General features: G+C 71.8%; 54 protein-coding genes (2 of these 54 running past the window's edge). 17 read left to right on the forward strand and 37 right to left on the reverse strand.

Annotated elements, in window-relative coordinates:
* Positions 1-504, forward strand: the 3' portion of a protein-coding gene (locus V2J85_RS02985; RefSeq protein ID WP_330820535.1) for a hypothetical protein. It extends 1,044 nt beyond the left edge of the window; the window shows 504 of its 1,548 coding nt (coding positions 1,045-1,548); its start codon lies off the left edge, out of view; the stop codon is at positions 502-504.
* A 97-nt stretch (positions 505-601) separates the two neighbouring features.
* Here the strand turns inward: V2J85_RS02985 and V2J85_RS02990 are convergent, their stop codons facing one another.
* The 3 genes from V2J85_RS02990 to V2J85_RS03000 all read right to left on the reverse strand — a co-directional run bounded on the left by V2J85_RS02990 (position 602) and on the right by V2J85_RS03000 (position 2,276).
* The gene (locus V2J85_RS02990; protein WP_330820536.1) at positions 602-907 is read right to left on the reverse strand and encodes a hypothetical protein; all 306 of its coding nucleotides are present in this window, start codon (positions 905-907) and stop codon (positions 602-604) included.
* Between the two features lie 58 nt (positions 908-965).
* Complete coding sequence (locus tag V2J85_RS02995; RefSeq protein WP_330820537.1) at positions 966-1,298, reverse strand: hypothetical protein; 333 nt, start codon at positions 1,296-1,298, stop codon at positions 966-968.
* A 282-nt stretch (positions 1,299-1,580) separates the two neighbouring features.
* Positions 1,581-2,276, reverse strand: coding sequence for a TetR/AcrR family transcriptional regulator (locus V2J85_RS03000; RefSeq protein ID WP_261953248.1), 696 nt, complete (start codon positions 2,274-2,276; stop codon positions 1,581-1,583).
* 104 nt (positions 2,277-2,380) lie between these two features.
* On the opposite strand from V2J85_RS03000, the gene V2J85_RS03005 reads away from it, so the two are divergent.
* Positions 2,381-3,793, forward strand: coding sequence for a serine hydrolase domain-containing protein (locus V2J85_RS03005; RefSeq protein WP_330820538.1), 1,413 nt, complete (start codon positions 2,381-2,383; stop codon positions 3,791-3,793).
* A 112-nt stretch (positions 3,794-3,905) separates the two neighbouring features.
* Here the strand turns inward: V2J85_RS03005 and V2J85_RS03010 are convergent, their stop codons facing one another.
* On the reverse strand, positions 3,906-4,673 hold the full coding sequence (locus V2J85_RS03010; protein ID WP_330820539.1) for a DUF3761 domain-containing protein: 768 nt from the start codon (positions 4,671-4,673) through the stop codon (positions 3,906-3,908).
* 238 nt (positions 4,674-4,911) lie between these two features.
* Here V2J85_RS03010 and V2J85_RS03015 point away from each other — a divergent pair, with 238 nt between their 5' ends.
* Positions 4,912-5,625, forward strand: a complete 714-nt coding sequence (locus V2J85_RS03015) for a DUF6333 family protein (RefSeq protein WP_330820540.1) — start codon at positions 4,912-4,914, stop codon at positions 5,623-5,625.
* A 65-nt stretch (positions 5,626-5,690) separates the two neighbouring features.
* Here the strand turns inward: V2J85_RS03015 and V2J85_RS03020 are convergent, their stop codons facing one another.
* From V2J85_RS03020 to V2J85_RS03060, 9 genes are all read right to left on the reverse strand, one after another.
* On the reverse strand, positions 5,691-6,956 hold the full coding sequence (locus V2J85_RS03020) for an alpha/beta hydrolase (RefSeq protein WP_261953244.1): 1,266 nt from the start codon (positions 6,954-6,956) through the stop codon (positions 5,691-5,693).
* Between the two features lie 155 nt (positions 6,957-7,111).
* Positions 7,112-7,828 (reverse strand): GntR family transcriptional regulator, encoded by a 717-nt coding sequence (locus tag V2J85_RS03025; protein ID WP_330820541.1) that lies wholly within the window; start codon positions 7,826-7,828, stop codon positions 7,112-7,114.
* A gap of 83 nt (positions 7,829-7,911) precedes the next feature.
* A complete protein-coding gene (locus V2J85_RS03030) occupies positions 7,912-9,294 on the reverse strand; it encodes an aldehyde dehydrogenase family protein (protein ID WP_330820542.1) in 1,383 nt (460 codons plus the stop codon).
* Positions 9,291-10,295: a proline racemase family protein gene (locus tag V2J85_RS03035; protein ID WP_261953241.1), complete on the reverse strand. Its 1,005-nt coding sequence runs from the start codon at positions 10,293-10,295 to the stop codon at positions 9,291-9,293. Before V2J85_RS03035 ends, V2J85_RS03030 begins: the two co-directional genes overlap by 4 nt.
* 13 nt (positions 10,296-10,308) lie before the next feature.
* Positions 10,309-11,229 carry a dihydrodipicolinate synthase family protein gene (locus V2J85_RS03040; RefSeq protein ID WP_261953240.1) on the reverse strand — a complete coding sequence of 307 codons (921 nt, stop codon included), beginning with the start codon at positions 11,227-11,229 and terminating at the stop codon, positions 10,309-10,311.
* A 166-nt stretch (positions 11,230-11,395) separates the two neighbouring features.
* A complete protein-coding gene (locus V2J85_RS03045) occupies positions 11,396-12,940 on the reverse strand; it encodes an FAD/NAD(P)-dependent oxidoreductase (RefSeq protein ID WP_330820543.1) in 1,545 nt (514 codons plus the stop codon).
* Positions 12,918-13,241, reverse strand: coding sequence for a (2Fe-2S)-binding protein (locus tag V2J85_RS03050; protein ID WP_261953238.1), 324 nt, complete (start codon positions 13,239-13,241; stop codon positions 12,918-12,920). Before V2J85_RS03050 ends, V2J85_RS03045 begins: the two co-directional genes overlap by 23 nt.
* 60 nt (positions 13,242-13,301) lie before the next feature.
* Positions 13,302-14,459, reverse strand: a complete 1,158-nt coding sequence (locus V2J85_RS03055) for an NAD(P)/FAD-dependent oxidoreductase (protein WP_330820544.1) — start codon at positions 14,457-14,459, stop codon at positions 13,302-13,304.
* Between the two features lie 102 nt (positions 14,460-14,561).
* Positions 14,562-15,932: an aminopeptidase P family protein gene (locus tag V2J85_RS03060; RefSeq protein ID WP_261953236.1), complete on the reverse strand. Its 1,371-nt coding sequence runs from the start codon at positions 15,930-15,932 to the stop codon at positions 14,562-14,564.
* A 217-nt stretch (positions 15,933-16,149) separates the two neighbouring features.
* On the opposite strand from V2J85_RS03060, the gene V2J85_RS03065 reads away from it, so the two are divergent.
* From V2J85_RS03065 to V2J85_RS03085, 5 genes are read left to right on the forward strand one after another with little or no spacing between them, the layout of a single operon-like run.
* Complete coding sequence (locus tag V2J85_RS03065; RefSeq protein WP_261953235.1) at positions 16,150-17,895, forward strand: ABC transporter substrate-binding protein; 1,746 nt, start codon at positions 16,150-16,152, stop codon at positions 17,893-17,895.
* 17 nt (positions 17,896-17,912) lie between these two features.
* Positions 17,913-18,866 (forward strand): ABC transporter permease, encoded by a 954-nt coding sequence (locus tag V2J85_RS03070; RefSeq protein WP_261953234.1) that lies wholly within the window; start codon positions 17,913-17,915, stop codon positions 18,864-18,866.
* On the forward strand, positions 18,863-19,849 hold the full coding sequence (locus V2J85_RS03075) for an ABC transporter permease (RefSeq protein ID WP_261953233.1): 987 nt from the start codon (positions 18,863-18,865) through the stop codon (positions 19,847-19,849). Before V2J85_RS03070 ends, V2J85_RS03075 begins: the two co-directional genes overlap by 4 nt.
* Positions 19,849-20,913, forward strand: coding sequence for an ABC transporter ATP-binding protein (locus V2J85_RS03080; protein ID WP_261953232.1), 1,065 nt, complete (start codon positions 19,849-19,851; stop codon positions 20,911-20,913). Before V2J85_RS03075 ends, V2J85_RS03080 begins: the two co-directional genes overlap by 1 nt.
* A complete protein-coding gene (locus V2J85_RS03085; RefSeq protein ID WP_330820545.1) occupies positions 20,910-21,938 on the forward strand; it encodes an ABC transporter ATP-binding protein in 1,029 nt (342 codons plus the stop codon). Before V2J85_RS03080 ends, V2J85_RS03085 begins: the two co-directional genes overlap by 4 nt.
* Positions 21,939-22,015: 77 nt before the next feature.
* On the opposite strand, the gene V2J85_RS03090 is transcribed toward V2J85_RS03085, so the two are convergent.
* Complete coding sequence (locus tag V2J85_RS03090) at positions 22,016-23,224, reverse strand: M6 family metalloprotease domain-containing protein (protein ID WP_330820546.1); 1,209 nt, start codon at positions 23,222-23,224, stop codon at positions 22,016-22,018.
* A gap of 104 nt (positions 23,225-23,328) precedes the next feature.
* Between V2J85_RS03090 and V2J85_RS03095 the strand changes: the two genes are divergently transcribed.
* The 3 genes from V2J85_RS03095 (at position 23,329) to V2J85_RS03105 (ending at position 27,694) form a co-directional block, all read left to right on the forward strand.
* Positions 23,329-24,294, forward strand: a complete 966-nt coding sequence (locus V2J85_RS03095) for a LysR family transcriptional regulator (RefSeq protein ID WP_330820547.1) — start codon at positions 23,329-23,331, stop codon at positions 24,292-24,294.
* Between the two features lie 192 nt (positions 24,295-24,486).
* On the forward strand, positions 24,487-26,862 hold the full coding sequence (locus V2J85_RS03100; protein WP_330820548.1) for a collagenase: 2,376 nt from the start codon (positions 24,487-24,489) through the stop codon (positions 26,860-26,862).
* 337 nt (positions 26,863-27,199) lie between these two features.
* Positions 27,200-27,694, forward strand: a complete 495-nt coding sequence (locus V2J85_RS03105; RefSeq protein WP_261953227.1) for an NUDIX domain-containing protein — start codon at positions 27,200-27,202, stop codon at positions 27,692-27,694.
* Between the two features lie 70 nt (positions 27,695-27,764).
* Here the strand turns inward: V2J85_RS03105 and V2J85_RS03110 are convergent, their stop codons facing one another.
* Entirely contained in the window at positions 27,765-28,157 is a 393-nt protein-coding gene (locus V2J85_RS03110) for a RidA family protein (protein WP_261953226.1), read from the reverse strand.
* Positions 28,158-28,281: 124 nt separating this feature from the next.
* Positions 28,282-29,190, reverse strand: a complete 909-nt coding sequence (locus tag V2J85_RS03115; RefSeq protein WP_261953225.1) for a DUF748 domain-containing protein — start codon at positions 29,188-29,190, stop codon at positions 28,282-28,284.
* A 280-nt stretch (positions 29,191-29,470) separates the two neighbouring features.
* On the opposite strand from V2J85_RS03115, the gene V2J85_RS03120 reads away from it, so the two are divergent.
* Positions 29,471-31,720, forward strand: a complete 2,250-nt coding sequence (locus V2J85_RS03120) for a heavy metal translocating P-type ATPase (protein WP_330820549.1) — start codon at positions 29,471-29,473, stop codon at positions 31,718-31,720.
* Positions 31,721-31,968: 248 nt separating this feature from the next.
* On the opposite strand, the gene V2J85_RS03125 is transcribed toward V2J85_RS03120, so the two are convergent.
* Both V2J85_RS03125 and V2J85_RS03130 read right to left on the reverse strand, forming a co-directional pair.
* Positions 31,969-32,796 carry a maleylpyruvate isomerase family mycothiol-dependent enzyme gene (locus V2J85_RS03125; protein WP_330820550.1) on the reverse strand — a complete coding sequence of 276 codons (828 nt, stop codon included), beginning with the start codon at positions 32,794-32,796 and terminating at the stop codon, positions 31,969-31,971.
* 169 nt (positions 32,797-32,965) lie between these two features.
* Entirely contained in the window at positions 32,966-33,622 is a 657-nt protein-coding gene (locus tag V2J85_RS03130; RefSeq protein ID WP_330820551.1) for a TetR/AcrR family transcriptional regulator, read from the reverse strand.
* Between the two features lie 64 nt (positions 33,623-33,686).
* Between V2J85_RS03130 and V2J85_RS03135 the strand changes: the two genes are divergently transcribed.
* Positions 33,687-35,030 carry an aldehyde dehydrogenase family protein gene (locus V2J85_RS03135; protein ID WP_330820552.1) on the forward strand — a complete coding sequence of 448 codons (1,344 nt, stop codon included), beginning with the start codon at positions 33,687-33,689 and terminating at the stop codon, positions 35,028-35,030.
* Between the two features lie 94 nt (positions 35,031-35,124).
* On the opposite strand, the gene V2J85_RS03140 is transcribed toward V2J85_RS03135, so the two are convergent.
* From V2J85_RS03140 to V2J85_RS03180, 9 genes are all read right to left on the reverse strand, one after another.
* On the reverse strand, positions 35,125-36,339 hold the full coding sequence (locus V2J85_RS03140) for an acyltransferase family protein (protein ID WP_330820553.1): 1,215 nt from the start codon (positions 36,337-36,339) through the stop codon (positions 35,125-35,127).
* Between the two features lie 27 nt (positions 36,340-36,366).
* Entirely contained in the window at positions 36,367-37,086 is a 720-nt protein-coding gene (locus tag V2J85_RS03145; RefSeq protein ID WP_261953219.1) for a TetR/AcrR family transcriptional regulator, read from the reverse strand.
* Positions 37,087-37,197: 111 nt separating this feature from the next.
* Positions 37,198-38,229, reverse strand: a complete 1,032-nt coding sequence (locus V2J85_RS03150) for a TolB-like translocation protein (protein WP_261953218.1) — start codon at positions 38,227-38,229, stop codon at positions 37,198-37,200.
* Positions 38,226-39,677, reverse strand: a complete 1,452-nt coding sequence (locus tag V2J85_RS03155; RefSeq protein WP_330820554.1) for an MFS transporter — start codon at positions 39,675-39,677, stop codon at positions 38,226-38,228. The genes V2J85_RS03150 and V2J85_RS03155 overlap by 4 nt, the downstream gene beginning before the upstream one ends.
* A 5-nt stretch (positions 39,678-39,682) precedes the next feature.
* On the reverse strand, positions 39,683-40,570 hold the full coding sequence (locus V2J85_RS03160) for an alkaline phosphatase family protein (protein ID WP_261953216.1): 888 nt from the start codon (positions 40,568-40,570) through the stop codon (positions 39,683-39,685).
* Positions 40,571-40,807: 237 nt separating this feature from the next.
* Positions 40,808-41,200, reverse strand: coding sequence for an SDR family oxidoreductase (locus V2J85_RS03165; protein WP_419836741.1), 393 nt, complete (start codon positions 41,198-41,200; stop codon positions 40,808-40,810).
* 105 nt (positions 41,201-41,305) lie between these two features.
* Positions 41,306-42,427, reverse strand: coding sequence for an MFS transporter (locus V2J85_RS03170; RefSeq protein ID WP_330820555.1), 1,122 nt, complete (start codon positions 42,425-42,427; stop codon positions 41,306-41,308).
* 176 nt (positions 42,428-42,603) lie between these two features.
* On the reverse strand, positions 42,604-43,503 hold the full coding sequence (locus tag V2J85_RS03175) for an aldo/keto reductase (protein ID WP_330820752.1): 900 nt from the start codon (positions 43,501-43,503) through the stop codon (positions 42,604-42,606).
* Positions 43,504-43,719: 216 nt separating this feature from the next.
* Entirely contained in the window at positions 43,720-43,869 is a 150-nt protein-coding gene (locus V2J85_RS03180) for a hypothetical protein (RefSeq protein ID WP_330820556.1), read from the reverse strand.
* On the opposite strand from V2J85_RS03180, the gene V2J85_RS03185 reads away from it, so the two are divergent.
* On the forward strand, positions 43,859-44,503 hold the full coding sequence (locus tag V2J85_RS03185; RefSeq protein ID WP_419836730.1) for an aldehyde dehydrogenase family protein: 645 nt from the start codon (positions 43,859-43,861) through the stop codon (positions 44,501-44,503). The genes V2J85_RS03180 and V2J85_RS03185 overlap by 11 nt on opposite strands.
* On the opposite strand, the gene V2J85_RS03190 is transcribed toward V2J85_RS03185, so the two are convergent.
* Entirely contained in the window at positions 44,490-44,762 is a 273-nt protein-coding gene (locus tag V2J85_RS03190; RefSeq protein WP_330820557.1) for a putative antibiotic biosynthesis monooxygenase, read from the reverse strand. The genes V2J85_RS03185 and V2J85_RS03190 overlap by 14 nt on opposite strands.
* 115 nt (positions 44,763-44,877) lie before the next feature.
* Here V2J85_RS03190 and V2J85_RS03195 point away from each other — a divergent pair, with 115 nt between their 5' ends.
* Entirely contained in the window at positions 44,878-45,459 is a 582-nt protein-coding gene (locus tag V2J85_RS03195) for a TetR family transcriptional regulator (RefSeq protein ID WP_261953211.1), read from the forward strand.
* A 112-nt stretch (positions 45,460-45,571) separates the two neighbouring features.
* Here the strand turns inward: V2J85_RS03195 and V2J85_RS03200 are convergent, their stop codons facing one another.
* The 5 genes from V2J85_RS03200 to V2J85_RS03220 all read right to left on the reverse strand — a co-directional run bounded on the left by V2J85_RS03200 (position 45,572) and on the right by V2J85_RS03220 (position 49,321).
* Positions 45,572-46,585, reverse strand: a complete 1,014-nt coding sequence (locus V2J85_RS03200; RefSeq protein ID WP_261953210.1) for a TetR/AcrR family transcriptional regulator C-terminal domain-containing protein — start codon at positions 46,583-46,585, stop codon at positions 45,572-45,574.
* 155 nt (positions 46,586-46,740) lie between these two features.
* Positions 46,741-47,478: a nucleotidyltransferase domain-containing protein gene (locus V2J85_RS03205; protein WP_330820558.1), complete on the reverse strand. Its 738-nt coding sequence runs from the start codon at positions 47,476-47,478 to the stop codon at positions 46,741-46,743.
* Positions 47,479-47,551: 73 nt separating this feature from the next.
* The gene (locus V2J85_RS03210; protein ID WP_261953208.1) at positions 47,552-47,908 is read right to left on the reverse strand and encodes an ArsC/Spx/MgsR family protein; all 357 of its coding nucleotides are present in this window, start codon (positions 47,906-47,908) and stop codon (positions 47,552-47,554) included.
* A gap of 83 nt (positions 47,909-47,991) precedes the next feature.
* Entirely contained in the window at positions 47,992-48,690 is a 699-nt protein-coding gene (gene folE / locus V2J85_RS03215) for a GTP cyclohydrolase I FolE (RefSeq protein WP_330820559.1), read from the reverse strand.
* Between the two features lie 85 nt (positions 48,691-48,775).
* Complete coding sequence (locus V2J85_RS03220) at positions 48,776-49,321, reverse strand: DUF2231 domain-containing protein (RefSeq protein WP_330820560.1); 546 nt, start codon at positions 49,319-49,321, stop codon at positions 48,776-48,778.
* 130 nt (positions 49,322-49,451) lie between these two features.
* Here V2J85_RS03220 and V2J85_RS03225 point away from each other — a divergent pair, with 130 nt between their 5' ends.
* On the forward strand, positions 49,452-50,174 hold the full coding sequence (locus tag V2J85_RS03225) for a helix-turn-helix transcriptional regulator (protein WP_410011187.1): 723 nt from the start codon (positions 49,452-49,454) through the stop codon (positions 50,172-50,174).
* Positions 50,175-50,291: 117 nt separating this feature from the next.
* Here V2J85_RS03225 and V2J85_RS03230 read toward each other — a convergent pair whose 3' ends face one another.
* From V2J85_RS03230 to V2J85_RS03245, 4 genes are all read right to left on the reverse strand, one after another.
* On the reverse strand, positions 50,292-51,122 hold the full coding sequence (locus V2J85_RS03230) for a M55 family metallopeptidase (protein WP_330820561.1): 831 nt from the start codon (positions 51,120-51,122) through the stop codon (positions 50,292-50,294).
* A gap of 81 nt (positions 51,123-51,203) precedes the next feature.
* Positions 51,204-53,525 carry an ABC transporter permease gene (locus V2J85_RS03235; protein ID WP_330820562.1) on the reverse strand — a complete coding sequence of 774 codons (2,322 nt, stop codon included), beginning with the start codon at positions 53,523-53,525 and terminating at the stop codon, positions 51,204-51,206.
* Between the two features lie 3 nt (positions 53,526-53,528).
* Positions 53,529-54,290 carry an ABC transporter ATP-binding protein gene (locus V2J85_RS03240; RefSeq protein ID WP_261953202.1) on the reverse strand — a complete coding sequence of 254 codons (762 nt, stop codon included), beginning with the start codon at positions 54,288-54,290 and terminating at the stop codon, positions 53,529-53,531.
* Positions 54,287-54,793, reverse strand: a complete 507-nt coding sequence (locus tag V2J85_RS03245; RefSeq protein WP_261953201.1) for a PadR family transcriptional regulator — start codon at positions 54,791-54,793, stop codon at positions 54,287-54,289. The genes V2J85_RS03240 and V2J85_RS03245 overlap by 4 nt, the downstream gene beginning before the upstream one ends.
* Positions 54,794-54,965: 172 nt before the next feature.
* On the opposite strand from V2J85_RS03245, the gene V2J85_RS03250 reads away from it, so the two are divergent.
* Positions 54,966-55,792 carry the 5' portion of an ABC transporter substrate-binding protein gene (locus tag V2J85_RS03250; protein ID WP_261957243.1) on the forward strand. The gene runs 445 nt beyond the window's last position, so only the first 827 of its 1,272 coding nucleotides appear in the window; the start codon lies at positions 54,966-54,968; its stop codon lies off the right edge, out of view.

Here is a 55,792-nt window from a genome sequence, read left to right on the forward strand (position 1 = left end):
CTCTTCGGGCCGCGCGACGTCTCGCACGTGGACGCGGAATACCTGGACGCGGGCGGCAGGCTGCAGATCGAGAAGATCGCGCAGCGGGTCGAGTTCACCTCCCGGAACGAGCAGTACGCCGAGGATCTGGGCCTATGGGCGGCGCGGCGCTTCGAGCACGCCGACAGCGCGCGCGAGCGTGCCGTGCTGCTGCTCGCGGCGTACCAGACGATGCAGATCGCCTATCCGGCGCCGGCGCGATCCGTGGCCGAGGACGTGCTGCGGGTGCTGCGTACCGTCGCCGCCGCGCCGCGCCCGGCGGAGTGTGCCCACGACGACGCCCACCCGCAGCTGCGATACGCCGGCTTCCGGCACGCCATGGCGCACTTCTACGCCCCTGAGGACTTCCCCACGCCCGAGAAACCGGACCAGGCGCGCGGCGAGGCGGCATGGATCTGCCCGCGGTTCTTCGGTGAGGTCGCCGAGGAGGGGGTGCGGAATCTGGAAGTCCTGGTCACGGACTGAGTCGTTCGGCTGGACTCTCGTGCGGAGTGTGGCCAGGGCGATGATGGTGGCGGCCTGGTTTACCTCATTGTGCCGGCCTGGCGGCTCTTGGACGTGGTCAGTCGCCGTCTGGATAGTGCCAGTTGATGGCGGCTGTGGCAGCGGGGGCGAGTGCGTGGACCCGTTCACGGAAGGCGGCTTCGAAGTGCGGACGCCAGGCATAGAAGCGACTGATGCCGATCGGGTGGTCGGTCTCGCCGGAGATCCAGTGGCGTCCGTCCTCCACGCTCCACCCGAGGCCGACCTCGTGCTCCTGCAGGCCTTCCGCACGGATCAGTTCGGCGAGTGCGCTCACGACGGACTTGGTCTGCGCCTCGTCGGCCAGTCCGTGCACCTCGAAGTCGAGCATGATGTTGACACCCATGGGCCAATGCTACGCAGCCAAGTTCACGCGGAATCAGGTCCCCAGCCGGCGGGATCCCTCAGATCACCGGTTCGTCCCCGCTCGGGCCAGTCAAGTGCCTCGTCCACCCCGCGTACGGGTTCTCCTGTCCGGTGCCTGGTTCTTTGTCTTCTGCCAAGGCGGCCAAGGCGACTATGCGGGCCTTGTATTCGGCCTGTGGGATCTGCCCGAGGGCCGCGAGGCGTTCAAGTTCAACGGCTTGGACTTCATGGGCGATCTTGCGGCTCTGTTCCACTTGTTCTCGGCTGTACTTGACAGCCTTGGCGCGCTCTCTGGAGCGTGTACGGTGCAAGCCCTCGGGGATCATCCGTGCGGTCTGTTCCCAGTAATCGTCGTGCGTGCCCGACCACATGTCGCCACCTCGTTCTTGAGTGATAGCACGGAATGTCCGCTTGAGGACATCCTGGAGCCGACATCCAGTCTGACGCCATACGTGGGAGCGTGAACGCCTGGTACCGCAAGCTCCAGTCCAGGGCCCGACGGCGACCCCTTGCGCAACTTCCGTAAATGGCAAGTACGTTGGCGGCCGCGACCAGCAGAGGCGCTCCGGGCCTGGGCGGGGTCCCCGCCACCGTAAAGCCCCGGTCGGGAGGGAACCGGGACCTGGTCGGGTGGCTGTGGTCCGGGCACCGGGTTACGTGTGCCGACTGGTGCCGGCGGCCGTGAGGCGGGCCTCGAAGCCGTCGAGGAGGGACTGGAGGCCGAACGCGAAGGTGTCGTCGGGTGCTGCGGCGTACTCCGTGGCGGCCGTGGTGTTGAGGCGTTCGCGCAGGCGTGGGAATTGCCTGGCGGTCTCGGTGGCGCGGGTCATGGCGTCGGCCATCCGTTGCTCCGGGTCCGCGCCGCTCTTGCTCAGCCGGCGGTTGAGCGAGACCTGTGCGGCAGGGCCCAGCGTGCTGCCGAGCACGAAGGTGAAGACGGTGGCGGCCGCCCGGTCCGCGTCGGCGGCGGCGAAGCCCGCCTTCTCGTAGATGCCCAGGCTGAGGTCGTTGTGCCGGGCCTGGCCGGGCCCGTGCAGGAGGTGGCTGCCGAATGCCTGGCCGAGCCAGGGGTGCCGGGTGAGCATCGCGTGCATGCCGGTGGCGTGGGCGGTGGCGGCCGTGCGCCAGTCGGTGGCGTCGAGATCGGGCAGCTCGACCTCGTGCCAGATCGCGTCGCTGGCGAGTCGGACCAGCTCGTCCTTGGTCTTGATGTGCCAGTAGACGGCGGTGGCGGCCGAGCCGAGCCGTTTCGCCAGGCTCCGCATGTTGAGACCGTCCAGCCCCTCGTCGTCGAGCAGCTCGATGGCCTCACGGACGATCCGGTCTGCGGTCAGGGTGTCTCGCGGCATGTCCATCACCCTACTTGAACTTAGTTCACGCACCGCCTTGCACTTTGTTCAAGTGAGACCTACGCTCCTTCTCGTACTTAGTTCAAGTGCCCGGAGGGGGAGCCATGTTGCAGGACAAGCTGTCGGAGTTCGTCAAGACGCAGGCCACGGAGCTCGGCGTTCCCGGTGTCGCCGTCGGGGTGCTCCTGGACGGACAGGAGATCTACGCCTCGCACGGCGTCACGAGCCTCGCCAACCCGGTCCCGGTCGACGAGAAGACGCTGTTCCACCTGGCGTCGGTGTCCAAGACCTTCACGGCGACCGCGCTGATGCGCCTGGTCGCCGAGGGGAAGGTGGACCTGGACGCGCCGGTGCGGCGCTACGTGCCCGAGCTGAAGCTGGCCGACGAGCAGGCCGCCGCACAGATCACCGTCCTGAACCTGCTCAACCACACCGCGGGCCTGGACTGGAACCTGATCGACGACGGCGAGGGCGACCGCTCCCTGACCGGGCTCGTGGCGAAGCTGCCCGGACTGCCGCTGATCGCACCGCCCGGCGCCCGCGCCTCGTACAGCCAGGCCGGATACAACCTGGCCGGGCGGATCGTGGAGAAGGTCACCGGCCTGCCCTTCGAGCAGGCCATGGCCTCACTCGTCCTGGAGCCGGTGGGTCTTTCGGACACCGTGTACGGACTGGCGGAGGTGATGGTCCGCAAGTTCGCCGTGGGCTACAACCGGGACGACGACGGCGAACTGCGTGCCGCCCGGCCCTGGGGAGCGTTCAACGAGGGCGCGCGCCGGGACAACCCCGGCGGCGGCCTCGCCTCCTCGGTGAGCGATCTGCTGCGCTGGGCACGGTTCCAACTCGGCGACGGAGAAGGCGTGTTGCCTGCCGTGGAGCTGCAGCGGATGCGGGAGCAGACGGTCGCGCTGCGCAGCAGTACGCTCGGCGACGGCTTCGGAATCTGCTGGTTCCTGCACGACTGGGACGGTCTCCACGGCATCGGACACGGCGGCTCGGGCAACGGCCAGTTCGCCGAGCTGCTCATCGTCCCCGAGCGGAACTTCGCGGTGGTCTCGCTGGCCAACGTCGGACCGGACGGCTACCCGTTCAACCAGTCCGTCGTGCGGTGGGCGCTGGAGCACTGCCTGGGCGTCGTCGAGAAGACGGTGGAGCCGCTCCCGTACGACGAAGGAAAGGCCCAACAGGTCGTCGGTCGCTACGAGATCGACGCCATGAACCTCGACATCGCCACCGACGGCACCCGCCTCACCCTGGCGGTCGGGATCAAGCCGGAGATCCGCGCGGCATCGGACGAGGAGATGCCCCCGGACTACCCGGCCGCGGCCATCGGCTTCCTTCCCGGCGACAACGGCGAAAACGACGACAGCGATGGCGACGGCGACGGCGACGAGTACATCGTCACCGAAGGCGGTCTCGAGGGGCAGCGCGGCTACTTCTCCCGCGACGCCAACGGCGCCATCACAGGGATCGACCTCGCCGGCCGCCTCTTCAACCGGGTCACGGAAGCATCCTGATCCCACGCCGAGGGGGGCGGACCCGAGCGGTTCGCCCCCATCGGCCACTGGCTGGTGTGCCTCTGAGCTGCTGCGATGGTCCGTAACCAGGCCGATCTTGTCGACGCCCCCGCTACGAAGGCACGCTGGCCAGCCAGACGGCCACGCCACGGTGATGCGAGCAGGTACCCCGACGATGGGCGGAATAGCTGTAGGAACCGTCGTTGCACTGGGCCGTGGCACCGGCCGGCGCCTGTGGCGAGCCGGCCGAGGACGCAGAGGAACTGGATTCGTCGCCCGACGAGTCGGAACCACCTGTCAGTGAGCTGGAGCCGCTGTCGGAGGAGCCATCGGTCTGGTCGTCCCCCGTGCCGGCGACCGTGGAGGAATCGCCCGTGCCGGAAGTGGAGGAGTCTTCGCTGCCGGCAGACCCCGTCGGGTCGTCGCAGGTCTCGCCCTCGCTGGACTTGACGGTGTCGAACGTGAGCGTGTCATCGGCGCTCATCGTTTCGCCGGCCGCGGGTGTCTGAGCACAGACCGTCCAGTTGCGGTCCCAGACCTGCTGACGGCCCTGGCCCGTGGCATCGGTGGAGTCGAGGCGGTAGAGGCCGTCGTCCTGCGCTGCGTCCTGGGCTGCCTGGAGCCCCATGCCGACGAAGTCATCGACGGTGACGGTGTTCGGCTTGTCGTCGAAGGTGGACAGCGACGAGGAGGCGCTGGACGACGAGGTGTCGGGCGACGCAGCCGTGGGCGACGAAACCTTGGACGACGAGGCGTTGTCGTCGTTGATCAAGGCGCCACAGCCGCCGACCGCGAGCAGCGCAGCCAGCATGATGCCGCAGCCCACACGCACGTTCTTCTTGTCCTCCGCCGTCGGCTGAGGCCTCTGATTCCGGGCCATGTACAGGTCCCCCCTGTTCCTATGTGCTGCGCGCTCCCCTGCGCGCATGGCCCTGCCCTCGGTCGTGAACCGGTGCCCGCTTGCGGCGGGGAGCAGGTGCCATCGGAGCGATGACTTTAGCCTTGCGCGGCCGCGTAGGTGAGCGTTCAACGAAAATGAAGGCGCGGCGTGACCCGCCATGAGAAGACCGCCACCCACTCTCACTTACAGGCGTTGGCCCGCGGCTACGCTCGGCGCCATGAATCCCGTATCACCCGGTACGCAGGTGGACCTCCGCCACCACGGCCATGCGCATCTGGTCATCGTCCATCCCCCCTTCACCGCCCCGCTCCCACCCACAGTGCGGCCGGCCACGGTTGCCCACGATCCAGCGGCGGCCAAAGCCGCGGTGCTGTCCCTGTCCACCGTGTCAGCGATCCGCCGCCAGGACGCCCCGTCTCGGCTGGAGCACCCGGGGCATCCGGCCAGCCGGGAAGAACTGGACGAGGTACGCGCGGCCGTGTGGGGCTCCACGGTGAAGATCACCGATCCGGCCCTGGTCGAAGACGGGATCATGGCCAGTGCGCTGGAGGACGAGTTCCAGGCACAGAAGCAGAAGCATCCGCACTCCCGGATCATCGCGGTCTGTGAACGCGACTTCGGCGCCTCCTACAGCAAGATCCTCGTCGCTGTGCCCGGCGCTCCGGACCTGACCGTGGAGGGCTTCGAGGAGCTGGAGGTCACCGGCGACCCGCGCACCACCCTGACCACGGCAGGGATCGACCCCGGCCAACTGAGCGACGAATACGGAGACGGCGAGGAGGAGTTCTCCTTCCACAACGGGGACCTCCTCCACATGCTCACCGGTGGCGCACTGTCCGTCTATGTGAATGAAGAGCGCCGCGAGTCGGCGTTCGTGGTCGACCGGAGCGAGGAGGGCGAGGACAGCATCTGCGAGGTCTGGTTTCCCTAGGCGGCTCCCCCGGTGCTACGGGTAGCGGGGCCTTCCCGGCTGGTACGCCCCCGGCCCCGCTTCCGTCAGCCGCGGCCGGCGGCCAGGTCCATCAGGCGGGCGAGGACCCGGTCGCCGGAGGCGGCAAGGCCGTCGTGTTCCCATTCGTTGGTGACCCAGGCACGTGCGGCGCCGATCTTGCGGGCGGTGTCCAGGGACAGACCCGCGTCCACGTACATGTCGTCGTGGTAGACGACCGCGGCGAGCGGGACGCGGTTGGCGGCGAGGCGGTCCGGGTCGTACAGGGGCGGCCAGTCGGTGCGCCCGGCGAGCAGGTCGGCGGCCTGTGCGAAGGGGCGCAGACCGCGGATGTCCTCGAACATCCAGCGGTAGATCATCTCGCCGGTGAGCAGCAGGGGGTCCGCGGCCTCGGTGAATTCGGGGAAGGCGGCGAGGGCACGGGAGGCCGCCCAGCCGGTGGGGCCGGCGCCCTGGCCGTACAGGGTTTCCTGGAGGACGGCGAAGAGCGGGTTGTCGGTGAAGCCGGTCAGGCCCATCACCTGGTACAGGAAGGTGTCGGTCGGTCCGCCGTCCTCGTCCAGCGCTTCGTCGAGCAGCCAGTGCAGGCGCTCGAACCCGTCGCCCATGCCGAGCAGCAGGCCGAGGGTGCGCAGCCGGCGGACGGTGAGCCGGTCCCCGTCGGGCAGGCGTACGTCCTGCGCGGTGAGCAGATCGGCCAGCCGGCGCAGACATCGGGCGTCGTCCGGATAGCGGGCGTAGAACTCGTGGACCCGGTCGCGCACGCGTGGATAGGTGCGGGCGTAGACGTCGTCGGCGGTGGCCGTGAGGCCCGGGAGGCCGCCGGCGACGTAGCAGGCCCGGAGTCCTTCCGGGGCCTGGGAGAGGTAGGTGAGGGTGAGGAAGCCGCCGTAGCTCTGGCCGAGCGTCTCCCAGCGCTCCCCACCGCACAGCGTGTGGCGGATCAGCTCGGCATCGGCGACGATCGAGTCGGCCCTGAAGTGGCCCAGATATGCGGCGAGTTGGGCCGGGTCCTCACAACGCGCGGCGGACCGGGCGGTGACCGGGGTGGAGCGGCCGGTGCCCCTCTGGTCGAGGAGGAGGACGCGGTGCGTGGTCAGTGCGTGGGCCAGCCAGCCGGGCGAGGTGCCCGACGGGCGGGGGGACTTGCCGCCCGGGCCGCCCTGCAGATAGAGCAGCCAGGGCAGTTCCTCGCCGGCGCGGGAGCGGTCGGTGATCTCGCGGGCGAAGATGCGTATCGTCTCGCCGCCGGGGGCGGCGTGGTCCAAGGGGACCGTGAAGGTGTGGTCGACGGTGGTGTGTGCGGGGTTCATGGTCCCTTCCCGGGCGCGTGGGTGAGGTGTGGTCGGACCGGCCTGGGACAGACAGTCTGTGGTCACCGCACGTCCGGGGGAACTCCCGCTCGGCCATCACGCCGTGTTGTGCACGGCCCGGCACCGGCCGGTCCGCCCCGGGCGGGGTCCGGTCGTCAGCGGGAACTCAGGCGGACATTGCGGCCGTGCCGGGCGGGGGTGCGTTCCTGCGCGCTCTCCGCCCACAGGGAGCGGACGTGGCTCAGGTGGCGGGCCATGCACTTCTCGGCGGCCTTGGCGTTGCCGGCCACCATCAGGTCGAGGAGTTCGATGTGCTCCTCGGCCGAGGGGAGCAGCTGGTCGCGTTCGTCCAGGGCGGTCAGGCCGTACAGGCGGGAGCGCTTGCGCAGGTCACCGACCGTCTCCACGAGCCGGTCGTTCCCGGCGAGCGCGAGGAGGGAGAGGTGGAACTGGCGGTCGGCGTCGAGGTAGCCGATGAGGTCGTGGTCGCGGGCGGCGCGCACGATCTCCTCGGCGACCGGGCGCAGCGCCTCCAGCTCCTCGCGGGACGCGCTGCGCGTGATGCGGCCGATCATGGGGACCTCGATGAGGGTGCGGATCTCGGTGTACTGGTCGAGGTCGCGCTCGTTGACCTCGGTGACCCGGAAGCCCTTGTTGCGGACGGGTTCGACCAGGCCTTCGCGGGCCAGGTCGAGCATCGCCTCGCGCACCGGCGTCGCGGAGATGCCGAAGTCCTCCGCGAGGCCGGGTGCCGAGTAGACCTCGCCGGGGCGGAGTTCGCCCGAGATCAGGGCCGCCCGCAGGTGGTGGGCGACCTGGTCGCGCAGGCGCTCCCTGGTGGTGTTGAGATTGCGCTGCGTGAGGTGGCCCATGTCGTGGTGTTTCCCTTCGTGCCCTTGTCCCTCGTGGCCGAGCGGATCACCAGCGTACAATGTCACGTTGTTTTCGCAGGTGGCTACGGGTGTGCGGGGGCGAGGGTGTAGGTGCGGGTCGAGGTGTAGAAGTCCAGGGCGGCGCGGCCCTGTTCGCGCGGTCCGTGGCTGGATGCCTTGGTGCCCCCGAACGGCAGGTGGAAGTCGACACCGGTGGAAGGGGCGTTGACCCGGATCATGCCGGTGTCGAGCCGGTCGAGTCCGTGCAGGGCGGTGTCGAGGGATGCCGTGTGTACCGAGGTGACCAGGCCGTACGGAACGGAGTTGGTCATCCGCACCGCCCGGTCCAGGTCGTCGGCGGGGAGCAGTACGGCGATCGGGCCGAAGGTCTCCTCCCGCAGGAGCGGGTGGTCGGCGGGGACGTGCTCCAACAGGGCCGGCGCCGCGTACCAGCCGTCGCTCGGGACGGGCGCGGGGGTGCCCACGAGTGCGGGCAGTCCCCGGCGGGCCTCGACCACCCGGTTGCGGGCCCGTTCGTTGATGAGGGGGCCGCAGACGGTGGCGGGGTCGGTGGGGGCGCCCACCGGCAGGGCCCGCAGGTGTGCGGCCAGTGCCTCGCGCAGCGGCGCGAGGGCCGCGCCCACGGCGATCACGCGGCTGGTGGCGGTGCACTTCTGGCCGGCGTATCCGGCGACGGCGGCGGCGATGTGTGCGGCCGCGGTGTCCATGTCGGCGTCCGGCAGGACGATCGCCGCGTTCAGCCCGCCCATCTCGGCCTGTACGGGGACACCTCGGTCGGTGGCGGTCCGCGTGACGGCCCGGCCGACCGCGGTGGAGCCGGTGAAGGAGATGACGTCGGCGGACGAGACGACGGCGTCACCCTCGGTGGCACCGCCGGGCAGCACCGTGAACACCCCGGCGGGCAGCGCCTGTTGCACGATCTCGGCCAGGCGCAGCGCGCAGCCGGTGGCTTCGGGTGCGGGTTTCAGTACGACCGCGTTGCCGGCGGCGAGCGCGGGGGCCGCCTTCCAGGTGGGGATGGCGAACGGGAAGTTCCAGGGGGTGATCAGGCCGGCGACGCCGTGCGGCCGGCGGCGGCTGAGCAGCAGTCCGGGGCCGGCGGCCGGCTCGTGGACCGCGCCGGTGGGGTCGTGCGGGGTCTGGGCGTAGTAGCGCCAGATCGCGGCGGTGCGGGCCACCTCGGCGCGGGCTTCGGTGACCGGTTTGCCCACCTCGCGTACGGCGAGCGCGGCCAGTTCGTCCGCGGCCGCCTCGACGGCGTCGGCGATCGCGCCGAGGGCGGCCGAGCGGGCGGCCGCGCCGCCGAGCAGCCAGCCGGGCTGTGCGGTGCGGGCGCGTTCGACGGCGTCGGCGGCGGCGAACGCGCCGGGTGCGGCGGTCTCCACGACCACGTCGGAGGGGTCGGCCGGGTTGCGGGAGACAACCGGGGCCAGGGCGGTGCTCACAGGAGGAAACCTCCGGGGAAGGGGTCGTCGGGGTCCAGGAAGTACTGGGCGGTGCCGGTGATCCAGGCCCGCCCGGTGATGCGGGGCACGACGGCGGGCAGGTGCCCGATCTCGGTCTCTTCGACGAGCCGCCCGGTGAACCGGGTGCCGATGAAGGACTCGTTGACGAAGTCGCGGTGCAGGGGCAGGGCGCCGCGGGCGTGCAACTGGGCCATCCGCGCACTGGTGCCGGTGCCGCACGGCGAGCGGTCGAACCAGCCCGGGTGGATGGCCATGGCGTGCCGGGAGTGGTGGGCGTCCGCGCCCGGGGCGGCGAGGTAGACGTGTTTGACGCCCGCGATCTCCGGCCGGGTCGGGTGGACGGGCCGGTCGGGCGAGGCGTTGATCGCGTCCATGAGGGCGAGCCCCGCGGCGAGCAGATCGTCCTTGCGGGCCCGGTCGAACGGCAGCCCCAGGGCGTCGAGATCGACGAAGGCGTAGAAGTTGCCGCCGAAGGCGAGGTCGTACGTCACCGCGCCGTAGCCCGGTACGTCCGCCGTGAGGTCGAGGCCGACGCAGAAGGCGGGCACGTTGGTGAGCGTGACGGACTCGGCCCGTCCGTCCTCGACCTGGACGTCGACGCTGATCAGGCCGGCGGGGGTGTCGAGGCGGACGGTGGTCACGGGCTCGGTGACCTCGACCATGCCGGTCTCGACGAGGACGGTGGCCACCCCGATGGTGCCGTGTCCGCACATCGGCAGGAGGCCGGAGACCTCGATGAACAGCACGCCGTAGTCGGCGTCGGGCCGGGTCGGGGGCTGGAGGATGGCGCCGCTCATGGAGGCGTGGCCCCGCGGCTCGTACATGAGCAGGGTGCGCAGGTGGTCCAGGTGCTCGATGAAGTGCAGCCGGCGCTCGGCCATGGTGGTGCCGGGGATCACCCCGACGCCGCCGGTGATCACGCGGGTGGGCATGCCTTCGGTGTGTGAGTCGACGGCGTGGAAGACGTGGCGGGTGCGCATGGTCTCCTCCCGGTCAGCGGTGGCCGGCGGCGACGGTCTTCTCGGTGGCTGCCCGCACCTCGGCCTCGACAGTGCCGGACAGTGGCAGACGGGGCGGCCGGGTCGGGCCGCCGTGGCGGCCGACGATGTCCATGGAGAGCTTGATGGCCTGCACGAACTCGGTCTTGGAGTCCCAGCGCAGCAGGGCGTGCAGGGACCGGTACAGCGGCAGGGCGGTGTCCAGGTCCTGGGCCACGGCGGCACGGTAGAGCTCGGCGCAGGCGGCGGGGAAGGCGTTGGGGTATCCGGCGATCCAGCCCACGGCCCCGGCCAGCGCGAGCTCCAGGAGCACGTCGTCGGCGCCGATCAACAGGTCCAGTCCGGGGGCGAGTTCGGCCAGTTCGTACGCCCGGCGCACATCGCCGGTGAACTCCTTGACCGCGACGATGCTGCCCTCGCCGTGGAGGCGGGCGAGCAGCGCGGGGGTCAGGTCGACCTTGGTGTCGATGGGGTTGTTGTAGCCCACGATCGGCACGCCGGCCCGGGCGACCTCGGCGTAGTGGGCCCGTACGGCCGACTCGTCGGCGCGGTAGGCGTTGGGCGGCAGCAGCAGGACGCTGCCGCAGCCCTCTTCGGCGGCCTGCTCGGCCCAGCGGCGGGCCTCGGCGCTGCCGTACGCGGACACGCCGGGCATCACGCGCGCACCGTCGCCGGCGGCCGCGACGGCGGTGCGCACCACGCGGGCGCGTTCCTCGTCGGTCAGGGTCTGGTACTCGCCCAGCGAGCCGTTCGGCACCACGCCGTCGCAGCCGTTGTCGAGGAGCCAGCGGACGTGTGCGGCGTAGGCGTCGTGGTCGACGGACCGGTCCGCACGCAGGGGCAGGGCGGTGGCGACCATGATGCCGCGCCAGGGGCGTTCGGCGCTCCAGGTCGTGGCGGTGGAGGCGGTGGTCATGAGGGAGCCCTTCTGTGGATGGGTGTCTCTGGATGGGTGTCTCTGGATGGGTGTCTGTGGACGGGTGACTGTGGACGGGTGTCTGTGACGGGTTCTGCGGGGTGTGGCATGGCGTGTGGTGGTGCGTGGTGCCCGTGGGCGCGGGCGGTGGGCGCGGCGCGTCCGGTCAGCGGCCGGCGCCCTTCTCCGGATCGGCGCTTTCCTCCAGACCGCCGCCTTCGGATGCGGTCACCTCCGCGAGGGCACCGAGCACCTCCAGCCGGACGGGCACGGCCAGCGGGCGGCGCTCCGGAGACGGCGACGGCTCCGCTCCCGGCCCCTCCGCGGCCAGGCAGGCCACGGCGGTCCCGCACATCCGGCCCTGGCACCAGCCCATGCCGGCGCGGGTGAGGAGTTTGACGGTGCGGGCGTCCCGGGCGCCGTAGTCGGCGACCGCCTCGCGGATGTGGCCGGCGCTGACCTCCTCGCAGCGGCAGACGTCCGTGGTGTCGTCGAGCCACCGGGTCCATCCGGCGCCGGGTGCGTGTGCCGCGGCCATCACGGACGCGAAGGCGCGCATCCGGTCGCGCCGGCGGCCCAGGGCACGGGCCCGCCCGCTTTCGGTGAGCGCGGGCCGCCCGCCGAGCCGGGCCGCGATCGCGAGACCCGCCACCTCGCCTTCCACGCATGCGAGTTGCACGCCACCGATGCCGCCTGTCTCGCCCGCCGCCCAGATGCCGGGTACCGAGGTCTGCTGCTGTGCGTCGAGGTCGAGGGCGTGGCTGCCGTCCCGGGTGCGCCGGGTGGCGCAGCCCAGGCCGGTGGCGAGTTCGAGCTGCGGGACGAGACCGAAGCCGACCGCCAGGGCGTCGCAGGCGATCCGGCGGCCCGACCCCCGTACGGGCCGCCAGTCGCGGTCGAGCCGGGAGACCGTGACGGCCTCCACCCGGTCGGCCCCGTGCACCTGGGTCACCGCGCTGCGGGTGCGCAGCCGCACCCCGTGCCGCAGGAGCGCCGTGCCGTGCACCGCCGCCTCCGCCATCTTGTGCGGGTTGGCGGCGAGAACGCGGAGGTGGCGGGCGTAGCCGAGGTAGCCGGCCGCCTCGACCACCGCCGGGACGCGGGCCCCCGCCGTGACGAGCGAGGCGGCGACGGCCAGCAGCAGCGGACCACTGCCCGCCACCACGACCCTTCCCCGAGCTCTCGGCTGCGCTCGAGCAGGGGAGACCCCAATCCCAGGCACCACCAGGCCGGACTTGAGCATCGCCTGCGCTCCCCCGGCACCCACCACGCCCGGCACCGTCCAGCCGGGGAACGGCAGTTGCCGCTCGTACGCGCCGGTCGCGAGCAGCACCGCGCGGGCCCGGACCCGGGCCGGGCGCTCCCCGTTGCCGTCCGCTCCGGTCACGGCGTGCACGTCCCACAGGTCCTTGGGCTCCGCGCGGACGACGGTCCAGACATGGTGTCCGGCGAGATGGGTCACGCCGCTGTCGGTCAGGCGACGGCGCAGGTCGGTGAAGGTGGACCAGTCGTGGTGCAGCGCCTCGGGGCGGGTGGCGCCGAGGGCCGGGGCGGGGTGCCGGTAGAACTGCCCGCCCAGCTGTGACGAGGTGTCCAACAGGGCGACGGACAGGCCGAGTTCGGCGGCGGTGACGGCACCGGCGAGGCCCGCGGCGCCGGCCCCGATCACCGCGAGGTCGTACTCCGGGTCATCGGACGGCGAGATCGTCATGGCCGTGTCCCTCCTGGGTCGTGACGGCGTCGCCGGGCCGCGCCGGGACCAGGCAGGCCCGGCGGTTGGGTTCTCCGTTGACGGTGGCGAGGCAGTCGAAGCAGTGCCCGATGCCGCAGAAGGCGCCGCGCGGCCGGCCGCCGACGCGGGTGGTGCGCCAGGCGAGGATGCCGGCGGCCCACAGCGCGGCGGCCAGGGACTGGCCGGGCAGCGCGGTGATCGGGCGGCCGTCGAAGGTGATCTCGAACGCGGCGTCGGGCGCCGCGCCGACGAGCTCGGCGGGGCTGCGGTCACGCGCCATGACACGGCTCCTTTCGCAGGGGGTCGGTGCGGGGGCGGCGAGGGGCCGGCGAAGCGGCCATCACGCCTCTCCCCCGCCGAACCGGTCGGGTCTGAACGGGGTGATGTCCAGCGGGAGTTCGCCGTCCGTCAGGGTCTCGGCGATGATCCGTCCGGTGGCCGGGGCGAGGCCGATGCCCGCTCCTTCGTGGCCGCAGGCGTGCAGCAACCCCGGTCGGCGCGGATCGGGCCCGATCGCGGGCAGGTGATCGGGCAGGTAGGGGCGGAAGCCCGCGTACGTCCGCACGGCCCGCACCGTGGCGAGGACCGGGAAGAGCCGGACCGCCTGCCCGGCCAGGCGGCTCAGTGCTTCCACCGACAGTGAGCGGTCGAAGCCGACCCGCTCCCGGCTCGCGCCGATCAGGACCGGGCCCGCCGGGGTGCCCTCGACAACGGCGGAGGTCTGCAGGGCCGCCGAGTCGCTGGCGACGTCGGCGACGTAGTCCGCGGCGTACACCTTGCGGCGTACCAGGCGCGGCAGCGGCTCGGTGACCAGCACGAAGCCGCGCCGGGGCCGCACCGGCAGCTGCACGCCGGCGAGCCGGGCCAGCTCGCCGCCCCATGTCCCCGCCGCGTTCACGACGTAGGGAGCGTGGAGGTCACCGGAAGGCGTCCGCACTCCGCGCACCTCGCCCTGGGCGCCGGTGAGGATCGCGGTGACCTCCTCGCCGAGCCGGAGGCTCACCCGGTCGCCGGCCGCGCGCAACAGGTGGGCGGCGGCGAGGGCAGGCTGCACCTGGGCGTCCTGCGGGTAGTGGACGCCACCCGCGAGGCCGGGGGCGAGGTGCGGCTCCAGTTCACGGAGCCGCCCGCCCGGCACCACTTCCGCCGTGACCCCGGCCTCCGTCTGCCGTGCGGCGAATTCCCGCAGCGCGGACAGGCCCTTCTCCTCGGAGGCGACGACGAGGCCGCCCTTGGCCTCGTACTCGATCCGTGACGGCAGCACCACGGCCAGTTCGCGCCACAACTGCGTGGAATAGAGGGCGAGTCGGAGCTCGGGGCCGGGTTCCTTGTCGGAGACCAGGAGGTTGCCTTCGCCGGCGCCGGTGGTGCCGCCGGCGACGGAGCCGCGGTCGAGCACGGTGACGTGCAGGCCCCGCCGGGCCGCATAGTAGGCACAGGCGGCGCCGACCACGCCCGCGCCGATGACGAGGAGATCCGGAGAGTTTCTCGTGGGCACGTCAGTAATATTTCACATTGCACCCACGTTGCCAAGGGATCTCCCCGCCTCCGCGCCAATTCCCTTGCCGCGGCCCGGAAAAGCCCCAGGTGACGGGTGAGCTCAGCCCGCCATCAGCTCACCCATCCAGGCCTCCACCGCCTCGGGCGTCCGCGGCAGGGCGCCCGACATCAGCCGCGCCCCGTCCGCCGTGATCACCAGGTCGTCCTCGATCCGTACGCCGATGCCGCGCAGGTCCGGCGGGAGCGTCTCGTCGTCCGGCTGGAGGTAGAGCCCCGGCTCGACCGTCAGCACCTGACCTTCCGCCAGCACCCCGTCCAGATAGGCGTCGGCCCGCGCCTGGGCGCAGTCGTGCACGTCGAGCCCGAGCATGTGCCCGCTGCTGCAGAGGGTGTAGCGGCGGTGGAAGTCCCCTTCCGGGTCCTTCAGGACGCCCCAGTCGGTGAGCCCCTCCGCGATCACCCGCATCGCCGCACGGTGGAAGTCGCGGAACCGTGCGCCCGGCCGCAGCGCGGCGATGCCCGCCTCCTGGGCCGCGAGCACCAGGTCGTACACCTGCCGCTGCACCGGGGAGAAGCGTCCGGAGAGCGGCAGGGTGCGGGTGATGTCGGCGGTGTAGAGGGTGTCGGTCTCCACGCCGGCGTCCAGGAGGAGCAACTGGCGGGCGTCCAGCGGGCCGTCGTTGCGTATCCAGTGCAGGACGCAGGCGTGGGCGCCGCCGGCCGCGATGGTCTCGTAGCCCGTGCCGTTGCCCTCGGCGCGGGCCCGCAGCCCGAAGACGCCCTCGATCCAGCGCTCGCCGCGCGGATGGGCGAGGGCGCGCGGCAGACTGCGGACGACGTCCTCGAACCCGGCGGTCGTGTGGTCGACGGCGAGCTGCAGCTGCGCGACTTCCCAGGCATCCTTGACGAGCCGCAACTCGCTGAGCACGGATGCCAGTTGGCCGTCCGTTGCGGCGTTGCGCCCCGGCGGCAGGGCGCCGAGGCCGTCGAGGTGGACGCAGCGGACGCCGGTCATGCGCTCGGCCTCGGCGAGGTCGGGGCGGCGACCCACCCAGAACTCGCCGTAGCGCCGGTCCCGGGCGAAGCCGCTGTCGGTGCGCGGCGAGCGGGGGCGGAGGTACAGGACCGCCTCGTGCCGGTGCGGTCCGTCCGGCTCCAGGACCAGGACGTGACCCGCCTGCTCCTCGCCGGTCAGGCCGGTGAGCCAGGCGTAGGCGCTGTGCGGCCGGAAGCGGTGGTCGCAGTCGTTGGAGCGGACGGTGAGGTCACCGGCGGGGACGATCAGCCGTTCGCCGGGGAAGCGGGCGGAGAGGCGCTGCCGGCGGGCCGGGGTGACGTCGGCGGCGGACAGCCGGATGGCGTCCGGCAGCGGCGTCGCCGCCCAGCCGCTCGCCAGGAACCGCTCCAACTCCGGCGTGACGGGCAGGTCATGGCTGACGGTCCGCGGGGCGGTGGGAACAGCTTCCGTCATGGGTTCTCCTCCTCGATTGCGGTGCGGTTCACAGGGCGGTTCGCAGTGCGGTTCACAGGGCGGGTCACAGGGCAAACGCCCCGCCTCCGGCGGCAGTTCACTCGGGCACAGCTGGATAACGGGGCGGTCGACACCTTGTCAGTGCAATTTCACATTACTATGTTACGGGTCACATTCCAGCCTGACGGCTGTCCGACTGTTCACGGAGTGACCACTGATGAACAAGCGCACCCGTACCGCCGCCGCCTGCCTGGCGGCGGCCCTGGCCCTCGGCGCGACCGGCTGTGCCGGCGGCAAGGACTCCGCGGACGGCAGGGGCCGCGGCACCAACCCCGCCCTGGTCAACCAGGGCAAGGTCGTCGGCGGCACCCCGAAGCGGGGCGGCACCCTCACCGTCCTGTCCAACCAGGACTTCACCCACCTCGACCCGGCCCGCAACTGGGTCATGAACGACATGGACTTCGGGACCCGCCTGCTCTACCGCACCCTGGTGACCTACCGGGCGGCGCCCGGCCCCGCGGGCGGCACCCTCGTCCCCGACCTCGCCACCGACCTCGGCACCCCGTCCCACGGCGCCCGGACCTGGACCTTCCACCTCAAGAAGGGCGTCAGATACGAGGACGGCACACCCGTCACCGCGCGGGACATCAAGTACAACGTGGAGCGGTCCTTCTCGCCCGACCTGCCCGGCGGCGCCGACTACGCGGCCCGCTACCTCGCCGGCGCCGAGGGGTACAAGGGCCCCGCGGACGGCGAACACCTCGCCTCCGTGAAGACGCCGGACGACCACACCCTCGTCTTCGAACTGCGCAAGCCCTTCGCGGAGTTCCCCGACGTCACCGTGATGCCGACCTTCGCGCCCGTGCCCCAGGCCCGCGACGACGGACCGCGCTACGACAACCGGCCGTTCTCCTCGGGACCGTACAAGATCGAGTCGTACGGGCGGGACAAGCGCCTGGTCCTGGTCCGCAATCCGTACTGGGACCCGAAGACCGACCCGGTGCGCAAGGCCTACCCGGACCGGCTGGTCGTGGAGATGGGCCTGAAGGCCAACCAGATCGACGACCGGCTCATCGCCGGCCAGGGCCCGGACGCCTCCGCCGTCCCCTGGTCCGCGCTGCGGCCGGAGAGCGCGGCCAAGGTGCTGCCGCACGCCGACGTCAGGGCGCGCCTGCTGGCGGAGTCGACGAACTGCACGGACATGGTCCAGATGCACACCGGGCGGGCGCCCTTCACCGATGTACGGGTGCGGCGGGCGGTGCAGTACGCCCTCGACAGGGACTCGGTGCTGACCGCGTCCGGCGGCCCGGCCTTCAACGACCTGTCCACCGCCTACATGCCCGCCTCGCTCTTCGGCGGAAAGCAGCCCGACACCCTCAAGATCCCCACCACCGGAGACGTCGCGAAGGCCAAGCAGCTGCTGAAGGAGGCGGGCAAGCCGGACGGCTTCTCGACGGAGATCACCGTGTCCTCCGGCGACAAGGGACGCGCCGAAGCCATCCAGCAGTCCCTGGCCAAGGCCGGCATCAAGGTCGCCATCAACACCGTCGATCCGTCCGCGTTCTACGCCACCATCGGCGACACCAAGAACCGCACCGACCTGGTCTTCACCGGATGGTGCCCCGACTACCCCTCCGGCTCGACGTTCCTGCCGTTCGTCTTCGACGGCCGGTACATCAAGGAGAAGGGCAACTCCGGCAACCACTCGCTCTTCCGCGACCGGCCGACCATGCGGCGGATGGACGAGATCGCCGCGATGACCGACGCCCGGCGGGCCGACCAGGCCTGGCGGCAACTCGACGGCGAGATCCTCAAGAAGGCCCCCGCCGTCCCGGTCCTGGTGCGCCGCTGGCCCCTGGTGCTCGGCGGCAACATCGCGGGCGCCTACGGCCAGACCTCCTTCGGCGGCCAGCTGGACTACGCCTCCGTCGGCCTCAAAGACCCCGCCAAGAGCCGGGCTTGAGGAGGGGCCGGCCCATCATGTCCTCCCCCGCACCCGAGCCGCTCGCCCCGGAGGCGGCCCCCCTGTCCACCGCGTCCGGCCGCCCCGGGCAGCTGGTCCGCCGTGAACTGCGCCGCCGCGGCTCCGTGAAGATCTCCCTCGTCATCATCGGGCTGTTTCTGGTCATGGCGGCCGCGGCCCCGCTGCTGAGCGCGCTCGGCGGCTGGTCGCCCGATGCGTTCGACAAGTCCGCCGTCGACCCGTACCTCGGCGGTACGCCCCTCGGACCGCTCGGCGGGATCTCCGCCGACCACTGGCTGGGCGTCGAACCGGTCACCGGACGCGACCTGTTCGCCCGGGTCGTGCACGGCGCCCAGGTCTCGCTGCTCATCGCCCTCACGGCCACCGCGATCGTCGTCGTCACCGGGACCGCGGCCGGGATCGCGGCCGGCTACTTCGGCGGCCGTACCGACGCCCTGCTCTCCCGCCTGATGGACCTCACCATGTCCTTCCCCTCCCTCATCTTCATGATCGCGATGATGTCGGTCGCCAAGGACGTCAACCGGATCCTGCTGATGACGGCCGTCATCGGGCTCTTCGGCTGGCCCGGCGTCGCCCGCGTGGTGCGCGGCCAGACCCTCTCCCTCAAGCACCGCGAGTACGTCGACGCCGCCCGCGTCGGCGGCTCCGGCCCCTGGCGCATCCTCACCCGCGACGTCCTGCCGGGCGTCGCCGGGCCCGTCATCGCGTACACCACCCTCATCATCCCCGGGATGATCGCCACCGAGGCGGCCCTGAGCTACCTGGGCGTCGGGGTGCGGCCGCCCACCCCCTCATGGGGCCAGATGATCGCCGAGAGCGTCTCCTTCTACGACACGGACCCCATGTACTTCGTCATCCCGAGCGCCTGCCTGTTCCTGACCGTCCTCGCGTTCACGCTGCTCGGCGACGCCCTGCGCGACGTCCTCGACCCGAGGGGAAGCCGCGCATGATCCGCTACACGCTGCGGCGCCTGGTGGCCGTCGTCGGAGTGCTGATCGCCGTCGCCGCGGTCACCTTCACGATCTTCTACGTCCTGCCCTCCGACCCGGCCGCCGCGGCCTGCGGCAAGTCGTGCAGCACCGAGCGCCTGGAGGCGATCCGGGCGCACATGGGGCTCGACGAACCCGTGTGGCGGCAGTTCTGGGACTTCGTCTCCGGGATCTTCACCGGCCGCACGATGGGCAGCGGCCGGTACACCCTGCACTGCCACTTCCCCTGCCTGGGCTACTCGTACGAGAACAGCGAGGCCGTCTGGGACCTCCTCGTGGACCGGCTGCCGGTGTCCGCGTCGCTCGCCCTGGGTGCGGCCGTGCTGTGGCTGGTGCTCGGTTTGAGCGCCGGGGTGGTCGCGGCCCTCCGCAAGGACACGCTCGTCGACCGCGCCCTGATGGTCGGGGCGGTCGGCGCCGCCTCGCTGCCCGTCTACTTCACGTCGATGATGCTGATCTACGGCCTCATCCGGGTGGCCGGCCTGCTGCCCTATCCCCGTTACGTCTCCTTCGCCGACGACCCCGCGCACTGGGCGTCGAACCTGCTGCTCCCCTGGCTCGCGCTCGCCCTCCTCTACGCGGCCATGTACGCACGCCAGAGCCGCAGTTCGATGATCGAGACGATGGCGGAGCCGTACATCCGCACGGCCCGCGCCAAGGGCCTGCCGCGCCGCACCGTCGTCGTCAAGCACGGGCTGCGGGCGGGGATGACGCCCCTGCTCACCCTCTTCGGCATGGACCTCGGCGGGCTGCTCGCCGGCGCCGTGATCACCGAGTCGCTCTTCGGCCTCCCGGGCATCGGACGGCTCTTCTACGGCGCCCTGACCACCGGTGACCAGCCGGTGATCCTCGGCGTGACCCTGCTCGCCGCCACCTTCATCGTCGTCGCCAACCTGGCCGTCGACCTCCTCTACGCCGTCGTCGACCCCCGAGTGAGGCTGTGATGGCCACCGACACCGAACCCCTGCTGGCCGTACGGGACCTGGCGGTGACGTTCGCCACCAAGGACGGCCCCGTACGGGCCGTCGACTCCCTGTCCTTCGACGTCCACCGCGGCCGTACCCTCGGCATCGTCGGCGAGTCCGGCTCCGGCAAGTCGGTCACCTCGATGGCCGTGATGGGTCTGCACACCGCGGCCGAGGTCAGCGGTTCGATCGCCCTGGAGGGCCGGGAACTCGCCGGGCTCACCGAGCGCGAGCTGAGCCGGCTCCGCGGCCGCCGGATGGCGATGGTCTTCCAGGACCCGCTCTCCAGCCTCCACCCCTACTACACGGTCGGCGAGCAGATAGCCGAGCACCACCGGGTGCACGTCGGCTCGGGCCGCGCCGCCGCCCGGCGGCGGGCCGTGGAGATGCTCGCCGAGGTCGGGATCCCGGAGCCGGAGCGCCGGGCGGGCGAGTACCCGCACCAGTTCTCCGGCGGCATGCGGCAGCGGGTGATGATCGCCATGGCCCTGGTCTGCGAGCCCGACCTGCTCATCGCGGACGAGCCCACGACCGCCCTGGACGTCACCGTCCAGGCCCAGATCCTGGAGCTGCTCGCCCGGCTCCAGGAGGAACGCTCGCTCGCCGTCGTCCTGATCACCCACGACCTCGGGGTGGTCGCCCGCGTCGCCCACGAGGTCCTGGTCATGTACGGCGGCCGGGCGGCCGAACAGGCGCCGGTGGAGGCCCTGTTCGCCGCCCCCGCCCACCCCTACACGCGCGGCCTGCTCGATTCCCTGCCCCGGCTCGACGACGCCGACGACGCCCCGTTGCGCGCGATCCCCGGCAGCCCGCCCTCGCTGCTCACCCCCACACCGGGCTGCGCGTTCGCGCCCCGCTGCCCCCGGGCGGCGGCGGCCGACTGGGCCGATCGGGAGCGGTGCACCCGTCACCGGCCCCGGCTGGTCGCCTCCGGCGGGCACACGGTGGCCTGCCATCTGCCGCTCGGCCCGGCCACCGCACCCGGCGCCCCGGGCCACCCGCGGTCCGAGGGCCCGGACCGGATCCGAAAGGTCACCCCATGACGACGCCCCGCACGTCCCCGCCCCCGGCCGCCGCCGGCTCCCCGTCCCGGGGCACGGCCCCGCTGCTGTCCGTGCGCGACGTGACCCGGACCTTCCCCGGCAAGCGGGGCCGCACGGCCCCCGTCCGGGCCGTCGACGGCGTCAGCTTCGACGTGGCGGCGGGCGAAACCCTCGGCCTGGTCGGGGAGTCGGGCTGCGGCAAGTCCACCACCGGCCGCATGATCGTGCGGCTGCTGGAGCCGACGACCGGCTCGATCACCTTCGACGGCCGCGACATCAGCCACCTCGGACAGCGGGAACTGCACCCGCTGCGCCGCCACCTGCAGATGGTCTTCCAGGACCCGCACGCCTCCCTCAACCCGCGCCAGACCGTGGCCAGGATCATCGCCGAACCCCTGCTGGCGCAGGGCGGTTCGGCAGTCGACGCCCGCCGCAGGGCCGCCGACCTGATGGAGCTGGTCGGGCTCATCCCCGAACACCTCGACCGCTATCCGCACGAGTTCTCCGGCGGCCAGGCCCAACGCATCGGCATCGCCCGGGCGTTGGCCACCGGCCCGCGACTGGTCATCGCCGACGAACCGGTCTCGGCGCTCGACGTCTCCGTACAGGCACAGATCGTCAACCTCATGGCGCGCCTCCAGCGGGAACTCGGGCTCGCCTACCTCTTCATCGCGCACGACCTGTCCGTGGTCAAACGGGTCTGCGACCGGGTCGCCGTGATGTACCTGGGCCGCATCGTCGAGATCGGCCCGAAGGAACGGGTCTACGCGGCTCCCGCACACCCCTACACCCGGGCGCTGCTGTCCGCCGTACCGCTGCCCGACCCCGTCGCCGAACGGGCCCGGGAGCGCCTCACCCTGCTCGGCGACCCTCCGAACCCCGCGGCGCCCCCGCCCGGCTGCACCTTCCACCCGCGCTGCCCCAAGGCACAGGACCGCTGCCGCACCGAGGCCCCGGTCCTGAGCGGAGCCGAGCGGTCGGGGGCCGGCCACCGGGTCGCCTGCCACTTCCCCGAGACGGTCTGACCGCCCTCGCACACGGCTGTGCCCCGGCGCCGAGGTGGGCGTCGGGGCACAGTCAACCTGCCTTTCTCCAGGGCGACTTATGACTTGATGATGCGCACGGTGTCCCCGTAGGCGCCGGCCTTCAGCACGTCGATCCGCACGCCCGCGGCCGCGTCGGTGAACGACTCACCGGCCCGGTAGGGTGCGTCGTCCAAGGGCCGGCAGCCCTGCGCCGGGGTGGCGTCGGGCCTGGCGTCCATGACCCGGACGGGTCCCTTGCCGGTCTCGACGGACGAGTCGACCTTGTAGACGAGCGCACCGGTCGCGCACAGGCCGGTGTCCGCGCGGGCCGCCCGCCGGGACTCGACCACGTACGCCGACGTCGGGCCGGTGCGGAGGACGGCCATCTTCGTTCCGCTGCCGTACTCGACGGCGGTGAGCCGGACGGTGTCGCTGCCCGCCGAGGCCCGGCAGACGACCTGACTGTCGGCGGTCCAGCCGAGCTTCCACGACTCCCAGGCGAAGTACTGCGGCCCGGCCCCGCTGATCAGACCCATGACGTCCCAGCCGCCCACGAAGCGGTGCACGTCGTCGCCCGGGTCGAAGGCGTACAGGTCGGGCAGCCCGAAGGTGTGCACGGTCTCGTGGCCGACCAGTTTGGGCCCCCAGTGCCACATGTCCTGGCCGAAGGTGACGGCCCACTTGATGCGCTTCCCGTCGGCGACGACGCCGGCCGTGCCCGGCTCGTACACGTAGGTGGGGGTGAAGGAGATGGCCGAGGCGTTCTTGGTCGGGACGATGTACACCATGTCGTACGCGGAGAAGTCCACGTCCGGGTCGGCGGCGGTGACGGCGTCCTTGATGTACGCCTCGTGCGCCTCGTGGCTGAGGCCGCGCGCGAAGCCGTAGTCGGTGGAGTTGCGGGGCATCCGTACCCAGTGCTGGTGCTGGGATATGGCGAGCCACGCCTTGCCGTACGACGCCTGCCACAGCCAGTCCGCGCCGGGCGTGATCTGGGCCGCGTCGTCGGCCGGGGACTCGGTGGCGGGGGCGTCCGGGAAGTCCACGAAGATCATGCCGACCTTGCGGGTCCCGGTGGGGCGCTGGAACACGGAGCGGTCGGTGGCATGGCCTTCGTCCGTCCAGCCGGTGGTGCCCGGCAGCGCGCAGTCTCCGGCGCGCTCGGTCCGCTCGGGCACATGGGACGCCTCGGCGTGCGGGGCTCCGGTGAGGGGGAGGAGGAGCCCGGCGAGTGCTGCCGCGAGCAGCGGTGCGGGTCGGCGGCGGGCGGGGTGCAGCGCCTTCATCGTCTTGGCACCTTTCCATGGGGGGTGCGGTGTGAGATGTCACATGAGACTGAGGGCTGCCACACCCTGTCGGGAAGCTCCCACCGGTCCATAACATCCGCGCCATGGATCTGGAGATACGGCATCTACGGGTGGTGTGCGCGATCGCCGGGGCCGGCAGCCTCACCCGGGCCGCCGCGTCGCTCGGCATGACCCAGCCGGGCCTGAGCGCCCAGCTGCGGCGCATCGAAACCCTCCTGGGCGGCGCGCTGTTCGACCGCCGGCGGGAGGGCTCCGCGCCCACCCCGCTGGGCGATCTGGTGCTGGCCCACGCCCGTGCCATCCTGCCGGGCGTCGACCAGCTCCTCGCCGACACCGACCGGGCCGCGCGGCGCGCCGCGGCGCCCGCCCGCATCCGCGTCGGCTCGGTGGGCGCCCCGCTGCTCGGCCATCTCCTGCTGGCCGTACGGGAGTTGCTGCCGAGTGCGGAGGTGACCGCCCGCTGCCGGTACGCGCCCGCCCCGCTGCTGGACGACCTTGGCGCCGGCCGTCTGGAGGCCGCCGTCCTCGGCGACCACCCCGGTCAGGAGCCGCCGCCCCGCGACGGCGTGCTGCTGCACCCGCTCGTCACGGAGCCCGTCTTCGCGCTGCTGCCCGCCGGCCACCCCCTGGCGGACCAGGAGGAGGTGAGCCTTTCCGGGCTCGCCGCGGAGGAATGGGCCGCGCCCCGCCCGGACAGCGACCGCACCCGCGAGTACTGGGCGTCCGTCTTCGCCCTGACCGACCGTCATCCCCGGGTGCCCTACGAGGCCGAGGGGCGGCAGCTGATCGAGATCGTCCGGGCCGGGCTGGCGGTGAGCCTCTGCCAGGCCACCTTCATCGAAGTACCGGGGGTGGTCGTGCGCCCACTGGCCGGCAACCCCCTGTGGTACCGCCATGTGCTGGCCTGGCACCGCGACGGCCCGCTCGCCCGGCACGGCGGGGCGATCCTGCGGCGGGTGCGCGAGGGCTATCTGAACGCCTGCGCCGACAGCCCGGCGTACGCGCGCTGGCGGCGACGCCATCCCGGCGCGGCGCGGCCCCTGGTCTGAACTAACCGGCGGAGAAAGGGATTTCCCCGGAACACACTCCGACAAAGGGCTTGTCAGTGCAATTTCACATTACTACGTTACACATCACATGACGTGCGCATGCCTCTCATGGTCGGCGCCTGTAAGGCAGCCGGGGCCCGGACACCGCAGCCCCGGCGCGCACGTTTCACCGCCCCCACACAGGAGACCTTCGTGTTCCCTTCGAGAACCCTTCGCAGATCCCTGCTCACGGCCGCGACAGCGGTGACGCTCTGTGTCACGGCGGCCGGAACCGGATACCCGGCCACCCCCTCCCCCGCCCCGCGCACCGCCGCCGCGGCCCTGGGCCCGGCCACCTTCGCCGGTGCGACGGCTCCCACGCCCACCCCGCACGACCGGGTCGACCGCCTGGCCAAGGCGCCCAAGCCCTCGTCCCTCCGGATACCGGGCCCCGGCGGGCTCGGCAACGACCGTGTCCCCGGCCCGCACACGCCCAAGGCGAAGGCAAAGGCGACGGCCCGCACACCGCACGCCACGGTCGGCAAGACCGCCGTCCCCTGCACCCTCGACGGCATCACGCACCTCTCCCCGGACCAGTTCACCGAGTTCCTCGCCGCCCCCGACGTCACCGCCGACGGCTGTCTGCGCACCCTGATCTGGACCTGGGACCAGCGCCTCGCGCCCGTCATGTCCAAGGACCACATCCAGGCCGTCGCGCACCGCATCGGCCAGCTCGCCGCCGGGCACGACGGCCGGAACGGCAGCCACCTGCTGGAGATGTTCACCTACCTGCACGCGGTCGCGTACCAGGGCTTCTCCCACCGGGAGATCGACCTCGCCGACCCGGCGACGCTGGACGCCATGCGCCGGGCCGTCGACGCCTTCGGCTCCGCCGCCCACACCTTCGACGTGACCCGCAGCAACGCCGAGACGCTCCGCGAAGCCCTCAACGCGGCCAGCGCGCAGGGCCTGCGCCAGTACCAACTCCCGCTGGTCAAACGGGTACTTGCCACCATGGGCCCGGACCACCCGGAAACCGCCAAGGACTCCTCCTGGGGCGGCGCCGCGCTCGCCGCGCTCTCCGTGCACTACCTCGGCGTCTACCCGGGCAACAAGGACACCGCCTTCCACGCCGCGGTCGTGGCCGACCCGTCCTACCGCGCCGCCTTCAAGGCCTTCGCCGGCTACACCCACCTCAAGGACACGGCCAACGCCTGGGTGGTGCGCGACGCGGTCGGCGAGTACGGCCGTACCGGGCAGATCGACCGGCTGCGCAACGAGATCGTCACCGGCCTCGGCCCGCTCCTGGACACCACCGCCCGCAACTTCGGGGCATACAGCGCCCCTTGGGCCAAGGTGGCCACCTGGCTGATCGAATTCGACGCCTGCGCGCCGTACAAGGTCTGCCGCCAGGACATCGAGAAGCGCCTCTTCCCCCGGACCTACACCTACGGCAAGGCCGGTACGGACGGCATCACGGTCCGCACCGCCCTCGACCGCGACACCGTCGACCAGCTCTACTACGCCAGCAAGCAGGTCAAGACGCAGTTCCACCGGGTGGTCGGAACCGAGGAGCCGCTGGCCGGAGACACCAACTCCACCCTGCACATCGTGCTGTACGCCTCCCGCGCCGACTACGAGAACTTCCAGCCGCTGCTGACCGGCCTGGGCACCAGCAACGGCGGCATCTACATCGAGAACGGCGCGACCTTCTACACCTACCAGCGCCGCGTCCCGCAGGACTCCACCCTCACGCTGGAGGAGCTCTTCCGGCACGAGTACACGCACTACCTCAACGGCCGCTGGGCGGTACCCGGCGTGTTCGGCCAGGGCCCCTGGTACGAGGGCGACCGGACCACGGCGATGGACGAGGGCACCGCCGAGTTCTTCGACGGCAGCACCCGTGACGACGGCATCAAGGTCCGCAAGTCACTGGTGAAGGGCATCATCGCCGACACCGCCAACGGCGGCCCCCGCATGACCGTGGACCAGCTCCTGCACGCCACCTACGACGGTGACGGCTTCCGCTTCTACAACTACGCGGGGACCTTCTTCGAGTTCCTGTGGGCCGAACACCCCTCCCTGCTGAAGGAGATGTACCGGAACCTGCGGGCCGACGACCCGGCGGCCTTCGACGCCTGGCGCACCCGCCTCGGCAGGGACGCGGGACTCCAGCGGGAGTACGACACGTTCCTCGACAAGAACATCGCCCACGTCGACGACCTGTTCGTCCCCGACACCCAGCACGTCCCCCTCGCCTCGCTGACCGATAGCACACCCGACCAGATCCGCTCGTCCTTCACCAGGTCCACCGGCATCGCACCCGACGCATGCGGCGCCTCCGGCTCGACGGACCGTCCGCGGTTCACCTGCGACGGCCGCATCACGGCGAACCTCGCCGACGCCGGCAACGCCGATACGGTCTTCCAGGACATGTCCGAGACCGTCGACTTCTTTGTGCTTGACCGGGCCGCACAGGGCGACAACAACCTCCGCGACATGAACTGCTCCTTCGGCGAGGTCGAGGTCTGGTCCAACGGCCGCGCCGGCACGTCCCACTTCCACTGCGAAGGCCCCCTGCGCCGCTGACGGGACGGCCCCGAACGACTCCGCGGCAGCCTGCCCACGACCGGTGGCCGACAGCCGGCCCTGGGCAGGCTGCCGCACCCGAAGCAGCCGGCCGAACCAGTGCGCCCTGTCGACCACGGAGCCTCCTCGCATAGCGTGCGTCCATGACGCATGGGACTCCGCACGACGCCCCGGCCTCGGCGCGGTCACGCCGCCACATCTTCGGCGACGACGCGGGTGAAGGTGAGGACGAGTCTCTTTCTCGGACGGACCAGGCATCGTGTGTGCTCGTAGGTACCCGCCTCGGCGGTCGGGACAGGACCGCTGACGAGTGGACAGACAAAGGAACGACAGGAAGGTGACCAGCACCGTGCCCCAGCCGCCGGCCCCGAACATCCGCACCGCTGCCAAGGCCGTCATCCTCCACGAGGGCCGCGTCCTCCTGATGCGCGCCCGCTGGAGAGATCAGGAGTGCTACTTCCTGCCCGGAGGAGGCCAGCACCCCGGAGAGAGTTTCGATGACGCCGTGCGCCGCGAAGTGCACGAGGAAACCGGCCTTACCGTGGCGGTCGACCGACTGTTGTGGCTGCGCGAATACATCGGTGCCCATCACGGTGAGCCTGCGGACGGGTCCGAGAGCCACCGCATCGAAGCGATCTTCCTCTGCGTTCCCACCGGCGATCCCCATCGACTCGGCGGTCACTCACAGGACGACACGCAGACCGGCCTGGAATGGGTCCCCCTACGGAACCTCCCCTCCACCCCTCTGCTGCCGCAGGCCCTCCGGCAACCCATCGCCGACCTGTCCCACACGCCCCCGCCTCCCGACGCCTACCTCGGCGACGTGGCCTGACGGTCCACGCGCGGCAGAGCGACCAGCCAGCCCGTTCTCCGCGCGTGGCTGGGACCAGCGCTCTCGTCACCTAGTCGAGGATGGCGTCGACCTCCACTTCGACGAGCCAGTCGGGATCGATGAAGCGTGAGACCTCCACGAAGGTGCATGCGGGGCGGACCGAGGCGAACCGCTCTCCGTGGGCCCGCGCGGCCTCCCTCCACCGCGTCACGTCAGTGAGCATGATGCGGGTCCGCACGACGTCCTCCAGCGATGCCCCCGCCGCCTCCAGCGCGACCTCCGCGATGTCCAGGCACCTGACGGTCTGGGCGTGGACATCGCCTTGCCCCACCGTTGTCCCGTCGTCCCCGATGGGCGCGGTGCCGGCGACCGCGACATGCGCCCCTTTGCGGACGGCCCGCGAAAACCCGATCTGCGGTTCGAGTGGCGACCCAGAACTGACTGCCTGCCGAATACGTTCCATCGCATCATGATCCCAGAGCGCCGTACGTCCGCGCCCGGGGCGATCTCGACGCGGATGCGGAGCCGGCTCCGGCAGCAGGAGACCCGATGGCGGGCCTTTCCGGCCCTGATCCATCGGACAGGCCCTAAGCGCGCGCCGCGTCGACCGTGAAGGCGGCGGTGCGGACCTTGCCCTCGTGCCGGAAGTCGAGGAAGAGACGGTAGGCGCCGGCGCTCGGTGCCATGGCAGTGAAGGAGACCTCGGGCCCGGGCTTCGTCTTGCCGTCGCCAGGTGCACCGTTGGGGTGGACGTGGAGGTAGGCGAGGTCGCCCGAGCGCAGCGCGACGAGGTGACCGTAGGCGCCGAGGTAGGGCTGGAGGTCGGTGACCGGTCGGCCGTTCTTGGTGACCTTCAGGGTCAGTTCGCTCTCTTTCCCCGCGCGCAGCCGGCCGTCGAGGGTGACGGTGTAGTCGTCGACCTTGGCGACCGTGGCCGGTGCGGGCAACGGGGCGGGGCGGTAGGTGCCCGTGGCCGCGAGATCCGCGCCGAGGGTGAGGTTCTTGGCTTCCTCGGCGTCCGGGGTGAAGTCGGCGAAGAGCCGATAGGCGCCGGCCGCGGGGAGCTCCGCCTTGATGCGCCAGGTGCCGTCGGCCGCGCGGGTGGGATGCAGGTGCTGGTAGGTGCCCAAGTCGCGGGTGGCGAGGATGAGATGGAGTTCCTTGCCGTGCTCACGCCGGTAGGCCGTGACCTGTTGGCCGGCTTCGTTCCGGATGGCGAAGCGGAGTTCCGTCGCCCGGGCCGCGCGGACCTGCGGGGTCTTGAGGTCGAGCGTGTAGCCGTCCTGGGAGATCTGCAGCCCGCCGGGTGGCATGTCGTGGCCGCCCGCCGCGTGCTCCCCTGCCCCGCCCGCTGAACCACTGCCTCCGTGTCCGGCGTGTGCCGCGGCCTCCGGGGCCGCGGTGACGGGCGTGACGACGCTGCCGACGCCGTACGCGACGCCGAAGGACGCGGCGAGCGCGGCCGCGAATGCCGTGATTTTTACCGGGGTGTTCATCGGGTTCTCCTTGCGGGTGCGCGCGTCGGGAGACGCGTCGGTATGCGGTCGGTATGCGGGTCGGCCAGCACGGAGACTATACCCCTGGGGGGTATAAGCAAAGAAGGACGGGGAGGCTTGCCATTGATACGGGGAGGGGGTATAAGTGTGCACGGCGAACAGATACCCCCTGGGGGTATACAGGTCGGGGTGAGTTCACCGGCCGCGCCGCCTGACACACCCCTGTTGCCGGGCCCGCGCCCCGCGGGACCGGCGACCGTTTCCCCTGCGAGGAGCAGTGATGACGACTCTCACCGAATCCCACGAGGTCGAACTCGCCATCGGCGGCATGACCTGCGCCTCGTGCGCGGCCCGCATCGAGAAGAAGCTCAACCGCATGGACGGCGTCGAGGCCACCGTCAACTACGCGACGGAGAAGGCGAAGGTCAGCTACCGGGCCGAAGACGTCTCGGTCGGCGATCTGATCGCCACCGTCGAGGCGACCGGTTACACCGCGCAGGAGCCCGCCCCGGCCCGTACGGACAGCGCGCCGGCGGCCGGCGGCGCGGACGCCGAGCCCGATGGGCTCCGGCCGCTCCGTCAGCGGCTGGTCACCGCCGTGGTCCTCGCGCTGCCGGTGGTCGCGATGGCGATGGTTCCGGCGCTGCAGATCGAGTACTGGCAGTGGCTCTCGCTCACCCTCGCCGCGCCGGTGGTCACCTACGCCGCATGGCCCTTCCACCGCGCCGCCTGGACGAACGCCAAGCACGGCGCGGCCACCATGGACACCTTGATTTCGGTCGGCACGTCGGCGGCGTTCCTGTGGTCGCTGTGGGCGCTGTTCTTCGGTACTGCCGGCACGCCCGGCATGACGCACGCCTTCGAGCTGACCATCGCCCGCGGCGACGGCGCGGGCAACCTCTACCTCGAAGCCGCCGCCGGCGTCACCGCCTTCCTGCTGGCCGGGCGCTACTTCGAGGCCCGTTCGAAGCGGAAGGCGGGTGCGGCGCTCAAGGCGCTCCTGGAGCTGGGGGCCAAGGAAGTCACCGTTCTCCGGGACGGGCGCGAAGTCACCCTGCCGACCGCCGCATTGCAGGTCGGTGACCGTTTCCTGGTCCGTCCCGGGGAGAAGATCGCCACGGACGGGACGGTGGTCGAGGGCTCGTCGGCCGTGGACGCGTCGATGCTCACCGGCGAGTCGGTCCCGGTCGAGGTCGCCGTCGGTGATGCGGTCACCGGTGCCACGCTGAACGCCGGCGGGCGGCTCGTGGTCGAGGCGACCCGGGTCGGCGCCGACACCCAACTGGCCCGTATGGCCAAGCTCGTTGAGGACGCGCAGAACGGCAAGGCCGCCGCCCAGCGGCTGGCGGACAAGATCTCCGCGGTCTTCGTACCGATCGTGATCGGGCTGGCGCTCGCCACCCTCGGCTTCTGGCTCGGCAACGGGGCCGGTCTGACGGCCGCGTTCACCGCCGCCGTCGCCGTCCTGATCATCGCCTGCCCGTGCGCCCTCGGTCTGGCCACTCCGACCGCCCTCATGGTCGGGACCGGGCGCGGTGCCCAGCTGGGCATCCTGATCAAGGGGCCGGAGGTGCTGGAGACCACCCGCACGGTCGACACCATCGTGCTGGACAAGACCGGCACGGTCACCACGGGACGGATGACCCTCACTCTCGTCCACACCAGTGAGGACGAGAGTGATGTCCTGCGCCTCGCCGGGGCGCTGGAGCACGCCTCCGAGCATCCGATCGCCCGGGCGGTGGCCGAGGGGGCCCAGCAGAAGGTCGGTGTCCTGCCCACTCCGGAGGACTTCGCCAACGTCGCCGGGCTCGGCGTCCAGGGCGTCGTCGAGGGGCATGCGGTCCTCGTCGGCCGCCGGAAGCTGCTCGCCGAGTGGGCGATCCACCTGCCGGCCGAGCTGGAGCGGGCCATGACCGAGGCGGAGACGGCGGGCCGTACGGCGATCGCGGTCGCCTGGGACGGCGCGGCGCGGGCCGTCCTGGAGGTGGCGGACGCCGTCAAGGAGACCAGCCCGGAGGCCATCCGCCGGCTGCGCGCCCTCGGCCTGACCCCGATTCTGCTCACCGGCGACAACCGGGCGGTGGCCGGGTCGGTCGCCGCGGAGGTCGGCATCGACGAGGTGATCGCCGAGGTGCTGCCCGAGGACAAGGTGACCGTGGTCAAGCGCCTCCAGGCGGAGGGTCGCAGCGTCGCCATGGTGGGTGACGGGGTCAACGACGCCGCCGCGCTCGCCCAGGCCGATCTGGGCCTGGCCATGGGGACGGGCACGGATGCCGCGATCGAGGCCGGTGACCTCACCCTCGTACGAGGAGACCTGCGCGCGGCCGCGGAGGCGATCCGGCTCTCCCGCAAGACGCTCGGCACGATCCGTACCAACCTCTTCTGGGCCTTCGCCTACAACGTGGCCGCCCTGCCGCTCGCGGCGGCCGGACTGCTCAACCCGATGATCGCGGGCGCGGCGATGGCCTTCTCATCGGTCTTCGTCGTGGGCAACTCGCTCCGGCTGCGCGCCTTCCGCGCCCGGTCCTGAACCACGGTCGGTGCGGGTGCCGCCGGCCACGACGGCCGGCGGCACCCGTCCGCCCGGGACGGGGCCCCGGCGGTACACAGAGGCATCGCGGAGCTCGGAGCTGCCGCTCGGGGGAACCGCTGCCGTACCGCCGCCGCGGTAGCAGGCAATACCGGGTGCCCCCCGGCATGGCGAAACGAGGAACCCAGCCCGAAGGGAGCCCGCCATGGCCTTCCTCAGAAGCCTGGGAGGCTCCTCGACCGGCGGTTTCAGAAGGCCGTGTGGGCGAACCAGCGGTCGAGTGCGGTGGCCTCGCCCGCGACGTCGAAGGCGGGGTCCTGGTACGAGCGCCGCCCGTAGAGCAGCAGCAGGAGGTCCGCCGCCTGTCCTCGTACCGCCGTCCGTGCCCCGGATGACGCGGCGTCATCCGTGCCGGCCTCGGCTCCTGGCCGTGGCAGCAGGCGGAAGCCGTCCGGATCCAGCCGCACCCGCCACTCCTCGCCGGTGGCGCCGGCAGCGTCCGCGCACCGGAAGGCGATGACCTCGCCGTCGCCCCGCAACTTCGTCACCGCAGGGGCGAAGAGGCCCGCGTAGGGCAGGTTGACGAGGAATTCGTCCACCCCGTCCGCGGCCAGCGCGGGGTCGATGGCCGACTCGTGGCCGACGGCACGCTCCGCGTCGACCCGGTGCACCAGCGTTTCGAACAGCATCCGGCGGGCCCAGAACCGCGCGTGCTGGTCCTCGCCCCAGGCCCACATGGCCGCCCGGGGGTCCGTGCTCCGCAGCACGGCGGCCACGGTGGGCACGCCCGCGGCCACCCAGTCGGCGTACTCCTCCGCGCGCTCCGGCAGCCCCAGCTCCACGTCACGGCTGCGCGGCGGCTCCTGCACCAGCTGGGTCAGCAGCGTGCCGAACCAGCGCTGCAGCGATCCCACGTGCCGGGCGAGGTCGGCCAGCGTCCAGTCGGGGCAGGAGGGCACCGGGGTCGCGGGGTCCGCACCCTGGACCACCTCGGCGAAGCGCAGGGTCTCCCGCTCGATCGCCTGCCGGTAGGTGTCGTAGGGCAGGGGGTGCCCCGTCCGGTTCGTCGTCTCCATCAGCTGCCGCCTTTCCGTCCACGGCCCGGGATGCCGTCGTGGTCAGTGTGGCGGCTGGAGTGCGCTCCAAGGCAAATCCCACCGCCGAGGCGCGCGCCCCCGGTCGGCACAGCCGGGCGGCCGGCCGGGAAGATCGGCGGTGCGGCGGAACGGGCGCTCGGTGCCCGTTTCAGCCCGTCCGTGCGCCCAGGGCGCGCAGCAGGAACGGGAGGAGCTCGCCGATCGCCGCCTCACCGGACGACGGGCCGTCCGTGGTGACCCGGTGCGCCGCATCGGGGGTGAGGAAGAGGCGGCTGACCATCGAGCCGACGACCAGGTCGGCGAGCACATGGGCGTTCTCCAGCGGCGGGATGTCGCCGCGGTCGACGGCGCGGCGCACGACGGTGGCGGCCCGGTCGCGGACCGGCTCGATGATCGCGGTGTCCAGCACCCGGGCCAGCGCCTCGTTGTGGGCGGACTCGCCGATCAGGACGTGCAGCAGGCGGCCGCCGGGCCCCTCCAGCGTCTCGGCCTTGTCCCGGAGCAGGGCGGCCAGGTCGCCTTCGAGGCTGCCGGTGTCCGGCTGCGGGCCGAGGTCGCTCGCCCAGCGCACGGCGGTGCCCACGACCAGGTCTTCCTTGGAACGCCAGCGACGGTAGAGGGTCGCGGTGGAGACCCCGGCCCGTTTGGCCACGGCGGCCGTGGTCAGTCCGCCGTAGCCGCTCTCCTGGAGGACCTGGACGGTGGCCTCCAACAGGGCCCGGTCTCGTTCGGCGTCCCGCGGGCGGCCCCGGGCGGGTCCCCGCCCGGCCGCCGCGGTCTGGTTGCTCTCGGTGCGTTCGCCCACACCGCGAGTCTACCGACCCGTCTTTACGAAACGAAAAGTTTTCGTTTCGTGTAGCCTCGGCGACATGACTTCCCACACCGCCACCCCTGACCTGGACGCGACCGCCCTGGACGCGGCCGCCGTGGTCGACCGGCTCCGCACCACCTTCGCCAGCCACCGCACCGCCCCCACCGACTGGCGGCGCGGCCAGCTGACGGCCCTGCGCACCCTGCTCACCGACCACCGCGACGAGCTCCTCGCCGCGCTGGCCGCGGACCTGGGCAAGGGCCCCGAGGAGGCCTACCGCACCGAGATCGGCTTCACCCTCAACGAGATCGACCACACCCTCGACCGGCTCGACGGCTGGCTGGCACCCCGGCCCGCCGAACTGCCCGACCGGCTGCTCCCGGCGACCGCGCAGGTCGTCCGCGAACCGCTCGGCGTCGTCCTGGTGATCGCGCCCTGGAACTACCCGCTGCAGCTCGCGCTCGCCCCGCTCGTCGGCGCGCTCGCCGCGGGCAACTGCGCCGTCGTCAAGCCCAGTGAGCTCGCCCCGGCGACCTCGGCCGCGCTCGCCCGGCTGCTGCCGCGCCACCTGGACGCCGACGCGGTGGCCGTCGTCGAGGGCGCCGTCCCGGAGACCACCGCGCTGCTCGCCCAGCGCTTCGACCACATCTTCTACACCGGCAACGGCACCGTCGGCCGGATCGTGATGGCCGCCGCCGCCCGGCATCTGACCCCGGTCACGCTGGAGCTGGGCGGCAAGAGCCCCGTCGTCCTCGACCCCGGTACGGATCTGGCCGCGGCGGCCCGGCGGCTGGTCACCGGCAAGTTCCTCAACGCCGGCCAGACCTGCGTCGCCCCCGACTACGTACTGGCCATCGGCGACACCGCCCGGGACATCGAACCGCACCTCGCCGAGGCCGTACGCGAGACCTACGGCGCCGACCCGGCCACCGCGCCCGAGTACGGACGGATCGTCAACGAGCGCCACTTCGACCGGCTGACCGCCCTCCTCGACAGCGGCCGCACGGTCATCGGCGGCACCCACGACCGCGCCGGCCGCTACCTGGCCCCGACCGTCCTGGCCGACGTCTCCCCCGACTCCCCGGTGATGCGGGAGGAGATCTTCGGTCCGATCCTGCCGATCGTGCCGGTGCCCGACCTGGACGCGGCGATCGCCTTCATCAACGACCGGGACAAGCCGCTGGCGCTGTACGCGTTCACCGACTCCGACACCACCAAGCACCGGCTCCTGACCGAGACCTCCTCCGGCGCGCTCACCTTCGGGCTGCCGGTCGCCCATCTCACCGCGCCCGACCTGCCGTTCGGCGGCGTCGGCGAGAGCGGCACGGGGCGCTACCACGGCGAGTACTCGCTGGAGACGTTCAGCCACTCCAAGGCGGTTCTCGACAAGCCGCTGGGGTGAGCGGGGCAGCCGGCCGGCCCCTGCTCCCGGCTCGGGCCGGGCACAGGGGCCGGTTCCAGTGGGCGTCGGCCACCAGAGGAGAGCCGCTACGGCGTCACAGCACCCGGTCCGCCCGGGGCAGCCGGCGGACGGCGTAGGCAACGGCCCAGCACAGCGGCAGGGCCAGGACCGCGACCAGGGCGAACTTGACGACCGCCAGGGTGTGCAGCCAGCGGAAGGCGTACCCGAGGCCGACGAGCACGGCCGCATGGGTGAGGTAGACCGCGAAGGCATGGCGGGAGAGGAACGCGGCGACCGGGCCCTGCCGATGGAAGCGTTCCCGGAACAGGACGGTCAGCCCCAGCACGACGCCCACGGCGAACGTCGACTCCCACGCGGCCCCGGCCAGCGACTGCCAGCTGCCGCGCCCGTCGAGCACGCCGTTCCCGGCGGTGACGACGACGGGCAGGTACGCGAGCGTCGCGACGGTGGCGACGGCGAAGCCCACCCGCCCCGCGACCCGGGAGAGCGTCTGCGGCCAGCCGTGGCGGTGGGCCAGCACCCCGATGACGAAGAAACTCGCGTACTGCGGCAGGTAGCTGGGGGTGGGCAGGCCCAGGACCGGCAGGTAGCTGCCGTTCGGCACGACGAACCGCCAGAGGTACGTCGCGAGGGCCAGCCCGAGGGTGAAGGTGACGATGGCGAACGGCCGCAGCGGCCGCGGGGCCCGCTCGGGCGCCCGGACGCCCGCGCCTTCGGAGCCCGGGCCCGCGAGACCGCGCGCCCGCCGGTGCCGGACCAGCGCGTACACCAGCGAGAAGACCAGGAGCACCTCGACGAACCACATCGGCCCGGCGTCCCAACTCAAGCCGTAGTAGAGCCAGTAGGGAAGGTCCCTGCCCTGCTCGGCGAGTTGCGCCCGCAGCGCGGTGTAACCGCTGAAGTTCACCAGCGGGCGTATCAGCAGGATGAAGGCGAGGAGCGGAATGCCCAGCCGCTTGAGGCGGTCCCGGAGGAAGGGCCGGGTTCCCTTGCGGCCGTAGGAGGACGGCGTGAAGTAACCGGCGATCATGAAGAAGAACCCCATGAAGAACGCCTGGTTGAACATGACGAACGCGTCCAGGACCAACCCGGAGCCGTCCTTGGCCGGCTCGGTGTAGTACCACGCGGGGATGTGGCCGTAGGTGACGGCGGTGTGGTGCAGCACCACCAGCGCCGTCAGCACGATGCGCAGGTTGTCGATGTAGAACAGCCGGGCGGCGGGCTTGGGCCGCCCGGTGGCCGGCTCGGGCCCGACCGTCACGGCCGGGCGGCCCGGATCATGCGTCATGAGAAATTCTCCCCGTTCAGTGCTGATTCAGTGCAGTTCGTTGCTGCGCGGTGCTGTTGGTGCCCCGTCCGGCGCCGGGTCCGCCCGGGTGGCGTGCTCGAAGAGGTCGGCGAGTTGGCGGGCGTGGGCGGCCAGGTCGTGCTCGGGATGGGCGCTCCAGTACGCGAACATGTGGTCGATCCCGGCCTGGAGGCTGACGGCCATGACGCGGACGTCGAAGTCGCGGAACTCGCCGTTGCGCTGCCCCTCCAGAAAGACCCCCTCCAGCGCGGCGTACAGCGGCTCACTCGAGGCGACGCCGTAGTGCAACGCCCCCTCCTCGGTGCGGTAGTTGCCGAAGATCTCGCCGAGCGCGGCGAGTTGGGACCGGTGGTCCTGCATGTACGCGGCCACCGACTCGACATAGACCCGCAGCCAGGCCGCTTTCCCGGCCTCCCGCTCCAGCCGGGCCGCGACGAACGCGCCGATCCCCTCGTAGATCTGCTCGACGAGCCGCTCGATCAACTCGCCTTTCCCGGCGAAGTGGTACGAGATCACGCCCTTGCTGATCCCCGCCCGCTCGGCGATCTGCGCCAGCGAGGCCTTCGCGAACCCCCGTGCCGCGATGGTCTCGACGGCGGCATCCATGATCTGGGCGCGACGCGCCTTCTCGATGAAGGAGCGTTCGGGCTCCCGCCCCTTCGGATCGCCGACGCCGGACGCCGGGACGGAGCCGTTCTGGCCGCCCGAATTAATTTCTGACCGCATGGCCAAAATACTAGACGGGCGACCAACCGGCGTCCAATCGAGGTGCGTTGAGCACGCCGGCGCGCGGGAGGGCTCCCGATCCCGCCGTCCCTTGTTCGGTGTGATGGCCAGTCAGCGGATCGCGGACGGGGCCTGGGCCGCGGGCATCAGGCGGTGTGGGTGGCCGGTGCCGTCGGCCGGGACGGCCCAGGCGTCGGTCTCGAAGTCGCCGGGCAGGGCGTAGGCGACGGTGTGGTCGTCCAGCCACACGGCCTGGTCGTCGGCGCTGCGGCGCTCGGCGAGCGGGTGCTCGCGCATGCTGCGCAGGTCCAGCACGTACAGTCGCCAGGGTGCGTCCGCCGGCAGGCCCGGCACCCGCTTCTTGAACGCCAGCCGGGTCCCGTCCGGGGAGAGCGACGGGCATTCGACGTTGCCGCGGAGGGTGGTCACGGTGCGCTGGGCGATGTCGCCGCGCACCAGATAGGCCGTCCCGCGGGTGGCCAGGGTGGCGTAGAAGTGCCCGTCGTCGGCGAACGTCACTCCCCAGAAGTTGATGTCCGGGCTCCGGTACGGCTGCCCGTCTTTGATGACGCGGTAGGACTCCAGGTTGGGTTGGAACTTTCCGGTACGGGTGTCGAGGATCGAGGTGCGGGTGGAGAAGTTGAGCCCGGTGTACGACTCTCCACTGACGAACACGGTCCATGCCACCATCCGCCCGCTGGGCGAGACCCGGGTCCGGGTGGGGCTCCCGACCAGTGGGAGGTGCCTGCGGACCCGCAGCCGGGAGTCCAGCACGACGGCTTCGTAGTGGCCGGCCATCGCGCCGGGCACCGCACGCAGACAACTGCCGGTGCCGGCGGCGGTGTAGAAGCGCAGGCAGCGGAGGCCGGACGCGGTGCGTGGGCCGGCGGGGTCGGAGGCCGGTACGGACACCAGCTCGTCGCGGTGCGGACCCCACAGCGTGCTGCGGAAGACCAGCCGGGGCTGCCGCGCCGAGGCCGCTCCGGCCAGTGCCACCCGCCCCGCGGTCACCCGCGGGCCGGTGGTCTGCTGCTGGTCCTTGCGGTTCGCCTGGTCGGCGGCCCGCAGCACGGCGCCCACGGCGACGCCGCCGAGGACGACCACGGCGACGAGCAGGACGACGATGCGGGTGCGGGGGTTCATCCGGCGGCCTCCGTCGTGGGCGCGGGGTCGGTCGTGGGCGCGGGGTCGGCAGAGTCGGTCGTGGGCGCGGAGTCGGCCGTGCGCGCGGAGTCGGTCGTGGGCGGTTCGACGGTGGTGGAGGGTGCGGCCGGGCCGTCCTCCGTCGCCGCCGCCTCCGTGCCCGTACGCAGCGGCCGGAGCAGTGCGCACACCCCCGCGCTCGCCGCCAGCGCCACCGCGGCGGCGGACAGCGCGGTCCGGTCTCCCCACGCCGTCCAGGCGGCGCCGAAGAGTACGGAGCAGGCGAAGCGGGCCCCGGCCTGACCGGTCTGGACGAGGGCCAGGCCGCTGGAGCGCAGCTGCGGCGGTGTCACGCCGGCGGCCGCCGCCATCAGTACCCCGTCGGTCGCGGCGTAGAACGCGCCGTGCAGGACGAGCACCACGGCCACCACCGGCAACACGGGCGCGTGGACCGGCGCCAGCACCAGCCCGTACGCGAGCAGAAGGCCCAGGTGCCCGGCCAGGAAGGTCCGCCACCGGCCCCAGCGGTCGGCGGCCCTGCCGAGGGGGATGGCCAGCAGCAGGAAGGAGCCCGCGGTGGCGACCGGCAGCAGCGGGAACCACTCCTGGGCCAGGTCCAGGCGCCGCTGCAGCAGCAGGTAGAGGAAGGAGTCGGAGACCGTGGCCAGTCCCAGCAGCAGCGCGCACAGGGTGAGCCGTCGCAGCTCGGCCCGGCGCAGCAGGCCGGCCGCCGCGGCCAGGGAGACCCGCGCGGTGGGAGCCGGGGTCCCGGGCGACGGGGTGCGGCCCGGCACGAAGAGCAGCAGGACCAGCACACCGGTCACGGCGACGCAGAAGCTCACGGTGAACACGGCGTCGTAGCCCCCGGCCGCCACCCGCAGGATGGCGAAGGCGGTGACCGGCCCCAGCAGGGCTCCGGCGGTGTCCATGGCACGGTGCACACCGAACGAACGCCCCTGTGTCCGGGGCGAGGAGGCCAACGAGATCATCGCGTCGCGCGGTGCCGTGCGCAGCCCCTTGCCGGTGCGGTCGGCGGCGAGCACCAGGCTGATCAGCGGCACGCTGTGGGCGAGCAGCAGCAGAGGTTTGCACAGCGCGGAGAGCCCGTACCCCACGGCGGCTGCGGCCTTGTGCCGCCCACCGCGGTCGGCGAGATGGCCGCCGACCAGCCGGACCAGGGCGCTGACGCCGTTGTAGACCCCGTCCAGCAGGCCGAAGCCCAGCGGGGACAGGCCCAGTGTGGCGACCAGGTAGAGCGGGAGGACGGCGGTGACCATCTCGGAGGAGACGTCGGTGATCAGGCTGACCGTGCCGAGGACGAGCACGGTCCGGGGCACGGCCCGCAGCGCGGTCGCGGCCTTGGTGTGCGGCAGGGCCCTGCCCCGGCCGCCCGGGCGGGTACCCGGGTCGGCCGGAGCAGGGGTGGTACGGCTGTCTGCTACGTACACGGTGGTCAGTTCCAGATGCCGGTGATGTCGGAGGCGGAGGCGGCGTTGCCGGCGTGCGTGGTCAGGCCGGCCAGGTCTTCGACGGTCCGGAGGACGTTGTAGTGGTTGTACGTCGCGGTGGACGAGCTGCCCGGGGTGACGTGCGCTCCGTAGAGCACCGTGGCGATGTGGTTGTTGTGGGACCGGTCGTCCTCGTCGAAGGTGACGAGGAGCAGGCTGTTGTTGTTCTTGGCCCACTGGGCGTAGGCGTCGAGATTGTTCTTCAGCCAGTTGTCGCCGGTGGTGATCGAGCAGTCGTGCATGTCGTTGCACAGGTTCGGCACGACGTACGAGACCTTCGGCAGCGTGCTGTAGTTCGTCGGGAACTGGCTGAAGGTGTGGGCGGTGTTCAGCGGCACGTTGTTGAACGCGAACCACGGGTTGTGCTTCCGCGCGTACTTGGTGGCGCTGTTGGTGCACGTCGTGGAGCCCTCGGAGGGCAGGCCCTCGTTGTAGCTGCCCCAGGTCTTGCCGGCGGCTATCAGCTCGGAGCCGAGGTTGGCGGCGCCGGAGAACTGCGGGGTGTAGCAGCTGTCGTCGGTGACGCCCTGCGTGGCGCCCGAGAACAGGTCCATGTAGTTGGGCTGGCTGGGGTGGGTCAGCGCGAAGGAGTTGGTGAGGTTGGCACCACCGGCCTTGAGCGTGTTGTTCAGGTACGGAGCGCTCGAACTGCCGATGACCTGCTCGTAGGCGTGGTTCTCGAACACCACGACCACGACGTGGTCGGGCGTCGGCAGCGCCGCGGCCTGCGCGACGCCGGGGGCGCTGCCCCACAGCCCGAGCGAGGCGGCCACGAGGCCGGTGGCACCGAAGAGCGAGACGGACCGGCGCGGCCGTCGGATACGGGAGAACATGGACACAGCGGACCTCCGAGAAAGAACCGTGGACGGCGCGGGGAGTGGCGTTCTCTCGTTGAAGCGAGGCAACCGTAGGAGGCCCGTCATGAAGTTGTCAGAACTCCAAAAGTGAAGCGGAACCGAACAGTTGAAGGCCGGACTCCGCTACCGGCGCGTACCTTTCCCGGTGTTCACGGGGGTGCGGACGATGACGATGACGGCATTCCGGGAGAAGCGGAACGCGGGCCGGTGGGGTCAGGCGGCGAAGCCGCCGTCGATGGTGAGGCTGGTGCCGGTGATGAAGGCGGATTCCGGTCCGGCCAGGTAGGCGGTCAGTACGGCGATCTCCTCGGGGGTCGCGAAGCGGTTCAGGGCCGTCCAGCCGCGCATGGCGTCCGCCAGGGGGCCGTGCGCGGGGTTGGCGGCCGTGTCGGTGGGGCCGGGCTGGATGTTGGTGACGGTGATCCCGCGGGGGCCCAGTTCGCGGGCGAGTCCGCGGGTGAGGCCCGCGACGGCCGCCTTGGTCATGGCGTAGACGGAGCCCCCGGCGAAGGGCATCCGGTCCGCGTTGACGCTGCCGATCGTGATGATGCGCCCGCCGTCCGGAAGGCCAGGCGTTCGGCGATGGAGGCGCCTATGCCGCGGGATCCCCCGGTCACCAAGGCGACTCTGCCCCTCAGGGGGGCGCCGGTGTTCTCGGGAAGGTGTGCCATGTGTTCTCTCAACCTCTCAGGCTCTCGAGCTCTCAAGCTCTCAACTGCGTTCGGAACGGGGGAGGAAGAGGGCGGTGACGGCGCCCAGTGCGCAGAGCGCCAGCGTCCACCAGAAGGTGGCGGCGTAGGCGACGGCGGCCGTGGGGGTGTGGGCGAGCTGCCGCTGGAGCACCACCGCGAGGAGGGCGGTACCGACGGAGCCGCCCAACTGGATGGCCGCGATCAGCACGCTGCTGGCGCGGCCGGCGCTCTGCGGGGCGACGCTGGTGAAGCCCGCGGAGAGCGCGGGGCCCGCCCCGAACAGCCGGAGATCGATCAGCGGCGCCTTGCGCGTACGGAGCGCGTGCACGACGTACCCGACGAACAGCAGGGTCCCGGCGAGCAGGGAGACGGGGACGAGGAGGTCCCGGGCCGGGGCACCGCCGCCGTCCCCGGTGCCGGTACCGGCCGCCTGGGAGAGGCCGAGCATGAGCGCGGCCAGTCCCGCGGGCAGCAGCGCGAGTCCGGTCACGTCCAGGCGGGCGGCGGAGCGGGAGGCCCGTGGGGGGTCTTGCGGAAGCAGCCGCTGGGCCAGCAGCGCGCAGAGCACGCCCACCGGAACGTTGAGCCAGAACAGCCACTGCCAGTCAAGTGCGTTGAGGAGGACGCCTCCCACCACGGGCCCGAAGACCGGTGCCATGGTGATCGGGATCTGGACGAGGCTCATCACCCGGGTGACCCGGCGGGGGCCCGCAGCGCGCGCCAGCATGGTGAGCATGATCGGCTCGAACATCGCGGCGCCGACCCCCTGCACCACGCGTGCCGCGATCAGCACGTCGACGGTCCGGGCGAGCGCCGCCGCCCCACACCCGACGAGGTGGACGACGAGCGACACCTGCCACAGCCGCTTCTCACCGAAGCGGTCCATGGCCCGGCCGGCGGCCGGAATGGAGACCGCCAGGGCCAACAGGTAGGCGGTGCTCACCCACTGCACGGTCGACAGCGGTGCCGAGAACTCCTCGGCGAGCCTGCCGATGCCGACCGACACCAAGGTGGTGCTCAGCAGCGCGAGCACCGCGCCGAGGGCGAGCGTCGCACCGAGGGCGAGGAGCGGCTCCTGTTCGGCTTCGACGGATGACCGGGCCTCTGTGGCGGCCCCCCTTGTCTCGTCGCGCTGTCTCACGTGTGGTGACCTCTCCCGCAGGCGCTGGTGGTGACAGGCGTTGAGTCTGGTCACCGCGCCCGGGAGTGTCCGGCGGAATACGGACGTGGCACTGCCCGGCGGGAGAGCGTCGGCGGCCCGGTCACCGGTGGGGCCGGTTCCGGAACGGCGTCACGCACGGCTGCCGTGAGCCGGCGTCAGGGTGCGGTGCGGCCGATCGCATCGAGGATCCGGCGATCCTCCTCCGTCAGCCGCAGCGCGCCGGCCGCCACATTGTCGACGAGGTGATCCGGGTTTCCGGTCCCCGGGATGGCCAGCACATGGGCGCCTTGTCCCAGGGTCCAGGCCAGACGTACCTGTGCCGGTGAGGCACCGTGGGTGCGGGCGACGGCGCGGACCTCGTCGTGCTCGGCACGGACGGCCCCCGCCTCGCGTCCGTCCCCGGCGATGGCGAAGAAGGGCACGAACGCGATGCCGCGTGCGGCGCATTCGTGCAGCATCCGTGCGCCGTCGGGTGCGTCGAGGCCGTACCGGTTCTGGACGCACACCACCGGTGCGATCGTCAGGGCCTCGGCCAGGTGCTCCGGGCGGGCGTTGGAGAGGCCGAGGTGACGGACGAGGCCGGCTTCGCGCAGCTCGGCGAGGGCACCGAAGTGCTCGCCGACGGAGGGCTGGCCCATGAGGCGCAGGTTGACCACGTCGAGGTGGTCGCGGCCGAGTTGGCGCAGGTTCTCCTCGACCTGGCCGCGCAGCTGGTCGGGCCGCGCGGGGGCGGTCCACTCGCCGCAAGCGTCCCTGGCCGGGCCGACCTTGGTGGTGATGACGAGGTCGTCCGGGTACGGCGCCAACGTCGAGTTGATCAGTTCGTTGGCGGAGCGCAGCCGGGAGAAGTAGAACGCCGCGGTGTCGATGTGGTTCACCCCGAGCTCGACCGCGCGACGCAGTACTTCGGCTGCCCGGGCGCGGTCGCTGGGGGTGCCGTCGTGGAAGGCGGCGCTGCCGGTCAGCCGCATGGCGCCCAGGCCGAGCCGGTTGACCTCACGATCACCGAGCAGCCAGGTGCCCGCGTCCGCCGCGGAGACCGTGTCCGATGTCATCATTCCCCTTCACTCCATCCAATCGGCCGTCGCCCCTGGGCAGTTGAGGCACGGCGGTCCTGGAGTATGCGCAGGTGGCGGGGGCCGCGGGAAGGCGCGGAGGGTCGGAGGAATGTCACAGCTCGGACGGGAACCGAGGGCAGGGCGCGCCGCGTTGTTCACAGTAGGAACCGGGCTTCCTCCCCCGGTCCGCGGAGGGTCGGCGCGCCGGGGACGTCAGTCCGTGGGCAGGGTGTCCGGCAGGCCGAGCGCCGCGGAGACATGGCGCCAGACGGACGTGAGTGCCGTGTCCAGGGTGACCGTCTGGAGGGCACCGTCCGCACCGGCCGTGCCGCCGCCGAGGAGGCCCTGCGCCGTGGCTGACACCGACCGCCGCACGACCGTCCTCTACCACGTCAACGGCAAGGAGGCGCCGGCCACTTCAGGTGCCACGCTGTCGCTGGTCAACCCGGCCACCGGCCTCCCGCACGGCACGGCCCCACGCTCCGGACCCGAGGACGTGGACGCGGCCTGCCGGGCCGCCGAGGATGCCTTCCAAAGCTGGTCGACGACGACTCCCGGGCACCGGCAGACCACACTGCTCCGCATCGCCGACGCCCTGGAGCGGGAGGCGGACGCGCTGGCGGACGCCGAGGTGACCGACACGGGCAAGCCGCGCGCCCTCTTCCTGGCGGACGAACTGCCCGCGATCGTGGACGTGTTGCGGCACTTCGCGGGAGCCGCCCGGAACCTCCCGGGCGCGACGGCCGCCGAGTACACCCCGGGCCGCACCTCCGTCCTGCGCCGCGAACCGGTCGGCGTCTGCGCCCAGATCACGCCGTGGAACCACCCCCTGATGATGGCCGTGTGGAAGATCGCGCCCGCGCTGGCCGCCGGCAACACCGTGGTGCTGAAACCGTCCGACGCCACCCCGTCCCCGCCGCACCCCTCGCCCGTCTGGCCGCCGAGCACCTCCCGCCCGGCGTACTCGACGTCGTCTGCGCGGGTCAGCGGCGGGTGAGTGCGGCGTTGGCCTTCATCAGCAAGGGGACGAGCGCGTAGACGGCGACGGGGACGACGATCGCGGTGAGTATCAGCGTCCGCAGCACCAGGGGCAGGTGGGCGGTGGCCGGGCCGAGCAGGCCGAGGACGACCGTGATCGTGGGATAGACGGCGAGCCAGGTGATCAGCGCGCGGCGGTGGACGGACGGGACGGAGGCAGGCGTGCTCGCGGACGCGGGCCTGGAGACGGGCCTGGACGTGGACGTGGACGTGGACATGCGTTTCTCCTGCTCAAGCGGGTTGCCAAGGTAATTTCCAACCGTTCAGTTGGAGTCTCGCACAGGCCCGCAACAAAGTCCAACCCTTTGGTTGGAGGTGGGTTAGGGTGGAGGCATGGCCTGGGACACAGCACGTACGAAACAGCTCCTGCTCGATGCGGCGGTGGAGGAGTTCGCCGAGTTCGGCCCCGAAGGCGCCCGGGTGGCCCGGGTGGCCACCCGGGCGGGTATCAACAAGGAGCGGATCTACCAGTACTTCGGCAGCAAGGAGAAGCTGTTCGTGGCGGTGCTGGAATCCGAACTGCAGAAGATCGCGGCTGCGGTACCCCTCACCGCCGAACAGGCGCGGGACCTCGGTGACTATGCGGGCCGGGTCTTCGACTACCACCGCGAACACCCGCATTTCGTGCGGCTGCTCGCCTGGGAAGGCCTGCAGTACCAGGACCGGGTGGTCGCCGAGTCCGAGCGCACCGGCCATTACGACGAGAAGATCGCCGCGGTCGCCCAGGCGCAGAAGTCGGGGGCCCTCAGCGACGAGGTCACCGCCGGCCAGTTGATGCACGCGGTGATCGCACTGACCGCCTCCTGGTTCACACTGCCGCAGCTGACCTGCATGCTCATGCCCGCCGTCGCCACGGCGGGACCGGAAGCCCAGCGCGAGAGCCTGGTCGCCCTGGTCCGCCGCCTGACGGCCTGACCGCCTGACCGCCTGACCGGATGGTCGACCGGCCTCGACCGACCGACCGACCGGGCCCCTCGCGGTACCGGCGGCCGGGAGGACACCCCCTCCCGTCCCCGGCTTCACACGGTCATGCGGGCCGGCGGGCGGTGGGCGGGGCCTCGATGATCAGGGCGATACCGTCGAGCAGCGGCTTGAGGCCGAACTCGAAGAACGTGTCGAGGTCGAGGTCGTAGCCGTCCTTCAGACTGTCCGTGATTCTGCCGAACACGGGGTACCGGGTTGCCGCGGCGATCGCCTCGAAGGCGGGAGTCTGGTGGTCCATCCACTGATCCTCGGACAGCCCGGTGGCGGCCTCGGCCTGGGCTTCCCGCTCCAGATGCACGGCGATCCCGTGAAGGTAGCTGTAGAGCAGGATGTGCAGGTCGAGCATGGTTGCCGGGTCGAGCCCGTGGCCGTCGAGGGCGGCGAGCGCCCACTCCGCATGGACCATCAGGGCCGGCAACATCAAGGGGCGGGTGAGCGAGCCGACTTGCGCGAGCCAGGGATGCCTGCGGTAGATCCGCCACAGCGTGCGCGCGCCGAGCTCCAGCCGGGCCCGCCACCCCTCCGGCGGCTCGACCGGATAGCCCTCCTCGCCGAAGGCCGCATCGGCCATCAGCAGGACCAGGTCGTCCTTGCTGTTGACGTACCGGTACGGGGACATGGCGGCGACACCGAGCCTGGCGGCGACGCTGCGCATCGACACCGCCGCCAGCCCTTCGCCGTCGGCGATGTCCAGAGCGGCACGGACGATCCGCTCGCGGGTCAGTTCGCGATCGGAGGAGCCATGGGGCGGCGACGGAAACGGGGACGAAGACGAGGACGAGGACGGAGGTTGGCGCTTGGCCGGGGGCCGGCCCCCCTCCGACACCGCGCGTTCCTTGGCCGCCACCACGGTGCCGACCCGGGGCCGGGCCTCGACCAGCCCTGCCAGGCGGAGCGCGGTGAGGGCCTTCGTGGCCGTGGCGAGCGCGACTCCCCAGTCCCGGGCGATCTGACGCGTCGACGGGACGCGCTCGCCCGGGGCGAGTTCACCCTCATCGATGCGCCGCGCGATCTCGTCGGCGATGCGCCGGAACGGCGGATCGGACTTCACGGCCATGCCTGCGGCTCCTCCCCTTGGGTCCTTCACCCGACGCTGAACCTGTAAACCTGCACTAGCACAGACGTTACCGGCCCAGGCCTCCGAAACAGGCCTTCTATGCTGTCGCAGCAGGAGACTTCACCGTTCGGCAGGATCCCACATACGCCGTACAGTCAGGCGCGCCAACGTTGCGTGTACCCCTCCCTGAGCGGTCCACCGAGGACGTCGAGCACCTGCTCGGTGGCCACCGCCAAGGGGCTCGGGTCCGCGTGCTCGGCCACGGCCCGATGGCCGTCCAGCAGAGCCCTGCCTCGTACCGGGTCCGCGCTCAGCAGCCTGCGGGGCAGCCATTTACCGATGCCCGTCCAGTCACCGTGGTGAGCGATGAGGAGGTGCGCCGCCTCCCGCAGGGTGAAGTCGGCGAGGGAGAGCTGTTCGTACCGCCCGGTGGGCGAAGTGGCGGGCGAGGTGTCGGTCAGGTCGTCCAGGAAACAGGTGAGGACGTAGCGTCCTCGTTCCCACTCCGCCGGAGTGAGCGGCGGAGGGCCCGCGGCGAGCACGGCGCGGGCCTGTTCGCGGGTACGGGCCAGATGACCGTGGGGATCGGCCAGGGGAAGACCTTGGTCGTAGATGAAGAGGAGGGTGCCCCGGCGGAGGGCTCTGTCCCTCTCGAAGTGTTCCGGAGCGTCCGCGAGGGTGTGGACGATCAGTTCGGCCAGGCGGCCGCCGTGGCGTACCACCTCGCGGCGGCTGGTGTCCCCGTTCGGGAGGAGGACCGCCACATCCAGATCGCTTGTCGGGGTGGCCCGGCCTTGGGCGGCCGAGCCCCCGAGTACGGCACCCAGGGCATGCGGAAAGCGGTCCTTGATCAGGTCCAGGGCTTGGGTGGTGGGGGAGACTTGATCATCCATGGACGCTCATCGTGCCAGTCCCCGGGCAGGCGTTCCAGAGACCGCCGCGGCAGCCGCCGCTCCCCTCCCCGGGCTACCGGAGGGCCGAGCGCACCGATTCCGGTGAGCGGGCCACCACCGCTGTGCCGTCGTCGGCGGTGATGATCGGGCGTTGGATCAGCGCGGGATGGGCGGCCAGCGCCTCGATCCACCGGGCGCGGTCAGCGGGTTCACGCGACCATGCGGCGAGGTCCAGTTCGGCCGCGACGGGTTCGCCGAGGCGCGTGATGTCCCACGGTTCCAGGCCCAGGCGCTGCAGGACGGCGTCGAGTTCATCCGCGGTCGGCGGGTCTTCCAGGTAGTACCGCACCGTGTACTGCGCTGCTTCCGCGTCGAGCAGTGTCAGGGCGGACTGGCACTTGGAGCACGCGGGATTGATCCAGATTTCCATGCGTCGGTCTTTCGGTCGGATCCGTGGCGAGGTGAGGAAGTGGGCCCTCGGAGGCCTGTCGAGTGCGGCCCGTCGAGTGTGGCCTATCGGGTGGGCAGGCCGCTCAGTGCGAGGAATTCGGCGCGTGAGCGGGCGTCGTTCCGCAGGGTCCCCAGGAGGGTGGAGGTGAGGGTGCTGGAGCCGGTGGCCTGGACGCCGCGGAGGGTCATGCAGGTGTGTTCGGCTTCGATGACGACGCCCACGCCCTTGGGCTCCAGCTGCGTCTGCAGCCAGTCGGCGACCTGTTTGGTGAGGCGTTCCTGGACCTGGGGGCGGCAGGCGAAGTGCTCGACCACCCGGGCCAGTTTGGACAGGCCCAGGATCCGCCGTCCGGGCAGGTAGCCGACGTGGGCGGTGCCGACGAACGGCAGCAGATGGTGCTCGCACACCGACCGCACCGGGATGCTGCGGGCCAGCACGAGTTCGTCGTAGCCCTCGTCGTTGGGGAAGGTCGTGAGGTCGAAGGGGCGGGGGCTGAACAGCTCCGCGTACGCGCGGGCCATGCGGCCGGGGGTCCCGCGCAGGCTCTCGTTCGCGGTCCAGGCCAGCGCGTCCTTGTCGGTGATCAGGTAGACGATCCAGACGACCAGGCCGGCCGCGGCCAGCGCGAAGTGGCCGAAGACGACCGGGACGGGCAGCCGGCTGGTGCCGCCGGAGGCCCCTCCGCGGGCGAGCCAGGTACCGAGCATGTAGAAGCCGCCCAGAGCGGTGATCAGCCAGGCGATCAGTGCGGCGATGTCCATCGGGACTCCTCTTGCTCCTCTTGGTGAACGTGAACGGGTTGGCCACCGCGTCCGCGACGCCGCGCGGCCGCGGTGGGGAAAGGCGTCAGCCGGCGCTTCGGTCCGGATGGTGTGGGAGGGGGGCGAAGCCCTCGGCCTGGGTGGTCTCGTCGGCGACCCGCACCCCGTAGCGGTAGGCGAGCTTCCCGCCCAGGTATCCCGAGACGCCCAGGACCGCCAGGCTCACGGCGTTCAGCGTGACCATCCCGGCCCCGACGCTGCCCGCGGGCCCGTGGCCGGCATGCCGCCACAGAAAGTTCCCCGCGTAGGCGGCGGTGACCAGCAGGTTCAGCGTCATATGCAGCAGACCGACGCGGAACGCCCGGGTCCCGGGCGGAATCGCGAACAGGTCCAGGAACCCCACCAGCGCGGCGACCAGCGCACCGATCACGCCCAGCGCGATCAGCCACATCGCGCCCCGGGCCAGGACGGCCGGATCGTGCACGAGGTGCGAAGCGACGTCGAAGACCAGGCTGCCCACCCACGCCCCGATGGGGACCGTGACCAGGATCGGATGGAACGGGTGCCCGTACGGACCGGCCAGTGCGGCACTCACCGGCCGCTTGGCACGGCCAGGCAATGGATCAGCCATGCCGACCACCTCCTTTTTCACCAACAAATCTTGGTCTTATTCCGGAGGGGCGTCAAGACGGGCAGGTGAGCTCCGCACAGGGCGACGATTTACTGGTTGGACCTACCGATATGCGCGTTATCGTGGAGGGGTGGACCCCGACGCAACACCGCAGAAGCGGCCGGACGACGCCGCGATCGAGTCCGTGAGCGTCCTCAACGAGGACTCCCGACGGCAGATGTTCACGTTCATCCGGCGCCAGGGCCGCCCCGTCACCCGGGACGAGGCGGCCGCCAGCGTGGGCATCTCCCGCAAGCTCGCCGCCTTCCACCTCGACAAGCTGGTGGACGCCGGTCTGCTGCGCGCCCGGTACGCCTCACCCGGCGGCATCCGGAAGGTCGGCCGGCAGCCGAAGGTCTACGAACCCACCGACAGCGAGATCCGCGTCAGCATCCCGGACCGCCGCCACGAGCTCCTGGCCGACCTCCTGCTGGAGGCCGTCCTGACCGAGGACGAGGGCGAAACCGCGACCCACGCCGCCGTACGCACGGCCGGCCGGCGCGGCCGCGAACTGGGCGAGGCCGAACGGGAGCAGACGCGTCCCGGCCGGCTCGGCGCGGAACGCGGACTCCATGTCTGCGAGCGGATGCTCGACCAGCACGGCTTCGAGCCGTTCCGCGAGACGTCCACCCAACTCCGGCTGCGCAACTGCCCGTTCCACCCGCTTGCGGCCAGGGCCCCCGACCTGGTGTGCGGCATGAACCACGCCTTCATCGCCGGCTATCTGCAGGGTCTGAAGGTCAGCGGCGTGGAGGCCGTCCTCGCACCCCGCCCGGGGGAATGCTGCGTCCAACTCGGCCCCGCCACGGACTGACGGCCCCGCCGGCCGCCCGGGTCGGTCCGCTCCCTCAACCGCCACGACGAGGGCGTGCTCGTGCATGTCGTGCCGGCCGTCGGCAGGCAGGACGGCGCCGCAACGGCGCCGGCGCGGTCACTCGGCGATCCCTCTGGTGAGGAACACCACCGTCACGAAGGTCCGGTAGAGGCGGAGGGGGTCGTCGTCGGTGACGTGCACGGTGAGGTCGTCGTCGTTGTCCCGGACCACCCCGTTGATCCAGGTCGCCATCTCGGCGAGGTCCGTGTTGCGGAAGCGGAGGGTGAGCGTGGCGGGGACGGCAATCCGGGGTGGCGCGGCATCCCGTAGGCCCCGGACGGCCTCGCGGGCCTCTTCCCTGATCACCTCGCGTGCGTCCTCGGGGTGCAGACTGTCCGCGGCGAAGCGGGACACCGGGGTCTTGACCACCGCGGCCCGGATGCCCGGGCAGAACGGCCCGATCTCTTCGGCGGTGGTCCGGTCACCCGTGATCAGTACGACCGGGACCCCGTGCCCGAATGCGACCAACGCGTTGATGCCGCTCTCGCCCACCGGCGTGCCGTTCAGCCGAACCTCCGCGACGGCCCGGGGGTTGTAGGTGTGGGAGAGCGTCGAGGGGGACCCGGCCATCGAGCCGTGGTACGAGACGAAGAAGACTCCGTCGTACGAGGCGTCCAGGCCCTGCATCATGTACAGCGGCTTGTGGCGGCCGGACAGGTACCGGGCGCGGCCGGCGAGTGCGTCCGGCCGGAGGTTCGCCATCGCCCCGTGCGAGTCGTTGACCAGGAACTCGGTCGCACCGGCCGCGGCCGCGCCCTCGATCGCCGCGTTCACCTCCTCCTGGAGCAGGCCGCAGAAGTACTCGTAGCGGGGGCCTCCCTGTCGGCATTGGTCCCAGTCGACGACTCCCGCGGTGCCTTCCATGTCGGACGAGAGAAAGATCTTCACAGTCGCCGCTCCTCGGTAGCGATGGGCACACCGGCGCCACTGTGGACCCCACGGCACGTGCGGGGAAGAGGCCCTTGCCTCTTACAGCACCTCTGCCGCCGAGTCCGCCAGGCGGCGGTGTGCCGTGCGGGTGGCCGGAAGGGTGGCGGCCGCCGCGGAGATCGTCACGGCGAGGGCGATGACCAGGGCCAGGGTTCCGGCGGGCGGGAGTTGGGCGATGCCCGTTCCCCAGCCGCTCGTTTCGCCCTGGAGGTCGATGAGCCACTGGGAGGCGAGCAGGCCGAGCGCGGTGCCGGTGAGCGCGGCGGCCAGGGTGATGAAGGCGGTGGCCGAGACGATGACGGCGGTGATCTGGCGGGGGGTGAGGCCGACGGCCCGCAGGGCGAGCAGGTCGCGGCTGCGGTCGCGTACGGCGGCGCCGACCGTGGTCGCCAGTTCCGCGAGTCCGATCAGGGTGAGGACCGCGATCAGTCCGGCGGCGACGCCGCGGACCGCGGAGAGCTGGTCGGCGGGGTTGGGGATCTGGCGTACTTCCAGGCGGCCCGCGGAGGCCTTGGTGAGGGCGTCACGTACGGCGGCGGGGCCGGTGCCGTGGGGCAGGACCAGGTTGTAGAAGTCGGGGCGGGCCGCCGGGGTGCCGGGGCCGGCGTCGCGCAGGGTGTCGAGGGTGGTGGAGATGACCCGGCCGGCGTCTTCGGTTTCGATGCTGCGGCCCACGATGTGCAGGACGTGCGGGCGGCCGGCGACGGTCATCCGGACCCAGTCGCCGACGTGTGCGTCGAGGAGTTCCAGCAGGCCGGCGCCGGCGACCGCCTCGTCCGGGCCGTGGGCGGCGCGGCCCTCCGCGAGGGCGAAGGGGTAGGGGTGGGCGTCGGTGCCGAGGCCGCGCAGGGTGATCGTGCCGGTCTGGCCGGGGACCAGTGCCTGCACCTCGGCGCCGGGGTAGGACGTCAACCGGCCCTGTTCCGCGAGGAGTTGGTGTACTTGCCGGTCGCTCAGGGAGTCCGAGCGCACGGTGAGGGACGCGGCCAGGCCGACGCTTTCCGGGCGGGCGGTGAAGCGGTCCAGGGTGGTCCAGGCGCCCAGGGCGATGGTGATGAGCAGGAGGGGGACGGCGAGGCGCGCCACCGCCGCCCAGGAGCGCAGCGGGCGGTGGAAGGCGCCGCGCCAGCCGAGGACCAGGGCCGGGGGGATCTTGAGGCCGAGGGCGCGCCGGGTCAGACCGGATCCGCCGCCGGCGGTGGGTGCCGCGGCGCGGGCGACCGGGACGGGTGGCACCCGGCCGGCGCGCCATGCGGTCAGGCAGGTGGCCGCGCCGATGAAGGCCACCACGCCACCGCATACGGCGAGGGGCAGCCAGGTGTGTTCGGGGAGCTGCGCCCACAGGGCCGTCGCCTCGCCGATCCGGCCGGGCACGAGGGGGCCGAGCAGCTGGGTGACCAGGGCTCCGAGGGTGACGCCCAGCAGCGCGAAGCCGAGGTGCAGGGCGAGGAACATCCGGACGACCTGGCCCGGGGTGAAGCCGATGGCCTTGAGGACGGAGATGTCGCGGAGGTGGCCGCGGATCCTGGTGCTGATGGCGCCGCCCACGGCGAGGGCGGCGGCGAGCAGGGCACCGAGGCCGAAGAGCCCGAGCAGCCGGGCGAGGAGGCTGTTGTCGCCGGCGGCCTCGGCCTTGGCCTGGCGCCAGGTGGAGACATCGGTGATCTGGTCGGCGCCGAGCTGGGTGACCGCCCGCTGGACGACGTAGTCGGTGTCCTCGGGGTGGCTGAGCCGGAGGCCGATGGCGCGGCCGCGTTGGTCGGCGCCCGCGTCGGAGGCGGCGAGGGTCTGCGGGAGCACCCAGGCGACGCCGGGGGTCTCGCCGGCCCGGAAGGGCGCTTCGGCGGTGTCGGCGATGCCCACCACGTGCAGGGGCGTCGGGAAGCCGCTCAACGCAAGGGAATCACCCGGTTTGGCCCAGATCGCCCGGGCTACCGAGCTGTCCAGCACAATGCCCCGGGTGGCCCCCGCATCGGTGTGCGGGTCGAGCCAGCGGCCCGCGACGGTCTGCGGGGCGGCGGTCGCCGGCCGCCCGCGGACGCCGCGCAGTTCCAGTGCCGCCCGGGCGCCGCCGGGCTGGAGGCTCGCGGTCGTCCGCACCGTGGGGTACGGGCCGGCGGCGGTCCGCACCTCGTCCAGTGCGGCGAGCGAACCGGCGCGGGCCCCGGCCTGGGTGTGGATCCAGACGTGGGCGCCGGAGGACTGGGTGAAGATCCGCTGCCAGGGGTCGGTGGCGTAGGAGAAGAGGGCGGTGGCCAGCAGCAGGGAGACGGTGATCCCGGCGGTGGCCAGCACGATGAGCACGGCCGCGGGGCGGTGCGCTCTCAGATGTGCCTGGGTCCAGCGTGCTGCCGCTCGCACGGGTCAGCCCTTGAGCTTCAGTACGTCGGAGACGCCGGACGCCGGGCGGCCGGGCTCGCTGCCGAGGTGGGCGTCGTCGACGACCTGGCCGTCGAAGAAGCTGATCACCCGGTCCGCGGCGCTGGCGATCCGGGCGTCATGGGTGACCAGGAGGATGGTCTGGCCGCGCCGGTGGAAGCGGGCGAGCAGCCGCAGCACCTCCCGGGTGCCCTTGCTGTCCAGGCTGCCGGCGGGTTCGTCGGCGAGCAGCAGGCTGGGGGCGTTGACCAGGGCGCGGGCCAGCGCGACCCGCTGCTGTTCGCCACCGGAGAGCTCGCCGGGCGTGCAGTTCTCCTTGCCGGTCAGGCCGAGCTCGTCGAGCAGCTCGGTGCGGGCGGTACGGGCCTGCCGGGGGGAGCGGCCGGCCAGCAGCGCGGGGAGCTCGACGTTGTCGGCGACGGAGAGGTTGGAGACCAGGTTGAAGAACTGGAAGACGATGCCGATGTGGTTGCGGCGCAGCTCCGCCCAGCGGGCCTCGCGGTAGCCGTCGACCTGGCGGCCGTCGAGCCACAGGGAACCGCTGTCGGGCCGGTCGAGGCCGCCGAGAAGGTGCAGCAGGGTGGATTTGCCCGCGCCCGAGGGGCCGGTGACGGCGACGAATTCGCCGCGTTCGACGGTCAGGTCGACGCCCCGTACGGCGTGGACGGGGGCGGCGCCTTCCGGCCGGTGGGTCTTGACCAGGCCGGCTGCCCGCACTATCGGGCCGGACGGCTCGTCCCGGTTCATTCCAACTCCTCTTGACAGCGCTCCAGCCAGTCCAGATCCGCCTGGAGATGCAGCATCGCGCCCTCGATCAGCAGCTGCGCGATCGGGTTGCCCCGGTCCTCGACCGCCGCGAGTTTCGACAGGTCGCGCATGGTGTTGAGGTACTGGCGGCGCTGCTTGTTGATCAGGACGATCCGGTCCGCGGTCCCGGTCTGGGTGGCGACGGCGAGCTTCATGAAGAATTCGTCCCGCACCCGCGGTTCGGCGGTGGCCTCGTCGAACCAGACATCCACCGCTTCCCGCCCCGCGGCGGTGATCCGGTAGATGCGTTTGTTGGGCCGGTCCGACTGCTCGACGTCCTCGCCCTCGATCAGGCCCGCCTTCTCCAGCCTGCTCAGGGTGACGTAGATCTGTCCGACGTTCGGCTGAGGGTATGCCGCGCCGAGGAGGTTCTCAAGGGCCTGCTTGAGTTCGTAGCCGTGTGCGGGCCCGCTGACCAACAATGCCAGGAGTGGCAGCCGCACGCTCTTCCTCTCCCTCCCCGCCCTACATGCCGGTTATGTGAACTCATCCGGGTGTGAGCCGGTCGGTCGTCGTATCTCCCTGCGACATCTAGTATCCCGCATGGCTAACAGGTATACATGGGGCGGGCTGTCGGTCCAGTGTCCCGTCGACGCCTGGTTCAAGGAGGAGCCCATGCGGTGGAAGCGTGCCGCGACGAGGGCTCTGCTGGTCTTTTCGCTGCTGTTCGCGGGGAATACGGGCGCCCGGGCCGGTGAGCCGCTCGGCGATCCGGACGGCCGCGGCCCGATCACGCTCGTGACGGGTGGTGACCTCACGGGCTATCTGCGCGGCGTCCTCGACGGCTGGAACGTCCACCACCCGCGCGAGAAGGTGACGCTGGTCGAGCTGCCGGACGCGGCCGACGAGGTCCGGGCCCAGATGGTCACCGAGCTGCGCTCGCACAGCTCCCGCTTCGACGTGCTGAACATCGACGTGGCCTGGACGTCGGAGTTCGCGGCCGCGGGCTGGATCAAACCGGTCGACGGCGCGCGGTTCCCGCTGGAGCGCTTCCTGCCTCCCGTGGTGGACACCGCCACCTTCCGGGGGCGGCTCTACGCGGTGCCGTACGTGACCAACGCGGGGCTGCTCTACTACCGCAAGGACGTGCTCGACCGGGAGGGTGCCCGGCCGCCGCGCACCTGGGCCGAGTTGGCGCGTCTGGCGAAAACGGTCGCGCCCAAGTACGGACTGGACGGCTATGCGGGCCAGTTCCTGCCGTACGAGGGGCTGACCGCCAACGTCGTCGAGGCGGTGCAGTCGGCGGGCGGTTCGGTGCTCGCCGGTGAGGGCACGCGGGTGACCGTGGACTCCCCCGCGGCCCGCCGGGGCCTGTCGTTCCTGCTCGACGGGGTGCGCGAGGGGTGGATCCCCCAGCGCGCGCTGGCGTACAAGGAGGAGGAGTCCCGCACGTCCTTCCAGGACGGCCATCTGTTGTTCCTGCGGAACTGGCCGTACGCGTA

It is taken from the genome of Streptomyces bugieae (genome assembly GCF_036352915.1).
Taxonomy (GTDB): Bacteria; Actinomycetota; Actinomycetes; order Streptomycetales; family Streptomycetaceae; genus Streptomyces; species Streptomyces endophytica.

What these genes read in the sequence shown, in the direction of transcription:
- V2J85_RS03110 (WP_261953226.1), bottom strand. Translation starts at nt 28,157, where the DNA reads ATGGAACGTATTCGGCAGGCAGTCAGTTCTGGGTCGCCACTCGAACCG.
- folE (WP_330820559.1), bottom strand. Translation starts at nt 48,690, where the DNA reads ATGGACATCGCCGCACTGATCGCCTGGCTGATCACCGCTCTGGGCGGC.
- V2J85_RS03120 (WP_330820549.1), top strand. Translation starts at nt 29,471, where the DNA reads ATGACGACTCTCACCGAATCCCACGAGGTCGAACTCGCCATCGGCGGC.
- V2J85_RS03190 (WP_330820557.1), bottom strand. Translation starts at nt 44,762, where the DNA reads ATGTCCACGTCCACGTCCACGTCCAGGCCCGTCTCCAGGCCCGCGTCC.
- V2J85_RS03210 (WP_261953208.1), bottom strand. Translation starts at nt 47,908, where the DNA reads ATGGAAATCTGGATCAATCCCGCGTGCTCCAAGTGCCAGTCCGCCCTG.
- V2J85_RS03160 (WP_261953216.1), bottom strand. Translation starts at nt 40,570, where the DNA reads ATGTTCTCCCGTATCCGACGGCCGCGCCGGTCCGTCTCGCTCTTCGGT.
- V2J85_RS03240 (WP_261953202.1), bottom strand. Translation starts at nt 54,290, where the DNA reads ATGAACCGGGACGAGCCGTCCGGCCCGATAGTGCGGGCAGCCGGCCTG.
- V2J85_RS02990 (WP_330820536.1), bottom strand. Translation starts at nt 907, where the DNA reads ATGGGTGTCAACATCATGCTCGACTTCGAGGTGCACGGACTGGCCGAC.
- V2J85_RS03220 (WP_330820560.1), bottom strand. Translation starts at nt 49,321, where the DNA reads ATGGCTGATCCATTGCCTGGCCGTGCCAAGCGGCCGGTGAGTGCCGCA.
- V2J85_RS03040 (WP_261953240.1), bottom strand. Translation starts at nt 11,229, where the DNA reads ATGACCACCGCCTCCACCGCCACGACCTGGAGCGCCGAACGCCCCTGG.
- V2J85_RS03085 (WP_330820545.1), top strand. Translation starts at nt 20,910, where the DNA reads ATGACGACGCCCCGCACGTCCCCGCCCCCGGCCGCCGCCGGCTCCCCG.
- V2J85_RS03020 (WP_261953244.1), bottom strand. Translation starts at nt 6,956, where the DNA reads ATGAACCCCGCACACACCACCGTCGACCACACCTTCACGGTCCCCTTG.
- V2J85_RS03015 (WP_330820540.1), top strand. Translation starts at nt 4,912, where the DNA reads ATGAATCCCGTATCACCCGGTACGCAGGTGGACCTCCGCCACCACGGC.
- V2J85_RS03200 (WP_261953210.1), bottom strand. Translation starts at nt 46,585, where the DNA reads ATGGCCGTGAAGTCCGATCCGCCGTTCCGGCGCATCGCCGACGAGATC.
- V2J85_RS03065 (WP_261953235.1), top strand. Translation starts at nt 16,150, where the DNA reads ATGAACAAGCGCACCCGTACCGCCGCCGCCTGCCTGGCGGCGGCCCTG.
- V2J85_RS02995 (WP_330820537.1), bottom strand. Translation starts at nt 1,298, where the DNA reads ATGTGGTCGGGCACGCACGACGATTACTGGGAACAGACCGCACGGATG.
- V2J85_RS03010 (WP_330820539.1), bottom strand. Translation starts at nt 4,673, where the DNA reads ATGGCCCGGAATCAGAGGCCTCAGCCGACGGCGGAGGACAAGAAGAAC.
- V2J85_RS03025 (WP_330820541.1), bottom strand. Translation starts at nt 7,828, where the DNA reads ATGGGCCACCTCACGCAGCGCAATCTCAACACCACCAGGGAGCGCCTG.
- V2J85_RS03035 (WP_261953241.1), bottom strand. Translation starts at nt 10,295, where the DNA reads ATGCGCACCCGCCACGTCTTCCACGCCGTCGACTCACACACCGAAGGC.
- V2J85_RS03045 (WP_330820543.1), bottom strand. Translation starts at nt 12,940, where the DNA reads ATGACGATCTCGCCGTCCGATGACCCGGAGTACGACCTCGCGGTGATC.
- V2J85_RS03000 (WP_261953248.1), bottom strand. Translation starts at nt 2,276, where the DNA reads ATGCCGCGAGACACCCTGACCGCAGACCGGATCGTCCGTGAGGCCATC.
- V2J85_RS03125 (WP_330820550.1), bottom strand. Translation starts at nt 32,796, where the DNA reads ATGGAGACGACGAACCGGACGGGGCACCCCCTGCCCTACGACACCTAC.
- V2J85_RS03135 (WP_330820552.1), top strand. Translation starts at nt 33,687, where the DNA reads ATGACTTCCCACACCGCCACCCCTGACCTGGACGCGACCGCCCTGGAC.
- V2J85_RS03175 (WP_330820752.1), bottom strand. Translation starts at nt 43,503, where the DNA reads ATGACATCGGACACGGTCTCCGCGGCGGACGCGGGCACCTGGCTGCTC.
- V2J85_RS03145 (WP_261953219.1), bottom strand. Translation starts at nt 37,086, where the DNA reads ATGCGGTCAGAAATTAATTCGGGCGGCCAGAACGGCTCCGTCCCGGCG.
- V2J85_RS03080 (WP_261953232.1), top strand. Translation starts at nt 19,849, where the DNA reads ATGGCCACCGACACCGAACCCCTGCTGGCCGTACGGGACCTGGCGGTG.
- V2J85_RS03090 (WP_330820546.1), bottom strand. Translation starts at nt 23,224, where the DNA reads ATGAAGGCGCTGCACCCCGCCCGCCGCCGACCCGCACCGCTGCTCGCG.
- V2J85_RS03115 (WP_261953225.1), bottom strand. Translation starts at nt 29,190, where the DNA reads ATGAACACCCCGGTAAAAATCACGGCATTCGCGGCCGCGCTCGCCGCG.
- V2J85_RS03205 (WP_330820558.1), bottom strand. Translation starts at nt 47,478, where the DNA reads ATGGATGATCAAGTCTCCCCCACCACCCAAGCCCTGGACCTGATCAAG.
- V2J85_RS03075 (WP_261953233.1), top strand. Translation starts at nt 18,863, where the DNA reads ATGATCCGCTACACGCTGCGGCGCCTGGTGGCCGTCGTCGGAGTGCTG.
- V2J85_RS03140 (WP_330820553.1), bottom strand. Translation starts at nt 36,339, where the DNA reads ATGACGCATGATCCGGGCCGCCCGGCCGTGACGGTCGGGCCCGAGCCG.
- V2J85_RS03005 (WP_330820538.1), top strand. Translation starts at nt 2,381, where the DNA reads ATGTTGCAGGACAAGCTGTCGGAGTTCGTCAAGACGCAGGCCACGGAG.
- V2J85_RS03150 (WP_261953218.1), bottom strand. Translation starts at nt 38,229, where the DNA reads ATGAACCCCCGCACCCGCATCGTCGTCCTGCTCGTCGCCGTGGTCGTC.
- V2J85_RS03095 (WP_330820547.1), top strand. Translation starts at nt 23,329, where the DNA reads ATGGATCTGGAGATACGGCATCTACGGGTGGTGTGCGCGATCGCCGGG.
- V2J85_RS03050 (WP_261953238.1), bottom strand. Translation starts at nt 13,241, where the DNA reads ATGGCGCGTGACCGCAGCCCCGCCGAGCTCGTCGGCGCGGCGCCCGAC.
- V2J85_RS03060 (WP_261953236.1), bottom strand. Translation starts at nt 15,932, where the DNA reads ATGACGGAAGCTGTTCCCACCGCCCCGCGGACCGTCAGCCATGACCTG.
- V2J85_RS03195 (WP_261953211.1), top strand. Translation starts at nt 44,878, where the DNA reads ATGGCCTGGGACACAGCACGTACGAAACAGCTCCTGCTCGATGCGGCG.
- V2J85_RS03070 (WP_261953234.1), top strand. Translation starts at nt 17,913, where the DNA reads ATGTCCTCCCCCGCACCCGAGCCGCTCGCCCCGGAGGCGGCCCCCCTG.